Below are 55,846 nucleotides of genomic sequence, written 5' to 3'. Positions count from 1 at the left end.
CCATCGCAAGTTCCGCAAGCCGCTGATCCTGATGACGCCCAAGTCGCTGCTGCGTCATCCCAAGGCGGTCTCCAGCCTGGCCGAGATGGGCCCCGATACCTCGTTCCACCGCGTCCTCGACGACGATTTCGACGAGAAGGGCGAGTTCCCCAAGATCGTCGGCGATTTCCGCCTGGTCGCCGACGCCAAGATCGAGCGTGTGGTGATGTGTTCGGGCAAGGTCTACTACGACCTGCTGGCCGAGCGCGAGAAGCGCGGCCTGTCCAACATCTACATCGCTCGTGTCGAGCAGCTCTATCCCTTCCCGGCCAAGACCCTGGTCAACCTGATGCAGCGCTTCCCCAAGGCCGACCTGGTCTGGTGCCAGGAAGAGCCGCGCAACATGGGCGCCTGGTTCTTCGTCGAGCAATGGCTGGAGTGGGTGATTGGCAAGGCGCGCAGCAAGCCCGGCCGCGCCACCTATGCCGGCCGCGCCGGTTCGGCCTCGCCCGCGACCGGCTCCCTGCGCAAGCACGTCGAAGAGCAGGCGAAGCTGGTCGGCACCGCCCTTACCCTTTGATCCAATCCCGAACATCAGTAATCAGTCACGCCGAAGAGGCTAGAAAATGACAATCGAACTGAAGGTCCCGACGCTCGGCGAGTCCGTCACGGAGGCGACCATCGGCAAGTGGTTCCGTAATGTCGGTGACGCGGTGAAGCGCGACGAGCCCCTGGTGGAGCTCGAGACCGACAAGGTGGCGGTCGAGGTGAACGCGCCGAGCGCCGGCGTGCTGACCCGGATCGACGCCAAGCCCGGCGACACGGTGACCATCGGCCAGATCCTGGGCGCGCTCGACGAGACGGCGACCGCCGCCGCCCCGGCCGCGCCCAAGCCGGCCGCGCCCGCGCCGACCCCGGCACCCGCGCCGGTCGCTGCCCCGGCCCCGCAGCCTGCACCGGCGCCCGTCGCCGCCACCGCTGCCCAGCCCGGCCCCGCCGCGCGCAAGCTGATTTCCGAATCCGGCCTGAACCCGGCCGCGATCCCGGCCACCGGCCCCGACGGCCGCATCACCAAGGGGACGTGCTGGCCGCCCAGGCGGCGCCGGCCCCGGCCCCGGCCCGGCCGCCCCGTCGGGCCCGCGCGCCAATGCCGCGCGCGAGGAACGGGTGAAGATGACCCGCCTGCGCAAGCGCATCGCCGAACGGCTGAAGTCGGCGCAGAACACCGCCGCCATGCTGACCACCTTCAACGAGGTCGACATGACCGCGCTGATGGAAGCGCGCACCCTCTACAAGGACCTGTTCGAGAAGAAGCACGGCGTGAAGATGGGCTTCATGTCCTTCTTCGTGAAGGCCTGCGTCCAGGCGCTGAAAGAGATCCCGGCGGTCAATGCCGAGATCGACGGCGACGACATCATCTACAAGAACTACTACGACATCTCGGTCGCGGTTTCCTCGCCGCAGGGCCTGGTCGTGCCGGTGGTGCGCGATTGCGACGCCCTGGGTTTCCAGGACGTCGAGAAGGAGATCGCGCGCCTGGGGACGAAGGCCCGCGACGGCAAGCTGGCGATCGAGGATCTGCAGGGCGGCACCTTCACCATCTCCAACGGCGGTGTCTTCGGTTCGCTGATGTCGACCCCGATCATCAACCCGCCCCAATCCGGCATCCTGGGCATGCACAAGATCCAGGACCGGCCGATGGTGATCAACAAGCAGGTAGTCATCCGCCCGATGATGTATCTGGCCCTGTCCTACGATCACCGCATCGTCGACGGCCGCGAGGCGGTCACCTTCCTGGTCCGCGTCAAGGAAGCGATCGAAGACCCGCAGCGCCTGCTGTTCGGCGTGTAATTGTTTGTCGTCATTCCAGCGAAAGCTGGAATCCATCCTGGGCCAGCGCGCCCTTGTCGACATGGATTCCAGCTTTCGCTGGAATGACGCTCTGATAGAGGCTGGCCTGAGGCCGGAAGGCGAGACGATATGACCATCGAACTGAAAGTCCCCGCACTGGGCGAATCGATCACCGAGGCCACCATCGGCCAATGGTCGAAGAAGGTCGGCGAAGCGGTGAAGAAGGACGAGGTTCTGGTCTCGCTTGAAACCGACAAGGTCGCGGTCGAGGTGAATGCGCCGGCCGCCGGCGTGCTGGCCCGGATCGACGCCAAGGCAGGCGACACCGTCACCATCGGCCAGGTCATTGGCGCCATCGACGAGAGCGGCACGGCCGCGGTCAGCGCCCCGTCCGCGGCGCCCGTGCCGGTAGCGCCTGCGCCGGTCGTCGCCGCCCCGCTGCCCCAGCCGGCACCAGCCCCCGCGGCAGCCCCGGCCGTGGCCGCGGTTTCGGGCGACGATGCCTTCGACCTGGTCATCATCGGCGGTGGCCCGGGGGGTTACACCTCGGCCGTTCGCGCCGGGCAACTGGGGTTCAAGACGGCCATCATCGAGAAGCGCGGCACCCTGGGCGGGACCTGCCTGAACGTCGGCTGCATTCCGTCCAAGGCCCTGCTGCACGCTTCGGAACTCTACGAGGAAGCCCAGCACGGCTTGGGCAAGTTCGGCGTCAAGGTCTCGGGCGTCGAACTCGACCTCGATGCCATGATGGCGCACAAGTCCAAGGTCGTCGGGGAACTGACCAAGGGCGTCGAGTTCCTGATGAAGAAGAACAAGGTGACCTATATCGTGGGCACCGGCCGCTTCACCGGGCCCGAGACCATCGAGGTCTCGCTGAACGCCGGCGGCACCCGTACCATCAAGGCGGCGCGCACCCTGATCGCCACCGGTTCCGACGTCTCGACCCTGCCGGGCATCAAGATCGACGAGAAGACCGTGGTCTCCTCCACCGGGGCCATCGCTCTCCCCAAGGTGCCCAAGAGCCTGATCGTCATCGGCGGCGGCGTCATCGGCCTGGAACTGGGCTCGGTGTGGAGCCGCCTGGGTTCCAAGGTGACCGTGATCGAATTCCTCGACCGCATCACCCCCAATATGGACGGCGAAGTCTCCAAGAATTTCCAGCGCCTGCTGGCCAAGCAGGGCTTCGAGTTCCTGCTCTCGACCAAGGTGACCGGTGTCACCCCCACCAAGAAGGGCGCCACGGTGACCTTCGAGCCGGTCGCGGGCGGCGAGGCCAAGAGCCTCGAGGCCGACGTGGTCCTGGTCTCGGTCGGGCGGCGCGCCTATACCGACGGCCTGAACCTGGCCGCGGCCGGGGTGGAAGCCGGCCCGCGCGGCTTCATCACCGTGGACAGCCACTACCGCACCAATGTCCCCCACATCTATGCCGTGGGTGACGTCATCGGTGGCCTGATGCTGGCCCACAAGGCCGAGGAAGAGGGCGTCGCCGCGGTCGAGATCATGGCGGGCCAGCATGGCCATGTGAACTACGACGCCATTCCCGGCGTCATCTACACCATGCCGGAAGTGGCCAACGTCGGCCGCACGGAAGAGGAACTGACGGCCGCGGGCATCGCCTACAAGACCGGCAAGTTCCCCTTCACGGCCAATGCCCGGGCCAAGGCGAATGCCCAGACCGAAGGCTTCGTCAAGATCATCGCCGATGCCACCACCGACCGCATCCTGGGCGCCCACATCATCGGTGCCGATGCCGGCAACATGATCGCCGAGATCGCCACCGCGATCGAATTCGGCGGCGCTGCCGAGGACCTGGCCCGCACCCCCCACGCCCACCCGACCGAGATGGAAGCGGTGCGCGAGGCGGCCCTGGGCGTCGACGGCCGTATCAGACAGATGTAACCGATGACGGATTGGCGCCCCAACGGTCACGACCATGGCGGCGCCGAGCCGCCGCCGCCCGGCGGCGTCGTCATTCCCTTCCGCCGGCCGCCCAAGCGGGGGCCGGTGCTGGGGCCGCGCAGCAGGATCGCCACCCGCCTGCGGGTCGCCGAATCCGCCGCCTTCGGCCTGCTGTTCGGCCTTGCCGCCTTCCTGATCGAACGGCCGCTGGCGGCCTTGCCCTATTTTGCCCTGGGCGCGGTCATCGCGGCCGCGCTGTGGTTTTCCATCGCGCCGCGCCGCGGCCCGCTCGACAATGGCACGGTGATCGTGACCGCGCTCGCCACCGCCTTTGCCGCCTGGGCGGCCTATGCCGTGGTGGCGACCCTGGCCGACGGGGCCGGCTGGGTCGCGGCGATCGACCATTTCATCAACGACCTCGCCTATGCCTTCGTCGGCGCCTGGCCGGTCGGCATCGTCGCCGGCCTGTTCGCCCGCCGTCTGGCCGACCGCTGGCGCCCCAAGGCGAAGGGCTAGGCCATGCTGCGTGTCGCTGCTGCGCTGGGCTTTGCCGCCATCGTGACCGGGCTGCTGGCTCTGGCGATGGCTGCCCTGCCCGATTTCGGCATGGTGATGCAGGAAGCGGGCGAGGCCGCCCTGGTGGGGACCTTCGCCGCGGGTTTCATCGTCTGGCTGATCGGCAGCCCGGCCCAGGGCGCGCCATCGCCGCTGCGCGGCGTCGCCCTGGGTCTGGTTGCCGGCCTGGTCGCCAACCTGACGGCCGCGATCGCCATTTCGCTGGCGAACCCGGCCTCGGGCGAAAGCACCCTCGACCCTGCCGGCATCGCCGTCATCGCCACCGTGGGCCTGGTGAAGACCGGCCCGGTCTCCCTGCCGGTCGCCGCCCTGACCGGGCTGTTCTACGCCCTGCTGCTGGGCCTGCTCGTGCGTGAATGGGTGAAGCGCCGGCGCTGAGCCGCGCGCGGCGATCCGCCGCCGCAGCCTTTGGTTGAAATTGGCGCGGATTGAGCGCCACGCTCAGGCCATGACGCGGATCGTGCATATTGTCGAAAGCATAGGCTTCGGCCTTTGGGCGTTCCTGCTTGCACTGATTTTCCTGGACTCGCTTCATCTGTTTGGCAAGGGAAGCTCCATCTGGTCGGCGTCCGGCGCGACGGCAATGCCAAGCTATGCGACTTGGCCAAGCGTCAGTGTCGCCTTGGCGTCGATGTTCTGCTGGCAATGTCGAATGCCGCGATCCGGTCGGGTATGGTGGCCCGATGCGTTCGTTGTGGGCATGTGGTCGGTGTTTTTCGCGCCTGTAGTCTTTCTCTTCGGTATTCTAATTTTTGCGTCGGCACCAACGCCAACGCGGCTAGATCTTTCTGACTTGAAGTATGGGCTTCTCGCAGTTTTGTTCGCTCTAACAGTGGGATTGGGCTTTGCCCCTTTGGGAGGCATCGGCGCAGTCTTGTTCGCAGCCCTAACTCGTATTTGGAGAACCCCGGTTTGAAAGTCGTCATCCCAGCGAAAGCTGGGAGCCATGGCGGTACAGGGGGGATCTCGTTCACCACGACGATGGATCCCGGATCAAGTCCGGGATGACGGTGGGGAGTTACCTCTCCCAGTGTGCATAGGGCTGAGTATCCTTTTAGGTTGCCAAATGGCGCGCGACATCCACGTGTGGGCAACGTTGCGTCCTTGAGATGCCGCCGTGGCTCAGGAGTTTCGGTTTATGAGACACGTTGTAAAAGCCGGGGCGCGCATCCTTCAAAGCATCGGTTTCGGCTTGGCCGGTGTGGGCTTGTATGCTTTGGCACATACGGTCCTGATGCCCGATCTGTTCATTCTCGACAAAGATTTTCGGAGGCTCGTACTGGCAGGCGTTGCCATCACCGTGGCCGTGATTTGGTTCGTGGGCAGCGGCCCACATCCCTCGGGTCTGCGCGGCTGCATCATCGGCACTATCGCGGGCTTGGCTGCCAACCTGGGAGCCACTGCTGTCCTGATTCTCGCCGAACCCTCACAGGTGGGCGGCCACCTACTCGCTGGGCTTGTCGTGGGTACAGTCATATCCTTGTTCAAGACTGCACTTCTGGCCCTGCCCGGGACGATCTTCATTGGCTATGCCTATGCCGAACTTCTGGGGTGGCTGTCCCGCCGGTGGTCGGCAGGCCCCCAGGTCCGATCACTCTTCGATGAACGCCAAGACTGAGGGGACTCCGGTACATTTGCATTTCACATCAGCCCAGTGACGATGATCGATAAGGCTGGTCACTCCCCCCGCCGTGCCCTGGGATGCGCATCCTCATAGGCCGCCAGCAGCCGGGCCGTATCCACCTCGGTGTAGCGCTGTGTAGTCGTCAGGCTGGCGTGGCCCAGGAGTTCCTGGATGGTGCGCAGGTCGCCGCCGGCGCCCAGCAGGTGGGTGGCGAAGGAATGGCGCAGGGCGTGGGGGGTGGCATCGTCGGGCAGGCCCAGGGCGCCGCGCAGACGCTCCAGGTTACGCTGGACCACACGGGGCGACAGCGGCCCGCCCTTCTCGCCGATGAACAGCGGCCCGTCCTTGGGCAGGGCATGCGGGCACAAGCGCAGATAGGCCTCGATGCGCGCCGCCACCTGGGGCAGCACCGGCACGACCCGCTCCTTGTTGCCCTTGCCGACGATGCGCAGCATGTCGCGCAACGGCGCTGCCGCGCGGCGCAGGGACAGGGCCTCGGCGATGCGCAGGCCGCAGCCGTAGAGCAGGGTGAGGACCGCCTCGTCGCGGGCGGCGATCCAGGCCTCGTCGGCCAGGGCGCCGGCCTCCTCGATGGTGTTCAGCGCCGCCGCCTGGGTGAGCGGCCGGGGCACGCCGTGGGGCCGCTTGGGTGCGCGGGTGGCCAGGGCCGTGGCGTTGTGGACCAGGCCCTTGCGGTCGAGGTAGCGGAAGAAACCGCGCAGGGAGGAGAGGCCGCGGGCGGCCGACGAGGCCCCCTGGCCCCCGGTGCGGCGGCGGGCCTGATAGGCGCGGAAATCGCGCGGGCCCAGTTGGGCGAGCGCCGCAAGGTCGGGCAGGGCGCCCAGATGCTCGGCCAGGAAGGCGAGAAACTGGCGCAGGTCGCGGCCATAGGCCTCGATCGTGTGGGCCGAACCGCGGCGCTCGGTCGTGAGGTAACGCAGCCAGTCACCCATGGCGGCGGCAAGGTCGGGGGCGGCCGGCAGCAGGGCCGGCGCGGCGGCCCCCGCGGGCGGGGTCAATCGGTCGGCCGCAGCCACAGCCGGATCAGGCGTTCGATGGTGCCGGCCAGGAAGCCCAGCAGTTCGCTGCCCTGGCCCGGCTCGTACTTGGTCGCTTCGCGGCTGCCCAGGGCCAGCAGCCCCAGGGGCGATTCCCCGCCGATGTCGAGGCGGGCCAGTGCCTGGCTCTGCACCAGCGGCGTTGCCGGGCCGAAGATCAGCGTGTCTTCGGGCGGCTCCGAGATCAGGCGGACCAGCCGGCCCGGATCGATCAGGCCGTCGACCGTGCCCGGCGGCACCAGATAGAAATTCTGCAGCGACGGCCGCTCGGGTGCCGCCTCCAGCGTCTCTACGCTCAAGGTAACGACATCGATCCCCAGCATGGGGGCGAGGTCCAGGGTGATGGCATGGATCAGATGCTCGAAGGATTCAGCCTCGAGCAGCAGCAGAATCGCCTCGTGCACCAGGCCTTGGGCCGAGACATTGGCACGGGCGGCGGTCAGCACTTCCGACTGGAAGCTGCGCAGCTTGGCATTGTCGTTGCGCAGCCGGTCGACCAGGGCGCGCTGGAAATCGACCACCCGGTGGCCATCGGCATCGGCGCGCGCGGGCAGGGCCTGATGCTCCAGCACTTCCGGGTTCTTGGCCAGGAAGCCCGGATGGGCCAGCAGGTATTCCCGCACCTCGCCCGCGGTCAGCCGCCGCCGGTTGGGCGCGGCGGCCTCGGGCGGGGCGGCTTCGGCGACTTCCGGGCTCTCAGGGGTCATGGGTGCTGGTCCGGGGCTCAGAGGATCGACTGGCCGGTCTTGGCCCAGTCGGCGAGGAAGGCTTCCAGGCCGCGATCGGTCAGCGGGTGGCTGGCCAGGGCGCGCAGCACGGCAGGCGGCAGGGTGGCGACATCGGCGCCCAGCTTGGCGGCATCGACGACATGGCGGGGATGGCGCACGCTGGCGACCAGGATCTCGGTCGTAAGCGCTTCGTAGTTGTCGTAGATCTGGCGGATCTCGGCGATCAGCTCCATGCCGTCGGTCGCGATATCGTCCAGCCGGCCGACGAAGGGCGAGATGAAGGTGGCGCCGGCCTTGGCCGCCAGCAGCGCCTGCGCGGACGAGAAGCACAGAGTTACGTTCACCATGATGCCATCGTCCGACAGGGTCTTGCAGGTCTTCAGCCCCGCCCAGGTCAGGGGCACCTTCACCGCGACATTGTCGGCGATCTTGGCGAGCTTGCGGCCCTCGACCAGCATGTCCTCGTACTGGGTGGCGGTCACTTCGGCAGACACCGGCCCGTCGACCACGCCGCAGATCTCGGCGATGACTTCCAGGATGTTGCGGCCGGACTTGGCGATCAGGCTGGGGTTGGTGGTGACGCCGTCGACCATGCCGGTGGCGGCAAGATCCTTGATTTCGCGCACGTCGGCGGTGTCGATAAAGAACTTCATGAATCCGGTTTCCGCTGGAGTATCTATCAGGGCAAAGCGGGCCGGCGCTGCGAATCAAATCGCCATCGAGCGCCCCCGCCCTCACCGGGCCAGCATAGCCGATGGCCCCAGTCGAAGCCAGTTGGCGCTCTAGGTGAAGATGACGGCCCGCCTTCCCGTTCTGGTACCTTTGCCCTTCGCCGGGCCGCTCGATTATGCGGCGCCCGATGGCGAGGTGTTGGCACCGGGAACTTTCGTCGACGTGCCGCTGGGGCCGCGGCTGATCACCGGCGTGGTCTGGGACGGGGCGGGCGAGGGGGTGATCGCCGCGGCCCGCCTGCGCCCCGTCGCCGCCGCCCACGACATCGTGCCGATGCGCGAGAAGCTGCGCCGCTTCCTCGACTGGATGGCCGGCTACACCATGAACCCGCCGGGCATGGTGCTGCGCCACTTCATCAATGCCGCCAACAGTGACGGGCCGCGCCAGGTCACCGGCTATCGCCTGACCGACCACCTGCCCGAGCGGCTGACCGAGGCCCGCCGCCGGGTGATCGAGCTGCTGCGCCCGGGCGGGGTCATGACCTCGGTCGAGATCCAGCGCCAGGCGGGGGTCTCGTCGGGCGTGCTGCGCGGCCTGATCGATGCCGGCGCCCTGTCCCCTGCGCTGATCGACAGCGATCCGGCCCTGGCCCGGCCCGATCCCGATTTTGCCGAACCGGCCCTGTCGCCGGCCCAGGCCGCCGCCGCGGACGAGCTGCGCCGGGCGGTCGCCGCGCACGACTATGCCGCCTTCCTGCTGGACGGGGTCACCGGCTCGGGCAAGACGGAGGTCTATTCGGAAGCCATCGCGGCGGCGCTGCGGGCCGGGCGCCAGGCCCTGGTGATGCTGCCGGAAATCGCCTTGACCGCCGGCCTGTTCGAGCGCTTCGCCGCCCGCTTCGGCGTGGCCCCGGCGGTCTGGCATTCGGGGCTGCAGTCGCGCGATCGCAGGCGGGTGTGGAAGGGCATCGCCGACGGCCAGGTGCCGCTGGTGATCGGCGCCCGCTCGGCCCTGTTCCTGCCGTTCACGGACCTGGGCCTGATCGTGGTCGACGAGGAACACGACCAGGGCTTCAAGCAGGATGACGGCGTTGCCTATCACGCCCGCGACATGGCCGTGGTGCGGGCGACCATCGAGGCCTGCCCGGTGATCCTGGCCAGCGCCACGCCCAGCCTGGAGACCATCGTCAATGTCGAGGCCGGGCGCTATCGCCGCCTGGTGCTGCCGGAACGCCACGGCGGCGCCCTGATGCCGCGGATCGACTGCATCGACATGCGCATCCATCCGCCGTCCAAGGGGGCGTTCCTGTCGCCGGTGCTGGGCCGGGCGATCGCCGAGACCATGGCACGGGGCGAGCAGACCCTGCTGTTCCTCAATCGGCGCGGCTATGCCCCGCTGACCCTGTGCCGGCACTGCGGCCACCGCATCGAATGCCCCAATTGCTCGACCTGGCTGGTCGAGCATCGCCACCAGCGGCGCCTGTCGTGCCACCACTGCGGCTATGCCACGCCGACGCCCGAGACCTGCCCCGAATGCGGTGCCGCCGACAGCCTCGCCGCCTGCGGCCCCGGCGTGGAGCGGATCGACGAGGAGGTCGCCTCGCTGATCCCCAGGCGCGGCGCCTGGTGCTGGCCTCCGACACGCTGGGCGGGCCGGCGGCGCTGGAGGCGGCCTTCGAGGCCATCGCCACGCGCGAGGTGGATGTGGTGATCGGCACCCAGGTGGTGGCCAAGGGCCATCATTTCCCGCATCTCACCCTGGTCGGCGTGGTCGACGCGGACTTAGGCCTGGACGGCGGCGACCTGCGCGCCGCCGAACGCACCTTCCAGCTCGTCACCCAGGTGGTGGGCCGCGCGGGCCGGGCCGAGCGGCCGGGCCATGCCCTGCTGCAGACCTATGATCCCGGCGCCGACGTCATCCGGGCGATCGCCCGGGGCGACCGCGACGGCTTCCTGGGCGTCGAGCAGGCGGCGCGCCAGCGCCATGCCATGCCGCCCTATGGCCGGCTGGTGGCGCTGATCGTCTCCGGCCCCGACCAGGGCGAGGTGATGACCATCGGCCGCGCCCTGGCCCGCACCGCCCCGCGCGATCTCGACGGCTTCGACGTGCTGGGGCCGGCACCCGCCCCCTTGAGCCTGCTGCGCGGGCGCTACCGGGTGCGCCTGCTGGTGCGGGCGCCGCGCCGGCTGAACGTCCAGGCGGTCCTGCGGCCCTGGCTGGATGCCCAGGCCATTCCCGGCCGGGTACGCTTGCAAGTCGACGTCGATCCCTACAATTTCCTGTGAGCGGGGGGATCATGAGTTCAAGCGATCGCACATTGTCGGTTCGCGCCATCGTGGCGCTCTATCGCGCGTTCGAGCAGGCGGCACGCAAGTCGGACCTGAGCGTCGCCCAGTACCGCACCCTGCTCTATCTCTACAGCGGGCCCAAGCATGCGGGGGCCATCGCGGCGGCCGGCGCGATCAAGAAGCCCACCGTCTCGGCCATGCTGGCCACCCTGCGCGAGAAGGGCTGGATCGAGAGCGCCGCCGATGCCAGCGATGCCCGCGTCTCCCGCGTCGAGATCACCCAGGCCGGGCGCGAGCGCCTGGAAGCCTTCGAGGCGGAAATGGCCGGCCTGACCGATGCCCTGCTCCCCGCGGCCGAGCGTGCCGCCTTCCGCGCTGCCCTGAGCGGGGCCTACAAGGCGCTGGGCGCCCACCGGGAAGAATGGCTGCGCGGCATCGAGCGCCAGTTCCTGGAGTAGCGTCGTGCCATGCTTGACAGCGGCGGCATCGCGGGCGGATATTAGTTAGGTAATACGAACTAATAAGACCGGGAGGCGGCGATGGCGTTCGACTTGGTGATCCGCAACGGCACGGTCATCGACGGCAGCGGCGGCCCGGCCCGCCGGGCCGATGTCGCTGTTGCCAACGGCCGCATCGTCGAGGTCGGCCGGGTTTCGGGCACCGGCAGCCGGGACATCGACGCCGACGGCCTGCTGGTCACGCCGGGCTTCGTCGACATCCACACCCACTACGACGGCCAGGCGACCTGGGACGCCCGCATGGCGCCGTCGTCCTGGCACGGTGTAACCACTGCTGTCATGGGCAATTGCGGTGTCGGTTTCGCCCCCGTGCGGCCGGAACATCACCAGCGCCTGATCGAGTTGATGGAAGGGGTCGAGGACATCCCCGGCGCTGCCTTGCATGAGGGGCTGAGGTGGAACTGGCAATCCTTCCCCGACTACCTCGACGCGCTGGAGGCCCGGCCGCGCGACATGGATATCTGCGCCCAACTGCCCCACGGCGCCCTGCGCGTCTATGTCATGGGCGAGCGGGGCGCCGCCCTGGAAGCGGCGACAGAAGATGATATCGCCCAGATGCGCCGCCTGGCGGCGCAGGCGATGCAGGCGGGCGCCATCGGCTTTTCCACCTCCCGCACCCTGAACCACCGCACGGTCACCGGCGATCCCACCCCGTCGCTGCGCGCGACCGAGGCGGAATTGACCGGCATCGCCCTGGGGCTGAAGGACGCCGGGCGGGGGGTCATGGAACTGATCTCCGATTTCGACACGCCGGACTTGATGAGCGAATTCGCCATGATCCGGCGGATCCTGGCGGCCGCGGGCCGGCCCATGTCCCTGTCGCTGGGCCAGGCGCACGGCGCGCCCGAAGGCTGGCGTGTGCTGTTGGGCTTGATCGACCGGGCGGTGGCCGACGGGTTGCCCCTGAAGGCCCAGGTGGCGCCGCGGCCGATCGGTGTTCTCCTCGGGTTACAGGCCAGCGCCAATTGCTTCTCGGGCCTCGAGGCATACCGCGAGATCGCGGAGAGGCCGCTTCCGGAACGGGTGGCGATCCTGCGCGACCCTGATGTTCGCGCACGCATCCTGGAACAGGCCAAGGCCGCGCCCCGGCTGCCGGGCCTGATGCAACTGCTCACCGCCTTTCAGCGCATTTTCCCCATGGGTAACCCGGTCAATTACGAGCCGGCGGCGGACCAGTCGATCGCGGCCCAGGCCCAGGTGCTGGGCATTGCTGCCGCCGAACTGGCCTACGACCTGCTGTTGGAGGACGAGGGGCGGGCCTTCCTGTTCGCGCCTTTCGTGAACTATGCCCACTACAATCTCGATGCCTGCCGCGAGATGATGGCCAATCCCAACACGCTGATGGGCCTGGGCGACGGCGGCGCCCATGTCGGCATCATCTCGGACGCCAGCTTCGCCACCTACCTGCTGACCCATTGGGGCCGCGACCGGGCACAGGGGCGTTTCGACCTGCCCTGGCTGGTCAGGCGGCAGACGGCCGATACAGCGCGGGCCGTCGGCCTCCACGACCGGGGCGTGCTGGCGCCGGGCCTGAAGGCGGACATCAACGTGATCGATTTCGAGCGCTTGAGCGTCGAGCGGCCGGTGATGGCCTTCGACCTGCCGGCGGGCGGCAAGCGCCTGCTGCAGAAGGCGCGGGGCTATCGCCATACGATCGTCTCCGGCGTCGAGACCTACCGCGACGGCGAGGCGACGGAGGCCTTGCCCGGGCGCCTGGTGCGCGGGCCGCAGGGGGGACGGCCATGATCCCGCGCCCGCTCGACACCCACGTGAACTGGAAATCCGACGATGTGCGCGACACCGCCCGCTGGACCGTCACCCTGACCCCGGCCGATCACCGCGAACTGGACCATGCCCTGGCCGTGGCGCGCTCGGTCTCCGACGATCTGCTGGCGATCGGGCGCGAAGCCTTTCCGCTGGACGGCCTGCTGCTCAAGCTGCGCGACGTCGCGCGCGAATTGATCGACGGCCGCGGCTTCGTGCGCATCGCCGCCCTGGACACGGCGCGCTACGGCGACGACGACCTGACCATGCTCTATTGGGGCATCGGCATGCACCTAGGGGATCCCTGGCCGCAGAACAAGCATGGCCACGTGATGGGCGACGTCACCGACCAGGGCCGCCGGATCACCGACCCGGAGGCCAGGGGCAACGAACTGGGCCTGATCGCCCTCGACTACCACACCGACGGCTCCGACCTGGTCGGCCTGATGTGCCTGCGTGCCGCCAAGTCGGGCGGCCTGTCGTGTGTCGCCAATGTCGTGGCGATCTACAACGACCTGCTGGCGCGGCGGCCCGACCTGGTGGCGGCGCTCTACGAGGACCTGCCCTGGGATTTCCGCGGCGAGGAGCCGCCGGGCGGCAAGCCGTTCTACACCCGGCCGGTCTTCACCGAGCATGACGGGCGCCTGTTCGTGCGCTTCATCCCGCAGTATATCAAGGCCTCGCAGCGCCATGCGCAGGCCCCGCGCCTGTCCGGCCTGACGCTCGAAGCGCTCGATGCGGTCAGCGCCATGGCCAACGACCCGGCCTACAACGTCTACATGGACCTGCGCCCGGGCGAGATGCAGTTCATCAACAACTACCATGTCCTGCACGGCCGCACGGCCTACGAGGACGACGTGCTCCACGGCATCAAGCGGCACCTGAAGCGGCTGTGGCTGGCCACTCGTTCCCTGAAATCGCGCCCCGCCACCTTCGACCGCGTGGTCCAGTCCCACTGGGCACGCAACCGCTCCGTCAGCAAGATCGCCGCCGTCGCCCCATAGAGTCACCCCATAGACTTCGGCATCACTCTCACTCGTCATGACCGGGCTTGTCCCGGTCATCCACGTCGGGACGAGCCACATCCGTTGACGCAAGAGGCAGCTTGCCGACGTGGATGGCCGGGACTTCGCCCGGCCATGACGACAAGAGAGGTGCCTGGTCCTGGAAAGAGAGGTTATTTCCCCGCCGACCCCAGCCGGTCGCCGAAGCCCTGGGCATAGGCTTTGCGCTGCCACTGATTCTCGAACAGGCGCTTGGCATAGGCTTCGGGCCCGCCGGTCTTGGCGGTCCAGACGTCGATCGTATTTTCGTACAGGGCGGCCGTGCCATAGCCGGCGAGGTAGGCGGTGAGGATCTCGGCCGAGATCTCGTCGCTGGTGGCCTCGAGGTTGAATTCCATGGCTCGCCTCCGGGCTTGTCGCCGCTTGGGCCCACCATGACTCCGAAGAACCCCGCTGGCATCGTTCGAATGGCGGTGGGGGAGCGGAAAATTACGACGAAGGTCGAAGACGCGGTCATTTTGCCGCCGCAATCACGGGCTTTGGCCATTTTGACGCGGGCCTTTTGGTTGCAGCACACAAATGCCTGTGGTACGTACCGCTTGCTTTGGCGGGCGGGGTTCGCGCGCGCTTTCGGCGCGCCACATTTCGTCTTGTGATTTCAATAGCTTAGAGGTGGCCCCTGCGGGGCGGCTGCCGGGGGCGACAGGTCTTGGCAACCTCATCATCGATCGTTGCACAAATTGCGGGGCGCTACGCCTCGGCGCTGTTCGATCTGTCCAGGCAGGGCAATGCGATCGGCCCGGTGGAAGGCGATCTCATTCGTATCGCGGCGCTGATCGATGAATCGCCGGATCTGGGGCGCTTTCTGCGCAGCCCGATCCGCAAGCGCGACGAGCAGGAACGCGGCATGACCGCCTTGCTGTCGCGCGCCGGCATCGGCCCCTATGCCTCAAACTTCGTGCGTCTGCTGGCCCGGAACGGCCGCCTGTTCGCGCTGCCGGCGGCGATCAGCGCCTTCCGCGCGCTGGCCGCCAAGAACCGCGGCGAAGTCACGGCCAACGTGGTCTCGGCCGAGCCGCTGACCGCCGCCCAGGACGCGCAGCTCAAAGCCGAATTGTCGCGCCTGATCGGCGCGACCGTCGTGATCGACGCGAAAGTCGATCAAAGCCTCCTCGGCGGCCTCGTGGTGCGAGTCGGATCGCGCCAGATCGACGGCAGCCTCAAAACCAAGCTGGACCGCCTCGCGGTCGCCATGAAGGGAATTGCATAATGGACCTCCGGGCCGCTGAGATCTCCGCCGTCCTCAAGGACCAGATCGCCAATTTCGGCGCTGAGGCCGAGACCACCGAGGTCGGTCAGGTTCTGTCGGTCGGTGACGGCGTTGCGCGCGTCTACGGCCTCGACAGCGTCCAGGCGGGCGAGATGGTCGAGTTCCCGGGCGGCATCAAGGGCATGGCGCTGAACCTCGAGGCCGACAACGTCGGTATCGTGATTTTCGGCGACGACCGCGCCATCAAGGAAGGCGACGTCGTCAAGCGGACCGGCACCATCGTCGACGTGCCGGTGGGCAAGGGCCTGCTGGGCCGCGTGGTCGACGGTCTGGGCAACCCGATCGACGGCAAGGGCCCGCTGGTCGACGTCGTGCGCAAGCGCGTCGAGACCAAGGCCCCGGGCATCATTCCGCGCAAGGGCGTGCACGAGCCGATGCAGACCGGCCTGAAGGCCATCGACAGCCTGGTGCCCGTCGGCCGCGGCCAGCGCGAGCTGATCATCGGCGACCGCCAGACCGGCAAGACCGCCGTGGCGATCGACACCTTCATCAACCAGAAGCCGATCAACCAGGGCACCGACGAGTCGAAGAAGCTCTATTGCATCTATGTCGCGGTCGGCCAGAAGCGCTCGACCGTGGCCCAGATCGTGAAGATGCTGGAAGACAACGGCGCGCTGCAGTACTCGATCGTGGTCGCCGCGACCGCGTCCGAGCCGGCGCCCCTGCAGTTCCTGGCGCCCTACACCGGCTGCACCATGGGCGAGTTCTTCCGCGACAACGGCATGCACGCCCTGATCGTTTATGACGATCTGTCCAAGCAGGCCGTCGCCTACCGCCAGATGTCGCTGCTGCTGCGCCGTCCGCCAGGCCGCGAAGCCTATCCCGGCGACGTGTTCTATCTCCACAGCCGCCTGCTCGAGCGCGCCGCCAAGATGTCGGACGCCAACGGCGCCGGCTCGCTGACCGCGCTGCCCATCATCGAGACCCAGGCCGGCGACGTCTCGGCCTATATCCCGACCAACGTGATCTCGATCACCGACGGCCAGATCTTCCTCGAGACCAACCTGTTCTACCAGGGCATCCGTCCGGCCATCAACGTCGGCCTGTCGGTCTCCCGCGTGGGTTCGGCCGCGCAGATCAAGGCGATGAAGCAGGTTGCCGGCACCATCAAGCTGGAACTGGCGCAGTACCGCGAAATGGCGGCCTTCGCCCAGTTCGGCTCGGACCTCGACGCCTCGACCCAGCGCCTGCTGAACCGCGGCGCGCGCCTGACCGAGCTGCTGAAGCAGGCCCAGTTCTCGCCGATGCCGGTCGAGGAGCAGGTGGTCTCGATCTTCGCCGGCGTGAAGGGCTATCTCGACAAGCTGCCGGTCGCCAAGATCGGCGAATTCGAGACGGCGTTGCTCAACGACGTCCGCACCAAGCATGCGGAAATCCTCGAAGCCATCCGGACCGAGAAGGCCTTGTCGAAGGACACGGAAACGAAGCTGGCCGCGGTGCTCGACGCCGTCGTCAAGCGCTTCGCCTGACGCCCCGGCCAAGTAGCGTAAGGGATAGCCAGCCATGGCGAGCCTCAAGGACCTGAAGCTGCGCATCAACAGCGTCAAGTCCACTCAGAAAATCACCAAGGCCATGAAAATGGTCGCGGCGTCGAAGTTGCGCCGCGCCCAGGAAGCGGCCGAAGCCGCACGGCCCTATGCCGCGCGCATGGAGCAGGTGCTGGCGGCGCTTGCCGCCGGCGTGCCGGCCAGCGATGCCAACCCCAAGCTGCTTTCGGGCACGGGGCGCGACCAGGTCCACCTGCTGGTCGTCGCCACCGCCGAGCGCGGGTTGTGCGGCGGCTTCAACTCGTCGATCACGCGCCTGGCCCGCCAGAAGATCCAGTCGCTGATCGCCGAAGGCAAGGAGGTCAAGATCCTCTGCGTCGGCCGCAAGGGTCGTGACGCCCTGCGCCGCGACTATGCCAGGCTGATCATCGAGACCATCGAAGTCCACGGCGGTATCCGCAAGCAGGGCTTCGAGATTGCGCGCAAGATCGCCGAGCGTACCTTCGAGCTGTTCGAGGCCGGCCAGTTCGACGTCGCCACCGTGTTCTACTCACGCTTCAAGAGCGCGATCCAGCAGTTCCCCACCGCCCAGCAGATCATTCCGGCGTCGCTGCCGGATGTGGCCGAGGTGGGTAACGGCCCGGATCTCAAGGGTGCGATCTTCACCTTCGAGCCCGACGAGGAAGAGATCCTCGCCGCCCTGCTGCCGCGCAACGTCGCGGTGCAGATCTATCGTGCGCTGCTGGAGAATGCGGCGTCCGAAGAAGGCTCGCGCATGAGCGCCATGGACAATGCGACCCGCAACGCGGGCGACATGATCAACCGTCTGACGCTGACCTACAACCGGACCCGTCAGGCCGCGATCACCAAGGAATTGATCGAGATTATCTCGGGCGCCGAGGCGCTCTGAGGGAAATGAGGAAGGCAGAAATGGCTACGCAGATGGGTCGTGTCACCCAGGTCATCGGTGCGGTGGTTGACGTCGATTTCGACGGCGAACTGCCCCCCATCCTGAACGCGCTGGAAGTCACCAACCAGGGTAACCGCCTGGTGCTGGAAGTGGCGCAGCATCTGGGTCAGTCCAGCGTGCGCACCATCGCCATGGACACCACCGACGGCCTGGTCCGCGGCATGCCCGTGACCGACACCGGCGCCCCGATCACCGTGCCGGTGGGCCCGGAAGTGCTGGGCCGCATCATCAACGTCATCGGCGAGCCGATCGACGACCGCGGCCCGATCGGCGCCACCCGGTCGGCCCCCATCCATGCCAAGGCCCCGGAATTCATCGAGCAGTCGACGGAAGCCCAGGTGCTGGCCACCGGCATCAAGGTCGTCGACCTGCTGGCGCCTTACGCGCGCGGCGGCAAGATCGGCCTGTTCGGCGGCGCCGGCGTGGGCAAGACCGTGCTGATCATGGAACTGGTGAACAACATCGCCAAGGGCCACGGCGGCTTCTCGGTGTTCGCCGGCGTGGGCGAGCGTACCCGCGAGGGCAACGACCTCTATCACGAGTTCATCGAGTCGAACGTGATCGTTCCCGATGGCCCGGGCTCCAAGGCCGCCCTGGTCTATGGCCAGATGAACGAACCGCCGGGTGCCCGCGCCCGCGTCGCCCTGACCGGCCTCACCATGGCCGAATACTTCCGCGACCAGGAAGGCCAGGACGTGCTGTTCTTCGTCGACAACATCTTCCGCTTCACCCAGGCGGGTTCGGAAGTGTCGGCGCTGCTGGGCCGTATTCCTTCGGCGGTGGGTTACCAGCCCACGCTCGCCACGGAAATGGGCAACCTGCAGGAACGCATCACCACCACCTCGAAGGGTTCGATCACCTCGGTGCAGGCGATTTACGTGCCGGCCGACGACTTGACCGACCCGGCGCCCGCGACCTCGTTCGCCCACCTGGACGCCACCACCGTGCTGTCGCGCCAGATCGCCGAGCTGGGCATCTACCCGGCGGTCGACCCGCTCGACTCGACCTCGCGCATTCTCGATCCGCGCGTCGTCGGCCAGGAGCACTACGAGACGGCCCGCAAGGTCCAGTCGATCCTGCAGCAGTACAAGTCGCTCCAGGACATCATCGCCATCCTGGGCATGGACGAACTCTCGGAAGAGGACAAGCTGACGGTCGCGCGCGCCCGCAAGATCCAGCGCTTCCTGTCCCAGCCGTTCCATGTCGCGGAAGTGTTCACCGGGGCGCCCGGCAAGTTCGTGGCCCTCGCGGACACCATCAAGGGCTTCAAGGCGATCGCCAACGGCGAATACGACCACCTGCCCGAGGCCGCCTTCTACATGGTCGGCACCATCGAGGAAGCGGTCGAAAAGGCCAAGAAGATGGCGGCCGAGGCCGCCTGAGGAAGGCTGAAGACAGATGGCCGACAAGGTCCATTTCGAACTGGTGAGCCCGGAAAAGCTGCTGTTCTCGGCGGATGTCGAGCAGGTGGTGGTGCCGGGTGCCGACGGCGATTTCGGCGTCCTGCCGGACCATGCCCCGCTGGTCGCCCTGGTGCGCACCGGCGTGGTCGAGGTCTACGAGGCCGGCAAGGTCTCCACGCGCCTGTTCGTGCGCGGCGGCTTCGCCCAGGTGACGCCCGACGGCCTGACCATCCTGGCGGAGGAGGCGATCGACCTCGCCACCGCCAAGAAGGCCGACTGGCAGGCCAAGCTGAAGGATGCCGAGGCGGACATCGCCGCTGCCGCGGACGACACCCAGCGCCTGCGCGCCGAAACCCGGGCCCAGGCGATTCGGGAAGTCCTCGACGCCGCCTGATCCGGCACATCGACCGAGTTGAACGACGGCGGCCCATCGGGCCGCCGTTGTCGTTTGCAGCGCAGACCCTGGCTCTCCCGTCGCCGCCGGGAACTTTTCGCGGGTCCGGTGGATTGCCGAACAGGACGGTTTGCTTGTCCGCCGGCCGGCCTTATCTTTCCGGCAACGCCATCAAAGGGGGACAGCCATGGCAAGGCCGATCCGGGATAGCCTGCGCCTGATGCCGGTCGTGCTCGGTTTTGCGGGGTTCCTGCTGGCTGGTTGCGAAACGCCGGAGGAGACGGGGGCCACCGCGGCGGCACCCGAGGCATCCGCACCGGCACCAGAGGGCCGGCCCCTGGCCGAGCAGTTCTTTGCCGGCGCTGCTGGTTTCTGTGCCGAACTGATCTCGACCGCCAAGACCATGGGCGATGCCGTTGCCATCGGGGATCGTACCGGGTTCCGCGGCGGCATGGAGGATCCGAGCCGGGCGCCGGCGCAGGAAATCAAGGCCGTCTCGGTCGATCTGGAGGGCCAGAAGATGTTCTGGACCGCGACCGAAGGCATTGAGGGCCAGATTCAAACCTTTGTCCTGCTGCCGACACCGGTCGATCGCTGCCGGGTGGCCCTGCTGGACAGTCTGGATGCCGCCGAGGCCACGATCGCCATGCTGCAGGACGAGGACAGCGGCTGGATTCCCGAGAAGAACCCCCCGGCGCCGGTCGACGGCATCCGGTCCTTCATGTTCTACAAACTGTCGGCAAACGGCGCCGTCGGGATAAACATCACCATGCCCGAGCAAATACGCCCCGAATATGGACGTCTGGTTGCCATGGCGACGGTATTCCGGGCCAGGGCGGCGGCCGTCCCGACCGAATAGCACCGATCGGGTTGCGCGATCGGTCCCGGCAACGGGGCGGCTGTAGCTTGCGTGTCACACTTTCCGCGCCTATACCGGGCTATGGCTGATTTGCGCCAGCCGCTTGTGCTAGAATTCCGACACGCAGGCCACGGCAGCGGGAGAGAGTAGGCATGGGCCGTCAATGGGGACTTGATGATATCGGGTGGGAGAATTTCGACCCGACCAAGATTGACCCGGACATGGTCATGGCCGTCAAGGCGGCAAGTCTGGTCGAGGCCAACAGCCGCGACTATGTCACCTATCTGCTGAACGTCTTCAAGGATGACGTCGACCTGCACGGGCTGATCCGCCGCTGGGGCGACGAGGAGGAGATGCACGGGCTGGCGCTGGCCGCCTGGGCCAAGCATGCCGATCCCCGTTTCGATTTCGAAGACAGCCTGCGCCGGTTCCGCGCGGGCTATCGGCTGCCGCTGGATGTGACCGATTCGGTGCGCGGTTCGCGCGCGGCGGAACTGCTGGCGCGCTGCGTCGTCGAATGTGGCACGTCGAGCTATTACAGCGCGATTCGCGATGCCGCCGAGGAACCGGTCCTGAAGCAGATCTGCCACATGATCGCCGGCGACGAGTTCCGTCACTTCAAGCTCTTCTACGACAATCTCAAGCGTTACAATCCCGACCAGATGAGCCTGTTCTCGAAACTGCGCGTGGCGCTGGGCCGGATCAACGAGGCGGATGACGACGAACTGTCCTATGCCTTCCATTGCGCCAATTTCGGCGCCGACATGCCCTACGACCGGGTGCGGTCGCTGAATGCCTATGGCCGGCGCGCCTATCGCAATTATCGCTATGGCCACCTGGCCCGGGCGATCTCGATGATGATGAAGGCCATTGGCCTGCAACCGCACGGCCCCGTTGCCGCCATCACCCAGCGCGGCGCCTGGTGGCTGTGGGCAAGGCGCACCCGCAAGCTGGAACGCACGGCCGCTTAGTCGACACCCTCTCCGCCGCGTACAAAGCCCTCTCCTCCGAGGGAGGAGAGGGTTGGGTGAGGAGGTTGTGGGGCAGGAGATCGTCGGACAAATTCATCTCATGACCGTCAGCCCGCAGACCCTTGTCGCCCGCCGCCTTCGTCGTGATGCCACCGAGGCGGAGAAACGGCTATGGCGTGCTCTGCTCGAGGCCAACCTGATCTGGAAATTCCGGCGCCAGCACCCGATCGGTCCCTATTTCGTTGATTTCGCCTGTCCCAAGCGGCGTTTGGTGATTGAGCTCGATGGCGGCCAGCATGCGCTAAGCGTGGCAGCAGATGCGTCACGAACGGCCGTGATCGCCAGACACGGCTATCGTGTCATCCGCTTCTGGAACAATGAGGTGATGACGAATCTGACCGGAGTCATCGAGGAGATCCGCCGGCACCTCGAAGCGGCCTGATCCACCTTACGATGCTGGTGTCCTGCGGCTCTACGACCTCCTCACCCAACCCTCTCCTCCCTCGGAGGAGAGGGCTTTGTGCTCCGCCGAAGCAGATCTGCGGATCCTGTAGCTCGGGGGCGGAGAGGGCTAATTTTTCAGCGGCACTTGCCCGCGAGGGGCCGTCGCGGCAACAATACGCGGCTGGTTTCTCGGGGCTGGGGATTACTCGATGCTGCGCCATGTCTTCCGCCTGGCTGTCCTGGTGACGGCCGCCATCGGCATCGCCGCCTGCGAACCCGAGCCGTCGCCCTATCAGGCCCTGCTCACGCCGGCCGTGCGCGTGGTCAAGGTGACGGTCAATGGCCCCGGCATTCCCGACCGTATCGACACCGCCCTGCAGAAGCGCCTGGAGGGGGAGTTCGCCACCAATCCCAACGGCAGCTATCCCCTTAACCTCGAGGTTTCCCTGACCAACTACGTCAAGGGGACGGGCACCGGCAATACGGCCCTGGCGCTTGGCGGCCAGTTGGATGGCCGGGTGCAACTGGTCGGGCCCAAGACGGGCCAGGTTGCCGCCAGCGGCGATCTTGTCGTGCTGCGCGACAACATCAACGGTGTTGCCATGGAACCGCTGCCCGGCCTGCCCGACGATGTCCTGATCGACAATTTCGCCCGTGCGGTGCGCCAGATCCTGTTCGGGCCCCAGTCGCCGGGCATCATGGGTGTCGACGGCTAGGCCCTATTCGGGCGGGCGGCTCATCTTCACCTTGCGCGGCGGCTGACCGTCGAGGGTGCCGGTCCACGAGCCGTCCGGCTGCGGGGCAAGGCGCAGGTTCTGCTCGTCGTCGGCGCCGGCGCTGGGGTTGAAGCTGATCAGCACCCCGGTATCGGTCAGCACGATGTCGGTCACTTCGCCGGTGATGCCGTCCCATTCGCAATCGTCGCCCGCGGTGGCCGGCGGGCACAGGCCCGGCAGGGCGGTAAAGACCCCGGCCGCCCGCGCCTCGTCCGCGGCATGGGCGATATCCAGGGTGACGATCGGGATCTCGGCCTTGTCGTTGGTCACCACACGCCAACTGCCGTCCAGCTCGCCCGGCGGCACGATCTCGACCAGGGTGCTGTCGTCGGTCGGGGGCGGTGCGATATCGGCCCTGGCCGGTGCCGCGGTCGCCAGCAGCCCGATTCCCGCCGCCAGGGACAGGGCGCGGATCATGGCCCGATCGTGTCCAGCCAGTCGGCGCCGTCGCGGGCGATTGCCTCCCAGCCCGGCTCGCTCAGCATCCAATGGCTGAAACCTTCGTATTCGCGAAACACCGAGCGGCCGCTGTCCTGGTAGCGGCTGGCGATCCGCTGGACCGTGCGCGGCGAATTCACCCGGTCGTCGCTGCCCGCCGCAGCGAAAACCGGGCATTTGACCGTCCACGGCTCGACCCGGCTGGCGCGGCGGATGTCCCAGATCGAATGCATGATCTCGAACACGGCGCGGCCGGATTCGGGCACGAAACGGGCGAAGACCGCCCGCGCCTCGTCCCGCGGCAGGCGGTTCAGGGTGTGATCCCGCGCCACCCGGTAGACCGGATGGATCGGGCCATCCCAGAAGATGCCCAGGGTGGCAACCATGCCGACGGCTGAGAGGACCTCGAAATCGGTCGAGGGCATCACCCCCCAGGGCGGGCTGGGGGCCAGCAGGACGATGGCACGGGCCAGGTTGCGGCCGGCCAGCATCTGCGCGACGAGGCCGCCCATGGAATGGCCGACGATCACCGGCTTTTCCGGCAGCGCCTTGATCTTGTGGGCGATGTCGTCGGCAAAATCGGTCAGGCCGGTCCGCCCCAGATCGGGATGCGGGCGCCCGTGGGCGGGCGTGTCGTGGTGCAGCAGGCTGGGGGTATGGCAGTTCCAGCCCCGTGCCCGCATCACCTCGGCCCAGCCCTCCATCGCCCAGCCGCCGCTGAACGCCCCGTGTAGCAGAACCATCTCGCCCTTGGGCGCAGCCCGGTCCGGTGCGGGTTTACTCATAATAGTTGGGCCTCAACGCGGGAACAGGTGGCGGAACTCGGCGACGATCTGGGTATAGAGATCGCGCTTGAAGGGGACGATGACGTCGGGCAGCAGGTCGGGCTCGATCCAGCGCCAGGCCATGAACTCGGGCTCGTGGGTAGCGATGTCGATATCCCGGTCGTCGCCTAGGAAACGCATGGCGAGCCATTTCTGCCTCTGCCCGCGATAGCGGCCCTTCCACAATTTGCCGATCAGGTCGGCCGGCAGGTCGTAGGTCAGCCAGTCCCGGCTTTGCGCGATGATTTCGGCCTTGTCGGTGCCGACCTCTTCCTTCAACTCGCGCAGGGCGGCGACCTCGGGGCTTTCGCCCGGGTCGATGCCGCCCTGGGGCATCTGCCAGGCTTCCGCGATCTGGTCCAAGCGCTGGCCGACGAAGACCTTGTTGTCCTGGTTGATCAGCATGATGCCGACGCAGGGCCGGTAGGGCAGGGCTGTAATGTCCATAATCTCCTACTCGGCGGTCGTGGTGTCGGCCAGCGCACTGACCGGGGCAAGGACGAAGCCGCGGGCTTCGAGCCCCGCCGCCCAGGCGGCGATCCGCTCGATCGAGCCGGGGTAATCCGCGGCGATCCCGATGGCGGCGCCGTTCTGCTGGGCGAAGCGCTCCAGCTCGGCGAGCCTGGCATCGACGGCCGCGCGCGTCGGCGTCGCATCGATGAAACGGGTTGCGACCGCATGGGGCAGGCCCAGCCGGCCGGCGACGCCGGCGACCGTCGACTGGTCGGCGGTGTGGCTGTCCAGGATCATCAGCCCGCGCGCCTTGAGAATCTCGGCCGTGGCCGTCACCGCGTCGGCATTGCTGGTATAGCGCGAGCCCATATAGGTCATCACGCCGACATAGCCTGTGGCACGGGCCAGGGTCCATTCCAGGCGCGCCCGGTTGTCGTTCGGGCCGAGGCCGGTCATCAGGGCCTTGGGGCCGGGGTCGCTGGTCGGGAAATCCACCGGTTCCATCGGCACCTGCATCAGGATCTCGTGGCCGGCGCCGCGCGCCCGGGCCGTCCAATCCTCGAGGTTGCGGGCATAGGGTGTGAAACTTAAGGTTACATCGGCCGGCAGCCTGGCGATGGCCTCCTGCGAGGTCGATTCGCGCAGACCCAGGCCCGCCACGATGATGGCGATGCGCGGCCGGGCGGTGGTATCGGCGAAGGGCCGGGCATAGACCCGCCAGGCCTGGCGGCCGTCGGCGCCGATGATCGGCAGGGATCCCTCGCGTCCCGGCTCGATCAGGGCCGGGTCCGGCGCGGGGGAGAGCGCGCCGACCGGTGCGGCGGCAGGCGCCGGCGCGGCTTCAGGCGGTGCGTGCGGCGGCTCGGCCGGCGGTGCGTGCGATGGCTCGGCCGGCGGCGCATGCGGCGGCTCGACGGCGGGCGTCGGCACGGTGTCCTGGATCCCGGAAGCCGGGGAAGGCAGGCTGCCGCCTACCGCCGGTTCGGGCGGCGCAGGCTCGGCCGGGTGTGCTTCAGGCGCAGGCGTTTCGGGCGGCGCGGCGGCGGTGGCTTCCGGCGGTGGTGCTTCGGTCGGTGGCGCTTCCGGGGCCGGCGTGGCTGGGGGGGCGCGGCTGGGGCCGGCGCGATCGCGACCGACGCGGCTTGCGGCGGCGGCGGGGCGCTCAGCACCACCCAGGCAACGGCGGCGCCTAGGGCGGCCGCGAGCGCCAGCGCGAGATAGAGGACGACCGGCGGCCGGCGGGGCGAGCCGTCCGCCGGCTCGTCCCGCTTCTTGTCCTGCGGCGTGTCGTGGCTCGTGGTCATTGCCCGCGCGCCCCGCGTCTTGCGTTCGTCAGTTCTGGACCAGCTTGCCGTCGACCACCTTCAGGGTGCCGATCACCTTGAGCGCTTCGTCGAGCTGGAAGTCCTTGCTGCGATCCTCGGGGATTTCCTCGGCGCTGCGCGGCTTGTCGTCCTCGGCGCCATCGCCGTCGCCGGGCAGGTGGTTGGGCAGGTCGGCCTCCGAGCGGAGCTGCGGCGCATCCTCGGGCTTGCTGCCTTCGGGCGGCGGCTGGATCACTTCGCGATCCGGCTCGATGCCCTTGGCCTGGATCGAGCGGCCCGACGGCGTGAAGTAGCGCGCCGTGGTCAGGCGCAAGGCACCCTGGTTGGGCAGCGGGATGATGGTCTGGACCGAACCCTTGCCGAACGACCGCGTGCCCATGATGAAGGCGCGCTTGTGGTCCTGCAGGGCGCCGGCGACGATTTCCGAGGCCGAGGCCGAGCCGCCGTTGATCAGCACCACCACCGGCTTGCCGTCGACCAGGTCGCCGCGGGTTGCACTGTAACGCGACACGTCGTCGGGCTGGCGGCCGCGGGTCGAGACGATCTCGCCGCGGTCGAGGAATTCGTCCGAGACCGCGATCGCCTGGTCGAGCAGGCCGCCGGGATCGTTGCGCAGGTCGAGCACGATGCCCTTCACCTTGTCCGGCCCAATCTCGCGGGTCAGGTCGGTGATCGCCTTCTTCAGGTTGACGTCCACCTGCTCGTTGAACTGGGTGATGCGGACATAGATGACGTCGCCCTCGCGGCGCCAGCGCACGGCACGGATCTTGATCACGGCGCGGGTCAGCGTCACGTCGAAGGGCTTGGCGATGCCCTCGCGCTTGATCGAGACGACGATCTTGGAATCCACGGGGCCGCGCATCTTCTCGACCGCGTCCTGCAGGGTCAGGCCCAGGACCTCCTTGCCGTCCAGCGCCACGATATAGTCGCCGGTCTTCAGGCCGGCGCGGGAGGCGGGGGTATCGTCGATGGGGGTCACCACCTTGACGAAGCCGTTCTCCATGGTGACCTCTATCCCCAAGCCACCGAATTCGCCGCGCGTCTGGACCTGCATGTCCGAGAAGGCCTTGGCGTTCATGTAGCTGGAATGCGGGTCGAGCGAGGCGAGCATGCCGTTGATGGCCGCCTCGACCAGCTTCTCGTCGGTGACCTCGTCCACATAGTCGCTCTTGACGCGCTCGAAGACGTCGCCGAACAGGTTGAGCTGTCGGTAGGTCTCGGCGGTGCCGGCCTGGACACATAGGGGAATGGCTGCCCCCGCAGCAAACGCGAGCAGGGCCGTCAGTGCACGATTCATTCGCATCATCCGCTTACCTTGGTAGCACCTGGAACGAGCCAGGGAGTCAAGTCGACCGGCTCGCCATCGTGCCTGAGCTCGACATACAACATTGGCCGGGCGCCGTCATTGGCCCCTGCCATTTGCCCGACCGGCTCGCCCGCCAAAACCTTCTGTCCGACGGCCACGTCGATCCGCTCCATCCCCGCGAGAAGCAGATGATACCCGTCGCCTTGTGCCAGGATCAATAGCTGCCCGTAGCCGCGGAACGGACCGGCGAAGGCGACATCCCCGGCGGCAGGACTGGTGACCGCGGCCCCGGCCCTGGTGGCGAGGCGAAACCCGCGCGAGGTCAGGCCGTTGCCTTGGGCCTGGCCGAAGCGGGCGACGATCTCGCCCGCCGCCGGCCAGGCCAATTTGCCCCTCAGGGTTGAAAAGCGGGCCATGGCGGGCGCCGGTGCCGCCTGCGCGGGTGTGTCGGGCACCTCGGGGGGCGCTGCGGCCACGGCCTGTGCCTGGGGCGGCTGGGCCGCGGCCTGCGCCGCGATCCGCTCGGCGGCGGCGCGGGCGGCCGCCTGGGCCGCTTGGCGGGCCTGCTCCTCGCGTTCCCGTTCGACCGCCGCGATCAGCTCCTCGATCGACTTGGCCCGGGCCGCCAGGCTGTCGACTCGGCGCCGTTCGGTCTGCTCGAGTTGCGCCAGGCGCTTGCTGTCCTGTGCCTTCTGCGCCAGCAGCCGGTCGATTTCGCCCCGTTCGATCGCCAGGGCCGAGAGGGTCGCCTCCAGGCTGGCCCGGTCGGAGGCTAGGCGGGCGCGCAGGGCGCCAAGGGCCGCGAGGTCGCGGCTGAGGGCCAAGGCGCGGTCGCGCAGGTGCGGAACCAGGTCGCGCAGCACGGTGCCGGTGTGGGCCAGTTCCAGCGCGTTCTGCCGCTCCACCATCAGCAACACCGGCGGCCGGCGCGACAGGCGGGTGAGCGCCCCCAGCAGGCGCGACAAGGCGGCCCGCCGGTCGGCCAGGGCGGCCAGCTTCTCCGCTTCCGAGGCGCCCAACTCGGCCAGGCGCCGTTCCAGCGCGGTCGCCTCCGATTCACGGGCGCGCAGGCTGGTGGCCCGCTGCACCAATTCATCCTTCAGGCGGGCGACCTCGGCCGCCAGGCGGGTCTGTTCATCGGCGAGTGCCGCCCGGCGGCGCCGGGCCTCGTCCAACTCGCCCTGGACGGCGCGCAGCTTGTCGGGGTCGGCATCCTGGGCAAAGGCGAGACAGGCGGGGCCAAGACCGGCCGCCGCCAGGAACAGGGCTGTCAGGCAAAGGGTGCGGTCAGGCGCTGGCGTGACGCGGGGCATGGCCGGCGACCCCCGTTCCGGCCGGCGCCAGCAGCGCCCGCCCGGTCATCGCCGCCGGCTGGTCCAGCCCCAGGAAGGGCAGCAGGGTCGGTGCGATATCGGCCAGCCGGCCGCTGCGCAGCTCCACCTTGGCCGCGGCATTCACCAGCAGGGCCGGCACCAAGTTGGTGGTATGGGCGGTGTAGGCGCCGCCGGTCTGCGGATCGAACATCTGCTCGATATTGCCGTGGTCGGCCGTGACCAGCATGACGCCGCCAGCCTGTTCGACCGCCCCCGACAGGCGCCCCAGGCAGGCATCGATGGTCTCGACCGCGGTGATCGCGGCGGCCATGAAGCCGGTGTGGCCGACCATGTCCGGGTTGGCGTAGTTGACCACGATCAGGTCATATTTCTTCCCCGTGATCGCCTCGACCAGGCGGTCGGTCACCTCGACGGCCGCCATGGCGGGCTCGAGGTCGTAGGTCGCGACCTTGGGGCTGGGCACCAGGATGCGGTCCTCGCCCGCGAACACGGTTTCCTCGCCGCCGTTGAAGAAGAAGGTGACGTGGGCGTATTTCTCGGTCTCGGCGATGCGCAACTGCGTCATGCCGGCCTTGGCCACCACGGCGCCCAGGGGATCCTCGACCCGTTCGGCCGGGAAGATCGCCGGGATCAGGGCGGTCAACTGGCTCGAATATTCGACCATGCCGGCGACCCCGGCAAAGCGGGGCAGGCGTTCGCGGGCAAAGCCGTCGAAATGGGGATCGAGCAGCGCGACCAGGATTTCGCGCGCCCGGTCGGCCCGGAAATTGGCCATCAGCAGGCCGTCGCCGTCATTCATGCCGCGATAGCTGCCGATCACCGCGGGCTTGACGAACTCGTCGTTCACGCCGGCGGCATAGGACGCCTCGATCGCTGCCCGCGCGCTCGGCGCCTGGGCGCCCTGGCCCTCGACCAGGGCGGCGAAGGCTTGCGAGACGCGGTCCCAGCGCTTGTCGCGGTCCATGGCGAAATAGCGCCCGCTGACCGTGGCGATCGACCAGCCGGGCACGTCGGCCAGCGCGGCCTGGAAGTCGCCCAGGAATTCGAGCGCGCTCTGGGGTGGCGTATCGCGGCCGTCGGTGAAGGCGTGAACCGCGACCTTGATCCCATGGGTCGAGGCGATCTTGACCAGGGCAGCCATGTGTTCCTGGTGGGAATGCACGCCGCCCGGCGACAGCAGGCCCAGGATGTGCAGCGTGCCGCCACGGGCCTTGGTCGCCTCGATCACCTTGAGCAGGGTGGCATTCTCGGCCAGGGAGCCGTCGGCCGCGGCCTGGTCGATGCGCGGCAGGTCCTGCATCACCACCCGGCCGCCGCCCAGGTTCATGTGGCCGACCTCGGAATTGCCCATCTGGCCTTCCGGCAGGCCGACCGAGAGCCCTGAGGTTTCGATCAGGGCGCGCGGGCAGGTGTCGAGCAGGCGGTTGTAATTGGGCGTCCGCGCCTTGGCGATGGCATTGTCCTCGCCACCCTCGCGCCAGCCCCAGCCGTCCAGGATGCACAGCACCACGGGCTTTTGCGGGGAAACGGTCAGGGCGGCGTCAGTCATGGCAGAACCTTGAGGAAACAGTCACCTGGATAACTCAAGCACGGTGATAAGGATGCCCGTCCAGGATCGTCGAGGCGCGGTATAGCTGCTCTGCGAGCATGGCACGGACCATCAGGTGCGGCCATGTCGCGGGGCCAAAGGAATAGCAGAAGGCGGCCCGGCTGCGAACCGCGTCATCATGCCCGTCCGCCCCGCCGATCAGGAAGGCGACCCGGCCGGCCGCCTGGGATCGCAGCCGGTTCAGCCGCGCGGCCAGGGCTTCCGACGACAGGACCTCGCCCCGGCCGTCCATGGCGACGATGGCGGCACTTGCCGGCACCGCCGCCAGCAGCAACTCGCCTTCGCGCTTTTGCCGGGCGGGACCGCTGAGGCGCCGCTCCTCGACCTCGATCAACTCGATCGGCGGTTTCATCCGGGCGGCGTAGGTCTCGAACAAGGCCCGCTCGGGGTCTTTCCCCCCGAACCGGCCGACGGCGACGATCGCCAGTTTGAGCCCCAGGCTCACTCGTGCTCGGCTTCAGGGCGGAAATCGGCCTGCCACATCTTCTCGAGCTTGTAGAACTCGCGCACCTCCGGACGGAACAGGTGGACGATGACATCGCCCGCATCGATCAGCACCCAGTCGCCGGCGCTCTTGCCCTCGGTGCGGCAGGGCGGCAGCCCGGCCTTGGCGATGGCATCGACGACGTAATTGGCCAGCGCCGTCACCTGCCGCCCCGAGCGGCCGTTGGCGATGACCATGAAATCGGCGATCGAGGACTTGCCGGCCAGGTCGATGGTCAGGATCTCCTCGCCCTTGTTGTCGTCCAGCGTCTTGACCACCAGGTCGAGCAGGACCTTGGCGCCATCGGTCGGGCCGGCCTTCTTTTTCGCCTTCGGCTTGGCGCGCGACTTCTTGGGCGCGGGTTCGGCGGCGACCGTCTCCTCGGCGACTTTCTTGGCGCGGGCCCGCTTGGGCTTTTCGGCGATCGTCTCGGCCGGTTCGGCCTTCAGCTTCTTGGCCGGCAGTTTCTTCTGCACCACCTCGGCGGCGACGACTTTCTTGGGCGCAGCCTTCTTCTTGGGGCTGCTTCGGGCGGGATCTCGTCCGTGATCTTTTTACGCGGGGCCAGGGTATCCTCCTACTTGTTGTGGGCCCGGGCCGCCCGAATGGCGCTGGCGGAAACCGGGTTCAATTTCATGGTGACGAAGCCCCAGACGGGCGGCTTGGCAAATTTCAGGGTGCGCAACGCTGGTCCGTGCTGCCGGACGCGCGCGAATCGCCGGGCTGCCGGCCCGCCCAATGCGGTCAAAGAATAGGAAGGCCGGTCGAAGACGGCAACGGCGACACGGTCGAAGATGTCCTGCCAGTCGCGCCAGCGGTGGATGGTGGCGAGGTTGTCGGCCCCCATCAGCCAGACGAAACGCAGGCGCGGAAAGCGCGCGGTCAGCCGGCGCAGGGTCTGCGCGGTATAGACCGTGCCCAGCCTGGTTTCGATGTCGGTGACGACCAGGCGCGGGTGCCGGGCGACGGCCTGCGCCGTGGCGAAACGTTCGGCAAAGGGCGCCATGCCGTTCATGGGCTTGAGCGGGTTCTGCGGCGAGACCAGCCACCAGACCTCGTCGAGCCCCAGGTGGCGCAGGGCGGCCAGGCTCAGGTCCAGGTGACCGCTGTGCGCCGGATTGAACGACCCGCCGAACAGCCCGATGGTCAGCCCGCCGGCGGCCGCGGCGGTACGGATGGACCGGGTCATGCCCGATGCCACAAGGCTTGGTAGCCCTCTCCGCCCTTCAGGGGGAGAGGGTGGGGTGAGGTGGGTGGTCGGCGTAAGGCGCAGCCTGTCCCGCAGACCACCTCACCCTCCCCATCGCTGCGCGACGGGTCCCCTCCCTCTCCCCCGCGAGCGGCGGAGAGGGCCTGACGACGACACGGGGTGAAGTAATCAAGGGCGTATCTGGCCGGTGCCGCGCACCAGGTACTTCATGGTGGTGAGCTGTTCGGCACCCACCGGGCCGCGGGCATGGAGGCGGCCGGTGGCGATGCCGATCTCGGCGCCGAAGCCGAATTCGCCGCCGTCGGCGAACTGGGTCGAGGCATTGACCATGACGATGGCGGAATCGACGCCGGCCAGGAACTTCTCGGCCGCTACCGGATCCTGCGTGATGATCGCGTCGGTGTGATGGCTGCCGTGGCGCTCGACATGGGCGATGGCGGCGTCGACATCGTCGACCAGCTTCATGGCGACGATGGCATCCTCGTATTCCGTGTCCCAGTCGGCATCGGTCGCGGGCTTCACCCGGGCGTCGACCGCCTGGGTCGCCGCGTCGCCGCGCACTTCGCAGCCGGCATCCAGCAGCATGGTCGCGATCGGTGCCAGGAACGCCTGCGCCGCCTTGGCCACCAGCACGGTTTCGGTCGCGCCGCAGATGCCGGTGCGGCGCAGCTTGGCGTTACGCACCACGCTCAAGGCCATGGCGAGATCGGCCGCGCCGTCGACATAGGTGTGACAATTGCCATCCAGGTGGGCCAGCACGGGTACCCGGGCCTCGGTCTGGACCCGGGCGACCAGCGACTTGCCGCCGCGCGGCACGATCACGTCGATCAGACCCTGCGCCGCCAGCATGGCGCCGACCACGGCGCGGTCGCCGGTCTCGACCAGTTGCACGGCGTCCAGGGGCACGCCATGGGCGGCCAGACCCTGGACCATGGCGGCATGGATGGCGCGGGACGAGGCCAGCGCCTCCGAGCCGCCGCGCAGGATCGCGGCATTGCCCGAGCGCACGCACAGGGCGCCGGCGTCGGCGGTTACATTGGGCCGGCTTTCATAGATGATGCCGATCACGCCGATGGGTGCCCGCACCCGCTGGATGTGCAGGCCGTTGGGCCGGTCCCATTGCGCGATCACCGTGCCCACCGGATCGGGCAGCGCGGCGACCACCTCCAGGCCCTTGGCAATCCCCTCGATGCGGCCGGCATCGAGCGCCAGGCGGTCCAGGAAGGCGGCCTTCATGCCCCGTGCCCGGCCCTGTTCCAGGTCGATCGCATTGGCGGCCAGGATCGCCGGCGTGGCCGCGCGGATGGCAGCGGCGGCGGCATTGAGGGCGGCGGTTTTGGCCTCGGGAGAAAGCTGCGCCAGGATGGCGGCGGCGGCACGGGCGCGGCGGCCCATGTCGGCGACCAGGGCGGTGGCATCGAGGGGTTCGGCGGGCAGGGCCTTGGTTGCTTCGCGCATGATTGTCACCGGCCGTCCAGGGCGAGGTCGTCGCGATGGATCATCTCATCCCGGCCACGGTAGCCGAGCAGGGCCTCGATTTCACCGGATTTGTGCCCGGCGATGGCGCGGGCGTCCTCGTGGCCATAGGCGACCAGGCCGCGGCCCAGGGCCCGGCCGTCCGGCCCGACGACGATCACCGCATCGCCCCGGCTGAACTCGCCGTCGACCTGCCGCACCCCGGCCGGCAGCAGGCTCTTGCCCGCGGCCAGCGCCCGAACGGCACCCTCGTCGACGATCAGCCGGCCCTTGGGGCCTAAGCTGCCGCCGATCCACAGCTTGCGTGCCTGGCGCGGGCTGCGCTCGGCCAGGAACCAGGTGCAGCCGGCCCCGGCGGCCAGGGCCGAGATCGGCCGGTCGACATGGCCCGAGGCAATGACCATGGAACAGCCGGCCGCCAGCGCGATGCGGGCCGCTGCCACCTTGGTGATCATCCCGCCCGAGCCGACGCCCGAGACCGGCTCACCCGCCATCGCCTCGATTTCCGCCGTGATGCCGGTGACCGTGTCCAGGCGCCGCGCGGCGGGGTCGACATTGGGATTGGCGGTATAGAGGCCGTCGATGTCGGAAAGCAGGATCAGGCAATCGGCAGAGGCCATCTCGGCCACCCGCGCCGCCAGGCGGTCGTTGTCGCCATAGCGGATTTCCGAGGTGGCGACGGTGTCGTTCTCGTTGATCACCGGCACGGCGGAAAGGCGCAGCAGGGTCGCCATGGTCGAGCGGGCATTGAGGTAACGCCGGCGGTTCTCGGTATCGTCCAGGGTCAGCAGGACCTGGGCGGTGGAAAGATCATGGGCGGCCAGCACCTCGGCCCAGGCGTGGGTCAGGCGGATCTGCCCGACCGCGGCCGCCGCCTGGCTCTCCTCCAGCTTCAGCGGCCCCTTGGGCAGGTTCAGCACCCGCCGGCCCAGGGCGATGGCGCCGGACGAGACGATGACGACGTCCTGGCCGCGGGCCTTGAGCCCTGCCACATCGGCGGCAACCCCTTCCAGCCAGTGGCGGCGCAGGGTGCCCTTGGCTTGGTCGACCAGCAGGGCGGAACCGATCTTGACGACGATACGGGTGGCCGCCTTCAGCCGGTCGGCCGTGGCGAGGGTGGCGATATCGGTGATGGTCATGGTTGGGACCGTGATTGAGAGGCGATCAAGGGGTGGCGCAATTCACCTTGATCGTCACGGTCGCCAGGCCTCCGGCGGGGTGGGCGCGCGGGCCGGGCGGTCGCGCAGGGCATCGGCCGCGCGGCGCTCGCGGATCGGCACCATGGCCGTGCGCAGCAGATCGGTGATGCCCTGGCCGCTCTGGCCCGAGATGACGAAGATCGCCTTGCGCGACTTGCGGGCGGAGCGGGCGATGGCGCCGGCCTTTTCCTCGATCTCTTCAGGCGTCAGGGCATCGGCCTTGTTCAGCGCGATGATCTCGGGCTTGTCGATGAGGCCATTGCCATAGGCGCGCAGCTCGCGCCGGATCGTGCGATAGGCGCCTTGCGGGTCTTCCTGCGTGCCGTCCACCAGGTGGATCAGCACGTTGCAGCGTTCGACATGGGCCAGGAACTGGTCGCCCAGGCCCACCCCCTCGTGCGCGCCTTCGATCAGGCCCGGCAGGTCGGCGAGGACGAATTCCTCCTCGTCGACCGCGACCACGCCCAGTTGGGGCTTGAGCGTGGTGAAGGGGTAGTCGGCGATCTTGGGCCGGGCCCGCGAGGTGGCCGACAGAAAGGTGGACTTGCCGGCATTGGGCAGGCCGACCAGGCCGGCATCGGCGATGAGTTTCAGGCGCAGCACGATGGTCATCTCGATGCCGGGCTGGCCGGGATTGGCGTGGCGCGGGGCCTGGTTGCCCGGGCCCTTGAAATGGGCATTGCCGAAGCCGCCGTTGCCGCCCTTGGCAAAGACGATGCGCTCGCCCGCCTTGGTGAAGTCGTGGAACAGGGTTTCCTCGTCCTCGTCCCCTCCCCAGAAAGGATCTGGGTGCCCACGGGGACCTTCAGCACGATGTCCTTGCCGTTGGCGCCGTGGCGATCCTTGCCCATGCCGTGGATGCCGGTCTGGGCCTTGAAGTGCTGCTGGTAACGGTAGTCGAGCAGGGTGTTGAGGTTGTCGACGCATTCGATCACGACGTCGCCGCCGCGGCCGCCGTCACCGCCGTCGGGCCCGCCGAATTCGATGAACTTCTCGCGCCGGAACGAGACGCAGCCGGCGCCGCCGTCGCCGCTGCGGATGTAGATCTTGGCGTAGTCGAGAAACTTCATGCGCTCGGTTCCAAAACGAATAAAGCCCGGCGTTGCCGCCGGGCCCTTCGATCCCGCCTATTCCGCCGCGGGCCTGAAGGGCCGCGGCGAGGCGCGGCAGATTATTCCGCCGCCGCCGGGAGGGTTTCGACCGAAACGTAGGTCCGGCCCAGCTTGCCGACGGCGAAGGTGACCTTGCCCTCGACCAGCGAGAACAGGGTGTGGTCCTTGCCCATGCCGACATTGGTGCCGGGATGGATCTTGGTGCCGCGCTGACGCACGATGATGTTGCCGGCGATCACGGCCTCGCCGCCGTACTTCTTGACGCCCAGGCGACGACCGGCCGAATCACGACCGTTACGCGATGAACCGCCTGCTTTTTTGTGAGCCATTGTCCGCTCCTATCTTACAAATCGTTGTCGCGGGATCAGGCGGCAGTGATGCCGGTGATCTTCAGGACGGTGAGGTCCTGGCGATGGCCGTTCTTGCGGCGCGAATTCTGGCGACGGCGCTTCTTGAAGACGATCAGCTTGGGGCGCGCGCCTGGCCGACGATCTGCGCCGACACCACCGCGCCCGCCACGACCGGCGCACCGACCGTGAAGCTCTCGCCTTCGCCGACCATCAGCACCTGGTCGAAGGAGATCACACTACCGGCTTCGCCTTCCAGGCGCTCGACGGTGATGACATCCTGCTCGGCGACCTTGTACTGCTTGCCGCCGGTCTTGATAACCGCAAACATCTTAAACCCAGTCCTTCTTGCACACGCCTGGCCACGATGGCCGCCGGCATGCCGCTGTCGTTATGCAGCGCGGGCCCCGTTCGGGTGCCCAAACATGGAAACCACGGCAAACCTGACGGTTCACCGCGAGAGGGCGCACTATACCCACGCCCGATTGGCTGTCAACGGGAAGTAAGGGGCCGATGTCAGCGGGCGCCCCCGGCTGCCTGGGTCACCACCGTGTCGTCGACCGCGACCGGGTGGGGGCAGCCCCAGCCGTCGAGCACCGCCTGGGTCGCCTCCAGGGTGAAATGCCGTGCCGAGGCCCGGTCGTAGCCCTCGGCCAGCAGGTCGTCGTAATCGGTGAAGCCGTGGCGGGCATAGGAAACCAGGGCAAGCCAGGCGGCCGATTGCGCCGAGGCCTGGCGCAGGCCGTGACTGCCCAGCGCCCGGTCGATGATCGCGGCGCGATCCTTCTCGCCCAGGCGCGGCGCCAGGCACTCGAGGGCCAGGGCGATGGCAGCGGCGCGGGTCATGATCACGCTCCCGGCGAGGGGCCCAACGGGCACGGGCGGAGGGTCTCGATTTTCAGCGGCATCATGGCGGCTGCATTGATCCAGCGCAATGCGTGGCCGCCCGCGTCTGCGGCCTACTGCGATCAACCAAGTGACAATTTGTCATTTGGCCCTGCGCCGACCGGGACAGGCGGGCAGCGAGCCAACAAGGCCAAAGGCCAAGCCAATTGCGGAGGATGACATGCGTGTTCGTCTGGTCGAGCAACCACCCCAGGGCGTCCGGGTCTTCAGCGAGGATGAACTCGCCCAACGCCTGACCCAGGACGATGTCGAGACGATCCGCGAGATCTTCAAGACGCCGCTGCTGGGTTCCTTCAACTGGGACTACGACAGCGCCAATGCCAAGATCCGCCGGCTCTACGAGCTGGGCAAGCGGCACAACTGGAATGCGACGCTCGATGTCGACTGGGACATGCCGGTCGATTTCGACGATTTCCCCATGGACCCGCTGACCATGCCGTTCAACGGCTATGGCGAATACGAGGCCCTGCCGCACGAGGAGAAGGTGCGCTTTGCCTGGAAGGCCCATGCCCAGACGCTCGCCCAGTTCCTGCACGGCGAGCAGGGTGCGATGCTGGTGGCCTCGCAGCTCGTCTCCTGCGCGCCGACCGCCGATGCCAAGCTCTATGCCGCCAGCCAGACCTTCGACGAAGCGCGCCACGTCGAGGCCTTCAACACCTATATCCGCCACCGCTGCGGCCGGCTCTACCCGGTGAACGGCAACCTCAAGGCCCTGATCGACAAGGTGCTGGTCGATAGCCGCTGGGACCTCAAGTTCATCGGCATGCAGCTGATCATCGAGGGCCTGGCGCTGGCCGCCTTCGGCACCATGGTGCAGACCACGCGCGATCCCCTGCTCAAGCAGGTGGTCGAACTGGTGATGCGCGACGAGGGCCGCCACGTCGCCTTCGGCGTCAACTACCTGGAAGACTGGATCAAGACCCTGCCCGAGCAGGAGATCGAGGACCGCGCCGAATTCGCCTACCAGGCGGCGCTGATCATGCGCGACCGCCTGTTCGGCATGGATGTGGCGGCGGAATACGGCTTCGACGTCGAGGCAGCGCGCGAGCACATTCTCAAAAGCCACGTCACCCACATCTTCCAGCACCTGCTGTTCGAGCGGCTGATGCCGAACTTCAAGCGCGTGGGCCTGCTGACCGACAAGGTGCGGCCGAAATACGCGGCGATCGGCGCCCTCCAGTACGAGCACGAGGCCGGCGACATCCTGATCGACTGGCAGAAGCTGGACGAGCCCCTGCCGGTCAAGGGGGTGTTCCAGCCGGCGGCGGAATAGCGCGGTGGTAGGGCCGGCGGCCTGCAATTTTTCCCTTTGCAAGCGGTCGGCCCTCGACTATCTTCCGCCGCCTTGACGACCAGACTCTTCTGCGGAGAGGTGCCAGAGTGGTCGATCGGGGCGGTCTCGAAAACCGTTGTACCCGCGAGGGTACCGTGGGTTCGAATCCCACCCTCTCCGCCACCATCTTTTCTCTGTAATATCAATGGCTTAGGCTATTTCTGCGGTGCCTCGTAACCGCCCGGAATGTCGGGCTCATTCAGCCTGCCGGCCACGACCGAGTCGTCTCTTGCCCCGCCGGTGGCGGCCGAATTCCCCGATGCTGACGCTTCAGTCTCTGCAGGGGTATTTCGCCAGTACCCTTTCCTTTGCGCAAGGGACCGGCCGGTTCGATTCGCGATCTGCCTACCAGCGGATTTCGGCGAACCGGTGTGGGCGGGGTTTGTCGAAAGCTTCAGTGGACTTGCCCACCACCTCACGCCTTGCTGGCCGGGCCGACCGGAGGTGGCCATGGCTGAGGGCAGGCTGGATCAGATCAACGAACACTTCGCGCACGTCACGGGCCTGCTCGAAGACGCGCATGAGATCGCTGTGGTCGGGCAATCCAGTCGCTTGAGCCTGGAAGCATTGATGGAACAAACAAAGGCCCTGCGACAGGCTGTCGACAGGGCCTCGGCGATGGTCTTAGTGATCGAGAGCCTGGTCAGCTAATCCCGAGGAATTCCGCCCGCTGGCGCTGCCAGCTCCTGGGCACCTCCACATGCAGCATCAGCTTCTCCGCGGTGAGATCCACCGGCTGCCGTCCGTCGAGGATGGCCTCGACGATATCAGGCGCCAGGTAGGCAAGGCGCAGGACCCGCCGGACATAGCCTTTGGTGAAGCCTTCCGCCTTGGCGATCGCGGCAATCGTCGGCTGTTCATGGGTGATCAGTTGCCGTGCCCAGGTATGGGCCCTGGCCACCGCCTTGATGAGGGTGATGTCTGGTCGTGGAGCATCCGTGCCGGTGGCCGGCAGGACCAGCTTGAACTGCGCACCACGCGTCTTGACCCGGACCGGCAGATCAATGACCAGGGTGTCCGGTGCCGACTTCGATGGTCTTGGTAATCCTAGAAGTTGCTGAAGAGCGGGCCGGTCGAAAGACAGGCTGATGCCTTCTGCCTGAAGCGTGATGTGCTTGAGCGTCGGCCGAATGCGGCTGTCCCAGGCCGCGGTGGCATTGTCGGCCATGTGGCGCTTGAGTGAGTCGACTGCCTCGAAGATCGAGCCGGTCTGCTCCGGCCGGTCGATGCCCAGCTTCTCGATGAGCTGGAGGGGATCCTGCAGGAAGCCGCAGGCGGCTTCCTGCACCACCCGTTCGAGTTCGACTGCAGGTACACGCTTCAGTTTCCTGTTCGCGTCGTCACGGGTTGGTCGCTCCACATAATAGCGATAGCGCTTACCACCCTTGTTCGCGTGGTTCAGGGCAAAGGTCCTGCCGTCCTGATCCAGGAGCAGGCCGGCGAGCCAGCCGGGTTCGGTCGTTGGCCTGGGCACTCGCTTCCTGGGCCCCTGCGTGTTGTCGGCCAGCAGGGTCTGCACTGCATTCCAGGTGGCCTGGTCGATGATGGCGGGGTGAGCCCCATCGTAGACCTTCTCCTTATGCCGGATGCGGCCGGCGTAGAGCGGGTTCGACAGCAGATGGTATAGATGTCCGCGTTGAATTGAGACGCCGCCGGCCTCTCGGCCATCGGACAGAGTTCGTCGCCGGGTGCGAATGTCCCGAGCCGCCACCGCGGCTTCCAGCTTGGCCACCGTGCCCAGCTCCAGATACAGGCTGAAGATAGTGCGAAGGCTTGCAGCCTCGTCTTCTTTGATGACGAGGCTGCGGTCTTTGATGTCGTAGCCGAAGGGCGTGGTCCCGCCCATCCACAGGCCCTTCTTCTTCGAAGCGGCGATCTTGTCGCGGATCCGCTCGCCGGTGATCTCCCGCTCGAACTGGGCGAAGGAGAGCAGCACATTCAGCATCAGCCGGTCCATGGAGGTGGTGGTGTTGAATTGCTGCGTCACCGAGACGAAGGACACCCCGTGGGCATCGAACTGTTCGGCCAGGCGGGCGAAGTCGGTGAGGGAGCGGGTCAGGCGGTCGATCTTGTAGATGACGATCACGTCCACGCGGCGGGCCCGCACCGCCTCCATCAACTGCAGCAGGGCGGGACGTTCCAGCGTCCCGCCGGAGAAGCCACCGTCGTCGAACAGGTCGGGCAGGGCTCGCCAGCCTTCATGGGCCTGGGAGCGGACATAGGCCTCGCAGGCCTCCCGCTGGGCATCCAGCGAGTTGAAGTCCTGTTCGAGGCCTTCTTCCGAAGATTTGCGAGTGTAGATGGCGCAGCGGACAAGGGGCTTCCGGCTCATGGCCGAGACCCCAGGCCGAAGAAGCGAGGGCCAGACCATTTGGTGCCGGTGATGGCTTGGGCGACGGCGGACAACGAGGTGAAGCGCCGGCCGGCCCAGACAAAACCATCGACCTGCACCTCGACCATCTGGGTCTGGCCGTTCCACTGCCGCAGCAGGCGGGTACCAGGGGCGGGACCGGAGACAACAGGCGAGACAGTCACCGCTTCATTGCCTCGGGCGGCTTCCTCGGCGATCCGGGCGAGGCGGCGTGCCACGGCGGGCTTCAGCCCGCCGAAGGCATTCTCCTGCAGGCGGTGGGCCAATCCCCTGCGCAGGAATTCGGCGCGGGCTTTGTGGGGAGCCTCTCTGCCATAGAGTTCCTGCCAGCGCAGCTTCAGGGCATCGGCATCCATGGTGTCCAGGGCCACCAGGGCGGCCTCGACGTCAGCAGCGGCCAGCCGGCTCATGCTGCGTCCCCGACAGCAGGGACGATTCGGTAGATGCGGCCGCGGTCACCCTCGGCCTCTGAGGATACGACCAAGCTGAGCTTCTTCTTCAGGGTGCCGCTGATGAAACCGCGGACTGAATGGGCCTGCCAGTCGGTGGCGGCAGTGATCTCTGCGATGTTGGCGCCCTCTGGGCGGTGCAGCAGGTCGAGAACCAGAGCCAGCTTGGTGCCCGGTCGGATCGCCGCTGGGGCCGGCGGAGCGGCGACATCTGCCGAGGGGGCCTCCGCCGGTACGGTATCGTCCGGAGCCGGCGGCTCGACGCCGATGGCATGCAGGCCGGCCTCGGTGATCTTCAGGGTGAGACGCTGGCTATCACGTTCCTGCCAGATAGCCTGGCCCCGCTCGGCGGGGCATTCCTCGATGAGGTTCCTGGCAATCAGGCTCTTGAGAACCAGCGCTGCGGCGCCGGCATTGAGCTTCAGGGTATCGGGCAGGGGCAGGACCATGAGGTCGCTGCGGGCGGCAGCTGCGCCCAGGATGACAAGCTGGCGGTCGGTGAGGTTGGTGGTCATTGGATCCTCCGGTGGTTGGAGGCGGCGACTGCCGCCCCTACCACCACGACCCCGCAGGGGCGGGGAACGGTGAGGATCGTAGTAACTATATAGGTTTTATGTGAGCCTATCCATGCGCGCTATCTGTAAGCATGCATGCTTGCTACCAGCAGCAAGTCCAGCGCGTTTGGGACGTTCATAGGCTCTGTCACGGCCGGGAAGTGGAACGGTGATGCGCTGGCCGAAAGAAGAGTGGCAGTAATCTAAAGAGAGCAGCGTGCAAGGCGGATAGCAACGCCCCGTGGATGTATAAGGGCAATGGCTGCTAGTGGCATGCCGCCAGCTGGTTTTCCAAGCGGTGACGCTTGGCGATCCTGAGAGGGGCAAAGCTTGGCGCGGCCGGACTAAAGTGAGGTGCCGAGTAACTTCAGCACCGATGGGACGTTATTTCCCTGTTCCAGCGCCAGGAACATCAGCGCCGTGGCTATGGTGACGCGAACCCCCGATTTGAGCATAACCGTGCCGAAAGCCATCCATGGATGTCCGCTTTGCAGGAAGGCGCTCACAATCACCTTCTCATCGTCGCTCGCCGGAATACCCATGCACGTCTCCTGTCGCGGAGTTTAAGGCGCCTGCGGCGGGATGCCAGTTATCCGCCAAGCCTGATATGCAACTAAGATGTGCAAGTTTGCAAATCAAATTTGCATAGCAAGGTTTTTAGGCGTATCTGGTAGAGACAAAGGAGAGCGACATGTCCGTCCCGACAGCGGCGCTTCGCAAGGCGCGCGAGAATGCAGGCATCAACCAGGGCGAGATGGCCAAGCGCCTGGGCGTCAGTAGCAACAGTGTTATCTCGCGCTTGGAGAAGACCGAGGTCACGGACCGGTCGATGGCCGAGCGCTATCTCAAGGCCATCGGCACCGAAGATAGCCTAGCCATGCTCGATTTCTATTCCCGCGACTGGAAGGTCTCCAAGCGACCCGACTTTCGTCACCCCAATCGCGACGTGCTGTGGGCGGCGGAGCAGGCGCTTCAGGACCTGGAGGCATTCGAGGCCGCGGACGAGTTCGATCAGTTGCTCACCGCGCCACTGATTTTCACCCGCGAGACGCTATTGGCGACGGCGGATTATGTCGGGCGGATCGACCACGCTCTGGCCTGGATCGGCGCAGTTGGCATCGGCAAGACCACGGCCCTGTCGCATCTGACGAACCTGGTGTATCCGGATTCCGCAGGCCGGCCGCGGGCTATCTTCCCTACCTCTGGCGGGCGGACGACCACGAGCGAGGTGGTGGTGCGCGCGGCGCCGGCCTTCAGCGTCACCGTCGAGCCCAAGGGCGAGGACGAAGTTCGCCTGCTAGTGAGGGAGTTTGTCGATGCCGTGGCTGACGGCAAAGGCGGCATTTCCACCGAGTTGGAGCGCGCCATCCGTAGCATGGCTGACCTCCCTAAGCGCAAGGATTCTTCGGACCCCAAGGCCTTGCTAGATCCGGTCAAAGAGCTGTTGGACGGCGCCTCCGGCGCGCGCGAGGACGTGGTTCACGCCATCGTCACGCGGATGCGCCTGGAGCAGCGCACCGAGACGCAAATGTTCATGTCGGAGAACAATACCTCCGGCCTACAGTGGCTTTCTTCGGTCGTAACCGACATCAACTTCGGCCGTCATCCTCGTGTCTCGATCCCGGACCGCGTGATCGTCTTCCTACCGAAATCGGCCATACGCAAATCACCCTACGACCTGACGATTATCGATACCAAGGGGATCCACGGGACCACGGACCGACCCGACCTGCAGGCGCTGACGGCCGATTCGCGGGCGCTGAGCATCCTGTGCTGCGCGTTCAACGACGCGCCCGGACAGGAACCGCTCAGCATCCTGAAAGGCTTGAAGGAGATGGGCTCGGACGCGCTCGACCGCCAGCGAGTCGCGCTGCTGGTCCTTCCGCGCGGCGACGAAGCGATCAGAGTGATTGATGATCTCGGCGAGCCAGTGGAGTCGGTGGAAGAGGGCTACGCCTATCGCAGCCGCCAGATCCAGGACAGCCTCAAGGCCGCCAACCTACCGCCGGTGCCGGTGATATTCTTCAACGTGGCCGATGAGGGCGCTGGGGTGGTCTGGCAGGAGATCAGCCAGCAGGTGGACCAAATCCGCCAGCGACAGTTGGAGCGCCTTGAGCGCTTCACTGGCCTTGCGGCCGAGCTGCGCACCAACGCCGACGCTCACCGCATCCAGCAGGCCCGGGTCACGCTCGCGAAGGAGGCCATCGCGATCGCAAATGATTACGAGGTCATTCCCGGTTCGGTTAGCGTCGCCCAGAAGCGCCTGCTGCAAGAGCTCAAGGCAAGCCATCCAAGCAGCATCGCCGCTGCGGCTTTGCGCAATGGCTCCTGGTACAACCTCGATGTCCACCACATGGTCGGCACTGGGGTGCGAGCGGACGCCAACCTGCGCACTAGCGAGTTGGTGGCCCGGATCAAGGGCCGGCTGGATGGTCTGCAAAACCAATTCGCCTCCACCCCAGAAGCCGTGGCGCTCGTAGAGACCTTGGCCGAGGATCTCTCGGACTGGCACCAGGAGTTCCTCGTCCGCGCGCAGAGCATTGGCCGCAACACCTTCAAGCCCTATCTCGACAACGATGTCGAGTTCTGGGCCGACCTGCGCAAGCGTTATGGGCAAGGTGCCGGCTATCGCGACGACATTGTCGCAAAGGTAGACAAGTGGTTCGAGGGCTCGGCCCTCAATCCAGCACGTTCCAAGGTCGATGCACGGCTTGCCGACGCCTGGAAGGAGCTCATGCTGAGCAAACTGGTCGAGATAACCACTCTTGAGGAGGAGGCAGCAGGCTAACCAGTACACAGAGGTAGTTCGCGCCCGCTCCTCGGGGGCTGCTTCCTGGCCGCAGCCCAACTTCCGCTGCCGGCGCAATCACGACCTCCAGCGTGATCGCCGGCAACGTCTGCTTTCGGGAAGCAGCGAAGCCGATATCTACAGCTGATTTGGGCGCGAAGCTGCCTTTTCTTCTTTCCCTACTTACCTGCAGCTAATGGAGGGCAGACCTAGGACGCCACTCAAGCTAGGATACAGGCGCGCCCCCTGAGTTCCGGCACTTCCAAGGAGATGGCCAACTGGTCCTCCCAAGTAGTAGCTCGGCAGGGTTTAGGCCTTCAAACCAGATTTGCGTGGCTTTCGGGCTCCTTTACCGGTCACGATAATCGGTGTCCAGTTAAGGTCAGCCTTTACGCCACTGAATTCCTCGATGATACGGTCACGATGAACGATGGCATCCGTCGTATAAAAGACCGCAAAGAAGGAGCGCCAATCATGTCCATGATAGCCCCTCATGTCGGCATAAATTCCTTCCATAGCTACCTTTAATTCAGTCTCGTTTCCAACGAACTTGTATTCAGCAGCCGCCATCAACGAGCGCACGCCAAGATCTGGCTTGAAGGTCTTTAGAAGCTGACCGACAGTAATCTCCATCATCGCATCGTGAAAAGCGATCTTCAACACATCGAAAACCGCTCGGCGTACGTCCTTCTCATTTTTGGGGTCGATCCCAGTGAGCGTCATGATTGCGGGGGTATTTTCCAATATCGTCCGGAAGGTATCGAGACCTGTGATGGCTTGGCCGTCAGTCATGACAGCAATGGAGTCGAAATGGCCAAGTATGGCGCCAATATGCTTGCTGATCAGCCCGATATCGTAAGGCGATGTCTTCATCTCTGCCAAGTCCGTTTCAGCGGTCTTGTCGAACTCGGCCGCTATCCTCTTAGCGAGCAGTGGCATAGACATTCGTTCGGCGAGCATACCGACGTCTCGATAGAGCTTTCGGATACACCACCTTAGCGTATCTTGAGCTTCCTCAAGCTTTGTATTTTCCTCATCGATGTCCTCGAGGGTTCGGTTGCCTTCCATCTCATATGAGATCTTGGATTCGGCCTTATGCGCTTCCCTCAGCGTGTCCCGGATGGATGCCGATAAGAGCTGCTCTTCCCTTCCCACAGGCAAAACCTCCATGCAAATGGGCAACTTTATCATATAGGTAGTTGTAAGGCGGCCTAAATCCAGCGACTCACTCGGTCGTGCTAGGGATATCGCGGTAATTTGCGGGTTTGGGCTCGATAGTGCGACCGTATCCTGCGTTATGTATCTGGAATGCCGGACGGCCCATTCATCGTTATGCTCGAGTGACCTGCCATTGAACCTTTATCCAGCGCGGCTTTCTGCGTGTCCGTCTTTGGGGCCGTTCAGAGACACAATCCGCTCCTATCGACGTGGCCTGTTCGTGCGAGAGACCTCAAGAGATCGCCAACCCGGCACATGCGCTGTCATCAGCGCTTTGAATAGGCGACCGTGGCTCGGCACGCGAAGGTGAAGCAATTCATGGGCTACAACGAAGTCTTGGAAAGCGTCCGATTGGTCGAGAAGATCGACGGCCAGTGTGATCGTGCCCGCGCGGGAACACGAACCCCATTTCCGCGTCATGCGTTGGATGCGGATGACGCGCGGATTGACCCTAAGCTTGAGCGCCCATCGAGCGACACGCTGTTTGAGCGCGTCTTGTTCTGAAAGATACTTTGGCATGGCCAGTGATTAGCCCAGCACGTTCGCCATTATCAGGTCGACCACGCCGGCACGGGCATCTTTCGCAAGGTTGATCAATGGTCGATAGAGCAAAGCGCGGAGCTGTCGCTGTTCGTCGGGGTTCACCCGGGCGTTCGGGAACCGCGCAAGAAGCTTTTCAATCTCCTTCGCCAGTTCGAGCGCATCGATCCCGCTGCTTTTCAGTACCGCATTATCCCGAAGCGCCCAGAAAGCAGCGAATGCCTTCGGCGTCAGGCCCGTGTCCTTGGCCGCCCGCGATGCAGCATCCTTCTCGACGGCAAGAGCCGCGAGAAGGTCCATGGCGGCAAGCCCGGTCGTGTTGCGGTTTTCGAGGTCTTTAAGGATGCGCTCGGCGCGATCCTTCAGCGGCTGAAGCACCGGCGCGGCATCGGCATTGTCGTCGATTTCCTTCTGGAGGCCTCGCACCAGATTGAACACCTTGCCTTCGTCGGAGCCTTTGTCCGAACGCAGGGCTTCAAGCGTTTTCACATCGAAGGTTACACTCTTCGTCAAGCGCCCGAGGCCATTCTGGGTCGCGTTCTGTTCGACAAGTCGCCGTGTTTTGTAGGCGAGGTCTGCCACAAAACCGATCTTGTCGGCATAGGCATTGCGAACCGCAGCATAGAGCTGCGCCAGGCGCTTGAACGTGCCGATGTGATCGACAAGCTCCTTTGAGGGCGACAGGATTTCCCAGAGGTTTTCGATATCTTTGTAGGCCTCGAAGAACGCCTTGCGAGGTTCCGGCTCGAGAAATCGGCCATAGACGAGGCGTTCAAGACGTTCGTCAGCATCGCCACCTTCGCCGGCATCGAGATAGTCAACTGAAGCCTTCGCGATCTTTTCTAGAAAGTCCTTCATCAGGAGATCGAGATCCTCGATCACCCCATCCACATCCGACGAGTCGAATTGCAGCGCCTTCTTCAGCTCGCGAAGTACGCCGACGAAGTCGATTACGAGGCCGACCTTCTTCTGGATGCCTTCCTTGTCAACATACGGCCGGTTGACGCGCGCAACCGCCTGAAGCAGGACGTGATCCCGCATCGGCTTATCGAGGTAGAGGCAATACAGCGGCGGCGCGTCGTAACCGGTCAGCAGCTTGTCGGTAACGATCAGAATTTTCGGGTCTTTGTCGGCCTTCTTGAACAGCAGGCGGACATCTTCCTCGCGCTCGTCACTCAGCTGGAGCTGGGCTACCAGCGGGCGATCCACCACGTCAGCGGGGTTCTCCGTATAGACAGCCTCCGTCCACTCCGGCGGCATCAGCTTGTCGAGAGCCTGCTTGTATTTGGCGCAGGCCTCACGATCGACGGCGACCACAAACACCTTGTAGCCGAGCGGCAACACGTTTTCCTTGAAGTGCTCGGCGACGAACGCGGCCACCTTGGCGACGCGATCGTCTGCCTTGAGGAAGGTGCGCAGGCCTACCGCCCGGTCCAGAACCTTGTTGAGCTCTTCGATATCCGTTACGCCTTCGGCGGCGGCGAGTTCGAAGAATTCCTTGTCCAGACGGTCAACGGGCACCGTCATCTCGCTTGGCGCCAGGACGTGCTTGATCGGCAGTGTGGTTTCGTCGGCGATCGATTCCTTGATCGAATACTTGTCGAGATAGCCGGTTTCGTCCTCGGCGCCGAAAATCTTGAACGTGCCTGTGCCCTGTTCGGTGTTGGCGATCGGCGTGCCGGTAAAGCCGATGATCGTGGCGTTCGGCACCGACGCCATGAGGTAGGTGCCGAGATCCTTTGCGACTGACCGGTGAGCTTCGTCGATGAACACATAGATGTTGTCGCGGACAGACGAATCCTTTCGGATCGCCTCGAACTTGTGGATCATCGCGATGATCAGGCCGCGAAAGTCCGCGTCGAGAAGCTGCTGAAGCTCGGCCTTGGTGTTCGCCCGCTTGATGGCGATATCCTGGTTCTGCATTTCGCCGAGTACGCGCTCGACCCAGCCCTTCAACTGCCCTTCAAGCTCAGTGCGATCAACGACGAGGATCACCGTCCCGTTCTGGAAGCGCTCCTTCTGTTCGAGGATTAGCTTCGCGGCCGTGAGCAGCGTGAATGTCTTGCCCGACCCTTGCGTGTGCCACACAAGGCCGCGGGTCTTGGTGGGATCAGCGCAGCGGGCGACGATCGCATCGATGGCGCGGCGCTGGTGCTGGCGCAGGATCGATTTCCGCGTCTCGCTGTCCTGAACGTAGAACAGAATCCAGTGCTGGAGCGTACGGAGGAAATCCGTGCGTTCGAAGAACGCCTGCACCGCGAAGCGATAGGCTTCGTCCGGCGTCTGCTTCCAGCGCGCCATGTCGCGGCGGGTGGCGTTCCAGGTGACGCCATACCAATAGTCGAGCAGGTGCGTGACGTTGAAGATCTGCGGGGCGCCGATCAGCTCCGGCGTCTCGATCTCGTAGCGGCGCAACTGCTTGATGCCGCGCTCGATGGCGTCTCCGTCTTTCGGGTTCTTGTGTTCGACGATGCAGACCGGCACGCCGTTGACAAGGAACATCACGTCCGCCCTGTTACCCTTGCGGGCGGGCGGCTTCAGCGTCCATTCCCACGAGACGTGAAAGGCATTCGCGTCGGGATGTTCGAAATCGATCAGCTGAACGCGGCGATGACGCTTTTCGGCTTCGTCGTACCAGCCGCGTTCGCCGCGCAGCCACATCAGCATTTCGCGGTTGCCATCGACCGTTGCCGGGATCGCGTCGAGCGTCTCGATGATCGAGCGCAGAGCGTCGGCCGAAAGCCACGTATTGAATTCCGACAGCTTCGCTTCGAGCTCGTCGCGCAGCAGCATGCCCGCTTCGCCGCCGCGCTTCTGCTTGGCGACTTCGGGGGTGAGTGGCGTCCAGCCGATTTCGGCGGCGTGCTTCACCATCGGAAACTGAACGGTGCCGGCTTCGCTGATCTTGAGGTCGCTCATGCGGCTACTCCTTGGAGCGGAGCCTTGCCGAGCGCCGACAAATCGAGATCGGCCACGCGGATTTCGCCGGTCATCAGCTTGTGCAGCAGTACCTTGAAAAGGTTTTCGAGTACGGCGCGCTTCCGCTGATGCAGGCTAACTTTCCGATCGATGGCATCGAGAATTTCGACGATCTCGCGCTGTTCATCCAGCGTCGGAGGGAGTGGGATGGGGAGGCCGTCGATAGTTCCTGTGTTCAGATTGTATTTTCCATCTGCCGCAGGCGTGGCACGTCCCGCAATGATCTGGGTGCCCCGCTCTGAAGCAAAGAATTGAGCCAAAAAATGTGGGTTAATTTGTTCAAGATTCAATCGAGCGCGGATCAGATAGGAAGCAAACAAAGCATCAGCTGGCTGCCCGGCGTAAACCGCGCACGTGCCAAGCCGTTCGATAACCCCGTTAGTGCGAATGAAGATCAGGTCGCCATCCGCCAGCCGATAGCGGTTCGCTTCGCCGGTCCTCAGGTTTCCGTACTTTATGTCTTCGGCGTTCACGCGCCCAGTTTGGATATTGGGAATGCGCAGCACCGGGAAGGCTGTGGGCTTATAGGTGCATGGGGTTGACGTGCCGTATTGAAGCCATTCACGCACTGAACCAAATTCCACGACATCCCAATTGTCTGGGATTAGGCCGAGTTCGGTTTCCTTTAGCGCCTTGCCGCGCAAGCCCGTCGCAAAGAGGTCGCGCATGGCAGCGCGCTTTAAAGAACTCGCGACTTCAGTAGCCTTAGTTTCCAGAGTTATGGCTTGACGGACGAAGTCCAGCACATCTGCAATGTCACTTTGCTCTTGTTTGGGAGGCAGGATCACCGGTATGCGATCAATCTTGTCCTGATTGAGAGTGTTTCCCTTGATCTGCCGGTCCTGAAGATCGTCGTAGTCCACCTGCGATAGAAAATACCCAAGATACCTCTGATCTACCCGTGCCTTTGGGCGGATCGAGATAATTGCCTCGTTGTGGCACGCGTCAATTCCTAACGTCGCAACCCGCCCAATAGTGAGCTTGAAACTCATCAGCAACGTGCCAGCAGGAACGATCCTTCGACGGAAAACTTCTTCGAACGCGCGACGTGTAATCGCCTCGCGCGTCTTTGAGATCGTGTCATAGTTTTCCATGTCGGAAATCGCGACCCACGGCACCCTAGTGTCATCGCCTTCCCAGTAGACCGGGTTGGCACGGGCCGGCGTACGCCCCGAATCGTATTCAACCAATCTTTCTAGTGGCTCGATCGTCCATTCTGCGGGGATCATTTCGAACTCCCCGCCCCAGCAATTAATTGAGCCAAAGAGGCATTCACTGCACTGGACTCTTCATCGAGCTTCAGCAGTTCGGCGATTAGGTCTGGCAAAGTTGCTTTCTCGGCGTCGTCAACGCGACCAACGTATCGACTTGGGCTCAAATTGTAGTCAGCTTCCTCGGCCTCTTGTCGCGTGATGATCGCTATCTCGCCATCTACTGCTTCGCCCTTGAGATAGGCTGCCGCGAGCGGACGAATAGCGTCCTCCGGAATGTAGTTTTTCGGCTTGCCCTTCTTTAGTCGTTTGCTGGCGTTCAGCAGGACAATCTTGTCCTTGCGCGCCGCAGGCTTGCGTTTGTTCAGCACCACGATCACGCCGGCGGCGCTTGTGTTGTAGAAGAGGTTATCCGGCAGCAGGATCACGCCGTCGATCAAGTCGTGATCGACAAACCATTTGCGGATGTTACGCTCCTTGTCCTCGTTCTTCGAACCTGAGCCGCGCGTGACCGCGCCGGTGTCAAGCACCACCGCCGCGCGACCATTGTCGCCCAGGCAGGCAAGGGTGTGCTGAAGCCAAGCCCAATCGCCCTTGCCTGTGGTGACGCCGCCGGTAGTGCGGAAGCGATCGAACGGATCGTTGGCGAAGACATCCGGCGCGAAGGGCTGGTTCCACATCGGATTGGCGACGACGATATCGTGGCCGCGCACCTTGCCTTCGTTGGTGCGGAACTTTGGGTTGATCATCGTATCGCCCCGAGCGATCTCGATCTCCATGTCGTGGATGATGCCGTTCATCTGCGCGACGGCGTAGCTCTCGGCCTGAAGCTCCTGGCCGGTGAGCTTCAAAGGCACCTTGGCGGTCGGATCGAGCTCGCGCGCTACGAGTTGCAGCTTCACCAGCAGGCCCGCCGATCCGCAGGCATAGTCATGGCAATCCTCACCTGGGCGGGGCCGCATGATATGCGCCATCAGGAAACCGACTTCGGTCGGGGTGAAGAACTCGCCCGCGCTCTGGCCCGAGCCTTCCGCGAACTTGCGCAGCAGATATTCGTAGGCGCGCCCGAGGAAGTCAGGCTGCACATCGGCCAAGCCCAACCGATAGCGCGGATCGGAGAACGTCTCAACCACGAGCCGCAGCTTTGCGGGGTTGATATCTCGCTCGCCGTTCCGCTCGGCGGCGAAGTCCACCACGTCGATCACGCCGGAAAGCATAGGGTTCTGCTTGACCACCGCGCGCACCGCCTTGGTCAGGTGCTCGCCGATATCCCTGGGCTTCGTGCTCTGGCCCTTGTCATCTAGCGGCCACTCAATGGCTTCGCGCCCACTGATCGCGCCCCACCGCGCCTCGGGCGGCATGTAGAAGCGCAATAGCGAATGATCGCCCTCGGCGATCTCAAGCGCTGTATCGCGGTCGCCGTAGTCTTCCGCGAGGCGCGCGATCTCGTCGTCGAACACATCGGATAGCCGCTTCAGGAATAGCAGCGGCAGCAGATAGTCCTTGAACTTCGGCGCGTCCTTCTCGCCGCGGATCGAGCAGGCGGCATCCCACAGCATTTGCTCCATGGGCTTTGTCGAGGGCGCCGCTGATGCCGATCCCCGGCGTCGGCGGGTTACGCCCGCTGCGGGATCGGACGACTCGCCCGCGTCACCGTCGGTGTCGATCCCGGCCTCCTGCGCCAACGCCATGATGACCTCGCGGGCCGCTTTCTGCGGCAGGTTCGATCCGCCTTCCCAGCGGTTCACAGTCGCAAAGGACACGCCCAGCCGCTCGGCAAGCTGTTCCTGCGTGAAGTTCATTTTCGATCGAATTGCGCGAAGGGTGGCGGCTACGGCTTGTGCGTTTGTCATGTCTGCTATATTTGCTATAACGCAGAACATGTCAAGGGCGAGTCGCGAGGCTCATTTTAGCATGTGGACAGACCGATCCGCGCACAACTTGACAGCGCGAGCCGATTCGATCCTATTTCCGGAACGTATCGCTTGATCCTGAAATGGGAACGCTTTATATGAAGCTGGTCGGCGTGGAGATTATCGAGGAGGCGCAGAAGCGCCACGCCGACGTGGCCAAGCGCCTGTCGGCGTGGAAGGCCGAAGTTGCGTCGAAAACGACGGTCTGGACGTCCTACCAGGATATTCGGACTCGCTATCCGAAGACCGACAAGGTCGGGGAGCGATATGTTTTCGACATCGGCGGCAACCGGTTTCGGTTGATCGTGAAGGTCAATTTTGCAGCCGGGGTTGTCGCGGTCCGATGGTTCGGCACACACGCCGAATACGACAAAATCAACGTGGCGGAGGTTTAGACATGGCGCGCATCACCCCGATCCGAACGGAAGCCGACCATAAGGCTGCCCTGGCGCGGATCGATGTGCTCATGGATGCCGTGGCCGGAACTCCTGAGGCCGATGAGCTTTCCGTTTTGGCTGACCTCGTGGAAGCCTACGAGGCAAAGCATTTCCCGATTGAGTTGCCGACGCCGGTCGAAGCGATCCGCTTTCGGATGGAACAGGCGGGGCTCGAACCGCGCGATCTTGAGCCGTATATAGGCAGTCGTGGCAAGGTGTCCGAGGTTCTTTCCGGCAAGCAGCCGCTGACGTTGGCGATGATCCGTGCGCTTCACACGCATCTCGGCATTCCCGCCGAGGTTCTGGTTGCTGACGCCTCTTCGGCAGGGAACATCGCAGAGACATCTTCGCTCGATTGGGGCCGGTTCCCGATCAACGAAATGGCGAAACGCGGCTGGATTCGCTCGGTCGCCTCGGCAAATGCCAAGGCCAGAGATTTGATCGGCGAATTGATCGCGAGCGCAGGTGGCATGAAGGCTGTGCCGATGCCTCTGTGCCGACGCAACGACGCGATGCGCCAGAATGCCAAGACCGATACCTATGCCCTGCTGGCGTGGTGTCTGAAGGCGCTCGCGGCTTCCCGAGATCAGAAGTTGGTGGGAAGCTACAAAGCCGATTCGATCACGCTTGACGTGCTCACCGAGCTTTCGAAGCTGAGTGCGCATGAGGACGGGCCAAAGCGTGCAAGAGACGCGCTGTCCGGCCTTGGCGTTCACCTTGTCTGCGTTTCTCACCTGCCGAAGACTTATCTGGACGGCGCCGCCTTGCGTGCTGTCGAGGGCGGCGCGCCGATCGTTGCGCTGACTTTGCGCTACGATCGCATCGATAACTTCTGGTTCTCACTCCTACACGAGCTCGCCCACGTCGGGCGTCACTTCAACGGCGCGGCCGAGGCATTCGTCGATGATTTCAGTCTTCGCGAAGCGCCATCACGCCACGAAGACCCTCGCGAGAACGAGGCCGACGAGTGGGCCGAGGAAGCATTGATCTCGCGAGACTTATGGGCAACCGCGGGCCTGACATCGCATGCCAGCTATTCGGGAATAATTGCTTTCTCGCAGCGGATCGGCGTGCATCCCGCCATCGTTGCCGGACGGGTGCGCCATCAAACACGTAACTTCCGCGCGTTCGCGCCACTACTCGGAACAGGAGAGGTGCGCAAGCAGCTTGAAGTAACGCAATAAAAAAGGGCGAGGCATCGCCTCGCCCAAAGGAGATCCGGCAAGGTGATGACGCACCCTTGCAGGTGGCCGACCCGGCCCGAACGTATATTGACGACGCCATTAAGGCGCACGGACTCGGGAAAGCAAGTTCAATCTGCGTCAGATTGAAAGGAGGCCCGCCATGAGCGGACCTTTGAAGCCGGGGACGACTGCTCCCCGTTCTGGACAGTACGAGCAGGTCGGTTCCCGTGGTGGGCGCACCGGCGAAGAGCGCACCGTTACCCGCGGTGAGCCCCTTCCGCCGACTCCCAAGCCGGGCATGAGTTATGTGCTCGTCGATCCGACCAAAAACGGCTCCGGCCGTAAGTGACCGGAAGGCGCCGCAGGTAACTGCGGCGCCTTCCTACTTTTCGGCGAAGCGTTTCTAGTCGGCGAAGCGTTTCTAGTAAACCGGCGCCCGATCGCGCAGGGGGAGTCGATCATCGCCAGTTCCAGCGCCAAGCCGGGCGGCAGGCTTCGGATTTCGTCGGCAAGCCGTGCCTAGAACGCACGGGCCACAACCGACGGACAGACGATCTAGAAGGCGCCGTCACGCGGCCAGTCACTTGCTCGCCCCATTGATTGATCCCGGCGTGCAGCCTACCGAGGCCAAGCACGGCGAGGACGTGGGTGAGCCAGTCGGAACCGACGCCGATGCAGAAGCGCTCACTTCGGACAAAAGGCAGAGCCCGGGTCCGGCGCATAACGGGGGTTATGGAAACTGGGATCAAGATTGGGCGGTTTCCGCCCATTGCACACTCCAAACGACTTCACGGGCGACCAGCGACAGGTTCGCGAGAGGCCTCCGCTCAATCCAGTCCTGTCCACCAAACCTCCGTTTGACGGGCAAGAACCATGATGACCGCGCCGTGCCCATCTCAGGCGCGTGCCCTTCTGTCGGGCAGAAAGGCCCCGGCTTGCAGCGGAAGCTGATCCGGGGAAGCCGACCGAGCCCCTCCTGAGGGTAGGTGCGGTGCTAATGCAAACGATATCGGCGGGCCTCTATTCAGAGGAAACTTGCCGGTATCGGCAAGAGGGACTTGTACATTCTGAAATTTTCAATATGATAATCATCATATGAGAAACGCCAGCCCCAGATCCAAGGAAGCCACGCATCAGCGCATCGTCGATGCGGCCGCGCGCGCCATCCGGCACAGCGGCTACGACGGTACGAGCGTCGCCGACATCATGAAGCAGGCCGGCCTTACGCATGGCGGCTTCTATGCCCACTTCGCGTCGCGCGAGGCCATGCTGGCCGAGGCGGCTGACCGGGCCGGCGCCGAGTCCATCGCCACCTCCGCCCGTATCGCCGCCGCCGCGCCGCCAGGGCAGGCCCTGCAAGCCATGATGTGCGCCTATCTGTCGAAGGAGCACGTCAGGAACCTGGAAAGAGGTTGCCCCGTCGCCGCTCTGGGATCAGAGATGCCGCGCCAGGCACCCGAGGTGCGACGTGCCGCCACCCGCCGCATCAAGGAGATGATCGACTCGGTCGCCCGGCATTTGCCCGATTGGGGCCAGGCGGGCGCCCACGAGCAGGCATTGGTCATGGTCTCCACAATGGTGGGCACGCTGATGCTGGCCCGCGCCGTGGACGACCCCAAACTGTCAGACTCCCTGCTGGAGTCGGCACTAAAACACTTCGCCCCTGCTGGCCCGTGAGCGCCTTTGCGCCTGAGAGGACCTTTTGGTGTGAGCAAAAATATGATGATTATCATATATCTGTCGCTCAACAGCACTACGCCAAGCGATCCGGCGGTGGGTGTGCCGCCTTGCCCGTCACACTCGAATCCCACTGACAGGGAGGCATTGCCATGAGCCCCAAGAAATCCATTGCACTGGTGACAGGCGCCTCATCCGGCATCGGCAAGGCGACGGCCGAGCGGCTCGCCACGGCAGGCTACAAGGTGTACGGCACGAGCCGGCGCGGCGCGCAGCTCAATGAGCGGTCTTTCGAGATGCTGCCGCTCGACGTGACGAGTGACGCTTCAGTTGCGGCCGCTGTGAGCGAATTGCTGCGCCGTGAGGGCCGCATCGACCTGCTGGTGAACAACGCCGGCTTCGGGATCGCCCCCGCCGGCGCGGAAGAGAGTTCGGTCGAGCAGGCGCACGCGATCTTCGAAACCAACCTCTTCGGCATCGTCAGGATGACCCGCGCCGTCGTACCCCACATGCGCAAACAGGGAAGCGGCCGCATCATCAATATCGGCTCGGTGCTGGGCTTTCTGCCTATGCC

General features: G+C 65.7%; 55 protein-coding genes, 1 tRNA gene and 3 pseudogenes (2 of these 59 running past the window's edge). 29 read left to right on the top strand and 30 right to left on the bottom strand.

Annotated elements, in window-relative coordinates; translation table 11 throughout:
- From D3874_RS18140 to D3874_RS18115, 7 genes and pseudogenes are all read left to right on the top strand, one after another.
- Positions 1-559: the final stretch of a 2-oxoglutarate dehydrogenase E1 component gene (locus tag D3874_RS18140; protein ID WP_119779345.1), read on the top strand. 2,372 nt of this gene lie to the left of the window's left edge; 559 of the gene's 2,931 nt are visible here — the last part of the coding sequence; the start codon falls outside the window, past its left edge; it ends in the stop codon at positions 557-559.
- A 46-nt stretch (positions 560-605) separates the two neighbouring features.
- Positions 606-1,830, top strand: a pseudogene (odhB, locus tag D3874_RS32500) (2-oxoglutarate dehydrogenase complex dihydrolipoyllysine-residue succinyltransferase).
- A gap of 129 nt (positions 1,831-1,959) precedes the next feature.
- Positions 1,960-3,729, top strand: a complete 1,770-nt coding sequence (lpdA, locus tag D3874_RS18130; RefSeq protein ID WP_119779343.1) for a dihydrolipoyl dehydrogenase — start codon at positions 1,960-1,962, stop codon at positions 3,727-3,729.
- A gap of 3 nt (positions 3,730-3,732) precedes the next feature.
- Positions 3,733-4,245, top strand: a complete 513-nt coding sequence (locus tag D3874_RS18125; RefSeq protein ID WP_119779341.1) for a hypothetical protein — start codon at positions 3,733-3,735, stop codon at positions 4,243-4,245.
- A 3-nt stretch (positions 4,246-4,248) separates the two neighbouring features.
- Positions 4,249-4,683 (top strand): hypothetical protein, encoded by a 435-nt coding sequence (locus tag D3874_RS18120; protein ID WP_119779338.1) that lies wholly within the window; start codon positions 4,249-4,251, stop codon positions 4,681-4,683.
- 70 nt (positions 4,684-4,753) lie between these two features.
- A complete protein-coding gene (locus tag D3874_RS28085; RefSeq protein ID WP_147385713.1) occupies positions 4,754-5,221 on the top strand; it encodes a hypothetical protein in 468 nt (155 codons plus the stop codon).
- A gap of 201 nt (positions 5,222-5,422) precedes the next feature.
- Complete coding sequence (locus D3874_RS18115; RefSeq protein ID WP_119779335.1) at positions 5,423-5,923, top strand: hypothetical protein; 501 nt, start codon at positions 5,423-5,425, stop codon at positions 5,921-5,923.
- Positions 5,924-5,982: 59 nt separating this feature from the next.
- Here D3874_RS18115 and D3874_RS18110 read toward each other — a convergent pair whose 3' ends face one another.
- The 3 genes from D3874_RS18110 to fsa are packed head-to-tail and all read right to left on the bottom strand — an operon-like array spanning position 5,983 to position 8,368.
- Positions 5,983-6,948 carry a tyrosine recombinase XerC gene (locus D3874_RS18110; RefSeq protein ID WP_233560004.1) on the bottom strand — a complete coding sequence of 322 codons (966 nt, stop codon included), beginning with the start codon at positions 6,946-6,948 and terminating at the stop codon, positions 5,983-5,985.
- A complete protein-coding gene (locus tag D3874_RS18105; protein WP_119779333.1) occupies positions 6,945-7,694 on the bottom strand; it encodes a DUF484 family protein in 750 nt (249 codons plus the stop codon). Before D3874_RS18105 ends, D3874_RS18110 begins: the two co-directional genes overlap by 4 nt.
- Before the next feature lie 17 nt (positions 7,695-7,711).
- Positions 7,712-8,368: a fructose-6-phosphate aldolase gene (gene fsa / locus D3874_RS18100; RefSeq protein ID WP_119779331.1), complete on the bottom strand. Its 657-nt coding sequence runs from the start codon at positions 8,366-8,368 to the stop codon at positions 7,712-7,714.
- A 139-nt stretch (positions 8,369-8,507) separates the two neighbouring features.
- On the opposite strand from fsa, the gene priA reads away from it, so the two are divergent.
- The 5 genes from priA to D3874_RS18080 all read left to right on the top strand — a co-directional run bounded on the left by priA (position 8,508) and on the right by D3874_RS18080 (position 13,961).
- The gene (gene priA / locus D3874_RS18095; protein ID WP_338016730.1) at positions 8,508-10,097 is read left to right on the top strand and encodes a replication restart helicase PriA; all 1,590 of its coding nucleotides are present in this window, start codon (positions 8,508-8,510) and stop codon (positions 10,095-10,097) included.
- Positions 10,013-10,672: a hypothetical protein gene (locus D3874_RS31650; RefSeq protein ID WP_338016729.1), complete on the top strand. Its 660-nt coding sequence runs from the start codon at positions 10,013-10,015 to the stop codon at positions 10,670-10,672. The genes priA and D3874_RS31650 overlap by 85 nt, the downstream gene beginning before the upstream one ends.
- An 11-nt stretch (positions 10,673-10,683) precedes the next feature.
- Positions 10,684-11,133: a MarR family winged helix-turn-helix transcriptional regulator gene (locus D3874_RS18090; RefSeq protein ID WP_119779328.1), complete on the top strand. Its 450-nt coding sequence runs from the start codon at positions 10,684-10,686 to the stop codon at positions 11,131-11,133.
- An 81-nt stretch (positions 11,134-11,214) separates the two neighbouring features.
- Positions 11,215-12,939 carry an N-acyl-D-amino-acid deacylase family protein gene (locus tag D3874_RS18085; RefSeq protein WP_119779326.1) on the top strand — a complete coding sequence of 575 codons (1,725 nt, stop codon included), beginning with the start codon at positions 11,215-11,217 and terminating at the stop codon, positions 12,937-12,939.
- Positions 12,936-13,961 (top strand): TauD/TfdA family dioxygenase, encoded by a 1,026-nt coding sequence (locus D3874_RS18080; RefSeq protein WP_119779323.1) that lies wholly within the window; start codon positions 12,936-12,938, stop codon positions 13,959-13,961. The genes D3874_RS18085 and D3874_RS18080 overlap by 4 nt, the downstream gene beginning before the upstream one ends.
- Before the next feature lie 173 nt (positions 13,962-14,134).
- Here the strand turns inward: D3874_RS18080 and D3874_RS18075 are convergent, their stop codons facing one another.
- On the bottom strand, positions 14,135-14,359 hold the full coding sequence (locus D3874_RS18075; protein ID WP_119779321.1) for a hypothetical protein: 225 nt from the start codon (positions 14,357-14,359) through the stop codon (positions 14,135-14,137).
- Positions 14,360-14,670: 311 nt separating this feature from the next.
- Here D3874_RS18075 and D3874_RS18065 point away from each other — a divergent pair, with 311 nt between their 5' ends.
- The 9 genes from D3874_RS18065 to D3874_RS18025 all read left to right on the top strand — a co-directional run bounded on the left by D3874_RS18065 (position 14,671) and on the right by D3874_RS18025 (position 22,535).
- On the top strand, positions 14,671-15,231 hold the full coding sequence (locus D3874_RS18065; RefSeq protein WP_119779317.1) for a F0F1 ATP synthase subunit delta: 561 nt from the start codon (positions 14,671-14,673) through the stop codon (positions 15,229-15,231).
- On the top strand, positions 15,231-16,760 hold the full coding sequence (atpA, locus tag D3874_RS18060; protein ID WP_119779315.1) for a F0F1 ATP synthase subunit alpha: 1,530 nt from the start codon (positions 15,231-15,233) through the stop codon (positions 16,758-16,760). The genes D3874_RS18065 and atpA overlap by 1 nt, the downstream gene beginning before the upstream one ends.
- 34 nt (positions 16,761-16,794) lie before the next feature.
- A complete protein-coding gene (locus tag D3874_RS18055) occupies positions 16,795-17,688 on the top strand; it encodes a F0F1 ATP synthase subunit gamma (RefSeq protein ID WP_119779312.1) in 894 nt (297 codons plus the stop codon).
- A 20-nt stretch (positions 17,689-17,708) separates the two neighbouring features.
- Positions 17,709-19,130: a F0F1 ATP synthase subunit beta gene (gene atpD / locus D3874_RS18050; RefSeq protein ID WP_119782365.1), complete on the top strand. Its 1,422-nt coding sequence runs from the start codon at positions 17,709-17,711 to the stop codon at positions 19,128-19,130.
- 16 nt (positions 19,131-19,146) lie between these two features.
- Entirely contained in the window at positions 19,147-19,545 is a 399-nt protein-coding gene (locus tag D3874_RS18045) for a F0F1 ATP synthase subunit epsilon (protein WP_119779310.1), read from the top strand.
- Positions 19,546-19,732: 187 nt separating this feature from the next.
- On the top strand, positions 19,733-20,404 hold the full coding sequence (locus D3874_RS18040) for a hypothetical protein (protein WP_119779307.1): 672 nt from the start codon (positions 19,733-19,735) through the stop codon (positions 20,402-20,404).
- A 152-nt stretch (positions 20,405-20,556) separates the two neighbouring features.
- A complete protein-coding gene (locus D3874_RS18035; protein ID WP_119779305.1) occupies positions 20,557-21,375 on the top strand; it encodes a ferritin-like domain-containing protein in 819 nt (272 codons plus the stop codon).
- Positions 21,376-21,427: 52 nt separating this feature from the next.
- On the top strand, positions 21,428-21,817 hold the full coding sequence (locus D3874_RS18030; RefSeq protein WP_233560002.1) for an endonuclease domain-containing protein: 390 nt from the start codon (positions 21,428-21,430) through the stop codon (positions 21,815-21,817).
- A 211-nt stretch (positions 21,818-22,028) separates the two neighbouring features.
- Complete coding sequence (locus tag D3874_RS18025) at positions 22,029-22,535, top strand: hypothetical protein (protein ID WP_119779300.1); 507 nt, start codon at positions 22,029-22,031, stop codon at positions 22,533-22,535.
- Between the two features lie 3 nt (positions 22,536-22,538).
- On the opposite strand, the gene D3874_RS18020 is transcribed toward D3874_RS18025, so the two are convergent.
- From D3874_RS18020 to D3874_RS17940, 17 genes and pseudogenes are all read right to left on the bottom strand, one after another.
- Complete coding sequence (locus D3874_RS18020) at positions 22,539-23,012, bottom strand: hypothetical protein (RefSeq protein WP_119779297.1); 474 nt, start codon at positions 23,010-23,012, stop codon at positions 22,539-22,541.
- A complete protein-coding gene (locus D3874_RS18015; RefSeq protein WP_119779294.1) occupies positions 23,009-23,818 on the bottom strand; it encodes an alpha/beta hydrolase in 810 nt (269 codons plus the stop codon). The genes D3874_RS18020 and D3874_RS18015 overlap by 4 nt, the downstream gene beginning before the upstream one ends.
- 12 nt (positions 23,819-23,830) lie before the next feature.
- Complete coding sequence (locus D3874_RS18010; protein ID WP_119779291.1) at positions 23,831-24,304, bottom strand: RNA pyrophosphohydrolase; 474 nt, start codon at positions 24,302-24,304, stop codon at positions 23,831-23,833.
- 6 nt (positions 24,305-24,310) lie between these two features.
- Complete coding sequence (locus D3874_RS18005) at positions 24,311-25,240, bottom strand: divergent polysaccharide deacetylase family protein (RefSeq protein ID WP_119779288.1); 930 nt, start codon at positions 25,238-25,240, stop codon at positions 24,311-24,313.
- 41 nt (positions 25,241-25,281) lie between these two features.
- Positions 25,282-25,614, bottom strand: coding sequence for a hypothetical protein (locus D3874_RS18000; protein ID WP_119779286.1), 333 nt, complete (start codon positions 25,612-25,614; stop codon positions 25,282-25,284).
- A gap of 28 nt (positions 25,615-25,642) precedes the next feature.
- Positions 25,643-26,932, bottom strand: a complete 1,290-nt coding sequence (locus D3874_RS17995; protein ID WP_119779283.1) for a S41 family peptidase — start codon at positions 26,930-26,932, stop codon at positions 25,643-25,645.
- A gap of 5 nt (positions 26,933-26,937) precedes the next feature.
- Positions 26,938-28,254, bottom strand: a complete 1,317-nt coding sequence (locus D3874_RS17990; protein WP_119779280.1) for a murein hydrolase activator EnvC family protein — start codon at positions 28,252-28,254, stop codon at positions 26,938-26,940.
- On the bottom strand, positions 28,229-29,824 hold the full coding sequence (gene gpmI / locus D3874_RS17985) for a 2,3-bisphosphoglycerate-independent phosphoglycerate mutase (protein ID WP_119779279.1): 1,596 nt from the start codon (positions 29,822-29,824) through the stop codon (positions 28,229-28,231). The genes D3874_RS17990 and gpmI overlap by 26 nt, the downstream gene beginning before the upstream one ends.
- Before the next feature lie 34 nt (positions 29,825-29,858).
- On the bottom strand, positions 29,859-30,329 hold the full coding sequence (locus D3874_RS17980; RefSeq protein WP_233560000.1) for a 23S rRNA (pseudouridine(1915)-N(3))-methyltransferase RlmH: 471 nt from the start codon (positions 30,327-30,329) through the stop codon (positions 29,859-29,861).
- Complete coding sequence (rsfS, locus tag D3874_RS30575) at positions 30,326-30,844, bottom strand: ribosome silencing factor (RefSeq protein WP_233559998.1); 519 nt, start codon at positions 30,842-30,844, stop codon at positions 30,326-30,328. The genes D3874_RS17980 and rsfS overlap by 4 nt, the downstream gene beginning before the upstream one ends.
- A gap of 101 nt (positions 30,845-30,945) precedes the next feature.
- Entirely contained in the window at positions 30,946-31,557 is a 612-nt protein-coding gene (locus D3874_RS17970) for a nicotinate-nucleotide adenylyltransferase (protein ID WP_119779278.1), read from the bottom strand.
- A 189-nt stretch (positions 31,558-31,746) separates the two neighbouring features.
- Entirely contained in the window at positions 31,747-33,036 is a 1,290-nt protein-coding gene (locus tag D3874_RS17965) for a glutamate-5-semialdehyde dehydrogenase (RefSeq protein ID WP_119782362.1), read from the bottom strand.
- A 5-nt stretch (positions 33,037-33,041) separates the two neighbouring features.
- Complete coding sequence (proB, locus tag D3874_RS17960; protein WP_119779277.1) at positions 33,042-34,193, bottom strand: glutamate 5-kinase; 1,152 nt, start codon at positions 34,191-34,193, stop codon at positions 33,042-33,044.
- A gap of 54 nt (positions 34,194-34,247) precedes the next feature.
- Positions 34,248-35,323: pseudogene (gene obgE, locus D3874_RS17955) on the bottom strand (GTPase ObgE).
- 101 nt (positions 35,324-35,424) lie between these two features.
- Positions 35,425-35,694, bottom strand: a complete 270-nt coding sequence (gene rpmA, locus D3874_RS17950) for a 50S ribosomal protein L27 (RefSeq protein WP_119779276.1) — start codon at positions 35,692-35,694, stop codon at positions 35,425-35,427.
- Between the two features lie 35 nt (positions 35,695-35,729).
- A pseudogene (rplU, locus tag D3874_RS17945) lies at positions 35,730-36,043 on the bottom strand (50S ribosomal protein L21).
- A 185-nt stretch (positions 36,044-36,228) separates the two neighbouring features.
- Entirely contained in the window at positions 36,229-36,558 is a 330-nt protein-coding gene (locus D3874_RS17940; RefSeq protein WP_119782361.1) for a DUF2293 domain-containing protein, read from the bottom strand.
- A 220-nt stretch (positions 36,559-36,778) separates the two neighbouring features.
- On the opposite strand from D3874_RS17940, the gene D3874_RS17935 reads away from it, so the two are divergent.
- The 3 genes from D3874_RS17935 (at position 36,779) to D3874_RS17925 (ending at position 38,602) form a co-directional block, all read left to right on the top strand.
- Entirely contained in the window at positions 36,779-37,891 is a 1,113-nt protein-coding gene (locus D3874_RS17935; protein ID WP_119779275.1) for a ferritin-like domain-containing protein, read from the top strand.
- A 93-nt stretch (positions 37,892-37,984) separates the two neighbouring features.
- Positions 37,985-38,074 (top strand) — tRNA-Ser (locus D3874_RS17930).
- Positions 38,075-38,401: 327 nt separating this feature from the next.
- Positions 38,402-38,602, top strand: a complete 201-nt coding sequence (locus D3874_RS17925; RefSeq protein ID WP_119779274.1) for a hypothetical protein — start codon at positions 38,402-38,404, stop codon at positions 38,600-38,602.
- Here D3874_RS17925 and D3874_RS17920 read toward each other — a convergent pair.
- The 4 genes from D3874_RS17920 to D3874_RS28080 all read right to left on the bottom strand — a co-directional run bounded on the left by D3874_RS17920 (position 38,595) and on the right by D3874_RS28080 (position 41,867).
- A complete protein-coding gene (locus D3874_RS17920; RefSeq protein ID WP_119779273.1) occupies positions 38,595-40,283 on the bottom strand; it encodes a recombinase family protein in 1,689 nt (562 codons plus the stop codon). The genes D3874_RS17925 and D3874_RS17920 overlap by 8 nt on opposite strands.
- Positions 40,280-40,732 (bottom strand): DUF2924 domain-containing protein, encoded by a 453-nt coding sequence (locus D3874_RS17915; protein ID WP_119779272.1) that lies wholly within the window; start codon positions 40,730-40,732, stop codon positions 40,280-40,282. The genes D3874_RS17920 and D3874_RS17915 overlap by 4 nt, the downstream gene beginning before the upstream one ends.
- On the bottom strand, positions 40,729-41,286 hold the full coding sequence (locus D3874_RS17910; RefSeq protein WP_119779271.1) for a DUF3489 domain-containing protein: 558 nt from the start codon (positions 41,284-41,286) through the stop codon (positions 40,729-40,731). The genes D3874_RS17915 and D3874_RS17910 overlap by 4 nt, the downstream gene beginning before the upstream one ends.
- 383 nt (positions 41,287-41,669) lie before the next feature.
- Positions 41,670-41,867 carry a hypothetical protein gene (locus D3874_RS28080; RefSeq protein WP_147385711.1) on the bottom strand — a complete coding sequence of 66 codons (198 nt, stop codon included), beginning with the start codon at positions 41,865-41,867 and terminating at the stop codon, positions 41,670-41,672.
- Positions 41,868-42,016: 149 nt separating this feature from the next.
- On the opposite strand from D3874_RS28080, the gene D3874_RS17905 reads away from it, so the two are divergent.
- Positions 42,017-44,113 (top strand): helix-turn-helix domain-containing protein, encoded by a 2,097-nt coding sequence (locus D3874_RS17905; protein ID WP_119779270.1) that lies wholly within the window; start codon positions 42,017-42,019, stop codon positions 44,111-44,113.
- Positions 44,114-44,422: 309 nt separating this feature from the next.
- Here D3874_RS17905 and D3874_RS17900 read toward each other — a convergent pair whose 3' ends face one another.
- The 5 genes from D3874_RS17900 to D3874_RS17880 all read right to left on the bottom strand — a co-directional run bounded on the left by D3874_RS17900 (position 44,423) and on the right by D3874_RS17880 (position 51,914).
- Positions 44,423-45,268: a hypothetical protein gene (locus tag D3874_RS17900; protein ID WP_147385710.1), complete on the bottom strand. Its 846-nt coding sequence runs from the start codon at positions 45,266-45,268 to the stop codon at positions 44,423-44,425.
- 264 nt (positions 45,269-45,532) lie between these two features.
- Complete coding sequence (locus D3874_RS17895; RefSeq protein WP_119779268.1) at positions 45,533-45,850, bottom strand: M48 metallopeptidase family protein; 318 nt, start codon at positions 45,848-45,850, stop codon at positions 45,533-45,535.
- Between the two features lie 9 nt (positions 45,851-45,859).
- Entirely contained in the window at positions 45,860-48,790 is a 2,931-nt protein-coding gene (locus D3874_RS17890) for a type I restriction endonuclease subunit R (protein ID WP_119779267.1), read from the bottom strand.
- Positions 48,787-50,079 (bottom strand): restriction endonuclease subunit S, encoded by a 1,293-nt coding sequence (locus D3874_RS17885; protein ID WP_119779266.1) that lies wholly within the window; start codon positions 50,077-50,079, stop codon positions 48,787-48,789. Before D3874_RS17885 ends, D3874_RS17890 begins: the two co-directional genes overlap by 4 nt.
- Positions 50,076-51,914 (bottom strand): N-6 DNA methylase, encoded by a 1,839-nt coding sequence (locus D3874_RS17880; protein ID WP_119779265.1) that lies wholly within the window; start codon positions 51,912-51,914, stop codon positions 50,076-50,078. The genes D3874_RS17885 and D3874_RS17880 overlap by 4 nt, the downstream gene beginning before the upstream one ends.
- Before the next feature lie 158 nt (positions 51,915-52,072).
- Here D3874_RS17880 and D3874_RS17875 point away from each other — a divergent pair, with 158 nt between their 5' ends.
- The 4 genes from D3874_RS17875 to D3874_RS17855 all read left to right on the top strand — a co-directional run.
- Positions 52,073-52,369 (top strand): type II toxin-antitoxin system HigB family toxin, encoded by a 297-nt coding sequence (locus tag D3874_RS17875; RefSeq protein WP_158596091.1) that lies wholly within the window; start codon positions 52,073-52,075, stop codon positions 52,367-52,369.
- A gap of 2 nt (positions 52,370-52,371) precedes the next feature.
- Positions 52,372-53,595: an ImmA/IrrE family metallo-endopeptidase gene (locus tag D3874_RS32495; RefSeq protein WP_119779263.1), complete on the top strand. Its 1,224-nt coding sequence runs from the start codon at positions 52,372-52,374 to the stop codon at positions 53,593-53,595.
- A 1,095-nt stretch (positions 53,596-54,690) separates the two neighbouring features.
- Positions 54,691-55,272: a TetR/AcrR family transcriptional regulator gene (locus D3874_RS17860; protein ID WP_119779261.1), complete on the top strand. Its 582-nt coding sequence runs from the start codon at positions 54,691-54,693 to the stop codon at positions 55,270-55,272.
- Between the two features lie 152 nt (positions 55,273-55,424).
- A protein-coding gene (locus tag D3874_RS17855; protein WP_119779260.1) for an oxidoreductase crosses the window boundary here: on the top strand, positions 55,425-55,846 show its 5' portion. Its footprint extends 433 nt past the window's final position; only the first 422 of its 855 coding nucleotides appear in the window; its start codon is at positions 55,425-55,427; its stop codon lies off the right edge, out of view.

Source organism: Oleomonas cavernae (assembly GCF_003590945.1).
GTDB lineage: Bacteria > Pseudomonadota > Alphaproteobacteria > Zavarziniales > Zavarziniaceae > Zavarzinia > Zavarzinia cavernae.
The sequence above is the reverse complement of the archived record's forward strand: the minus strand, read 5'-3'. Positions and strand labels throughout refer to the sequence as shown.

Coding starts and splice junctions, on each gene's coding strand:
- D3874_RS18010 (WP_119779291.1), bottom strand. CDS start 24,304: ATGGACATTACAGCCCTGCCCTACCGGCCCTGCGTCGGCATCATGCTG.
- lpdA (WP_119779343.1), top strand. CDS start 1,960: ATGACCATCGAACTGAAAGTCCCCGCACTGGGCGAATCGATCACCGAG.
- D3874_RS17890 (WP_119779267.1), bottom strand. CDS start 48,790: ATGAGCGACCTCAAGATCAGCGAAGCCGGCACCGTTCAGTTTCCGATG.
- D3874_RS17895 (WP_119779268.1), bottom strand. CDS start 45,850: ATGCCAAAGTATCTTTCAGAACAAGACGCGCTCAAACAGCGTGTCGCT.
- D3874_RS17860 (WP_119779261.1), top strand. CDS start 54,691: ATGAGAAACGCCAGCCCCAGATCCAAGGAAGCCACGCATCAGCGCATC.
- D3874_RS18105 (WP_119779333.1), bottom strand. CDS start 7,694: ATGACCCCTGAGAGCCCGGAAGTCGCCGAAGCCGCCCCGCCCGAGGCC.
- D3874_RS18055 (WP_119779312.1), top strand. CDS start 16,795: ATGGCGAGCCTCAAGGACCTGAAGCTGCGCATCAACAGCGTCAAGTCC.
- D3874_RS18035 (WP_119779305.1), top strand. CDS start 20,557: ATGGGCCGTCAATGGGGACTTGATGATATCGGGTGGGAGAATTTCGAC.
- D3874_RS18020 (WP_119779297.1), bottom strand. CDS start 23,012: ATGATCCGCGCCCTGTCCCTGGCGGCGGGAATCGGGCTGCTGGCGACC.
- D3874_RS17970 (WP_119779278.1), bottom strand. CDS start 31,557: ATGACCCGGTCCATCCGTACCGCCGCGGCCGCCGGCGGGCTGACCATC.
- D3874_RS32495 (WP_119779263.1), top strand. CDS start 52,372: ATGGCGCGCATCACCCCGATCCGAACGGAAGCCGACCATAAGGCTGCC.
- priA (WP_338016730.1), top strand. CDS start 8,508: ATGACGGCCCGCCTTCCCGTTCTGGTACCTTTGCCCTTCGCCGGGCCG.
- D3874_RS17940 (WP_119782361.1), bottom strand. CDS start 36,558: ATGACCCGCGCCGCTGCCATCGCCCTGGCCCTCGAGTGCCTGGCGCCG.
- D3874_RS17915 (WP_119779272.1), bottom strand. CDS start 40,732: ATGAGCCGGCTGGCCGCTGCTGACGTCGAGGCCGCCCTGGTGGCCCTG.
- rpmA (WP_119779276.1), bottom strand. CDS start 35,694: ATGGCTCACAAAAAAGCAGGCGGTTCATCGCGTAACGGTCGTGATTCG.
- D3874_RS18080 (WP_119779323.1), top strand. CDS start 12,936: ATGATCCCGCGCCCGCTCGACACCCACGTGAACTGGAAATCCGACGAT.
- D3874_RS18025 (WP_119779300.1), top strand. CDS start 22,029: ATGCTGCGCCATGTCTTCCGCCTGGCTGTCCTGGTGACGGCCGCCATC.
- D3874_RS17875 (WP_158596091.1), top strand. CDS start 52,073: ATGAAGCTGGTCGGCGTGGAGATTATCGAGGAGGCGCAGAAGCGCCAC.
- D3874_RS18120 (WP_119779338.1), top strand. CDS start 4,249: ATGCTGCGTGTCGCTGCTGCGCTGGGCTTTGCCGCCATCGTGACCGGG.
- D3874_RS17925 (WP_119779274.1), top strand. CDS start 38,402: ATGGCTGAGGGCAGGCTGGATCAGATCAACGAACACTTCGCGCACGTC.
- D3874_RS17990 (WP_119779280.1), bottom strand. CDS start 28,254: ATGCCCCGCGTCACGCCAGCGCCTGACCGCACCCTTTGCCTGACAGCC.
- D3874_RS17905 (WP_119779270.1), top strand. CDS start 42,017: ATGTCCGTCCCGACAGCGGCGCTTCGCAAGGCGCGCGAGAATGCAGGC.
- D3874_RS17995 (WP_119779283.1), bottom strand. CDS start 26,932: ATGAATCGTGCACTGACGGCCCTGCTCGCGTTTGCTGCGGGGGCAGCC.
- D3874_RS28080 (WP_147385711.1), bottom strand. CDS start 41,867: ATGGGTATTCCGGCGAGCGACGATGAGAAGGTGATTGTGAGCGCCTTC.
- D3874_RS17965 (WP_119782362.1), bottom strand. CDS start 33,036: ATGCGCGAAGCAACCAAGGCCCTGCCCGCCGAACCCCTCGATGCCACC.
- D3874_RS18075 (WP_119779321.1), bottom strand. CDS start 14,359: ATGGAATTCAACCTCGAGGCCACCAGCGACGAGATCTCGGCCGAGATC.
- proB (WP_119779277.1), bottom strand. CDS start 34,193: ATGACCATCACCGATATCGCCACCCTCGCCACGGCCGACCGGCTGAAG.
- D3874_RS18000 (WP_119779286.1), bottom strand. CDS start 25,614: ATGACCACGAGCCACGACACGCCGCAGGACAAGAAGCGGGACGAGCCG.
- gpmI (WP_119779279.1), bottom strand. CDS start 29,824: ATGACTGACGCCGCCCTGACCGTTTCCCCGCAAAAGCCCGTGGTGCTG.
- D3874_RS18015 (WP_119779294.1), bottom strand. CDS start 23,818: ATGAGTAAACCCGCACCGGACCGGGCTGCGCCCAAGGGCGAGATGGTT.
- D3874_RS18125 (WP_119779341.1), top strand. CDS start 3,733: ATGACGGATTGGCGCCCCAACGGTCACGACCATGGCGGCGCCGAGCCG.
- D3874_RS18040 (WP_119779307.1), top strand. CDS start 19,733: ATGGCAAGGCCGATCCGGGATAGCCTGCGCCTGATGCCGGTCGTGCTC.
- D3874_RS17920 (WP_119779273.1), bottom strand. CDS start 40,283: ATGAGCCGGAAGCCCCTTGTCCGCTGCGCCATCTACACTCGCAAATCT.
- atpD (WP_119782365.1), top strand. CDS start 17,709: ATGGCTACGCAGATGGGTCGTGTCACCCAGGTCATCGGTGCGGTGGTT.
- D3874_RS17935 (WP_119779275.1), top strand. CDS start 36,779: ATGCGTGTTCGTCTGGTCGAGCAACCACCCCAGGGCGTCCGGGTCTTC.
- D3874_RS18085 (WP_119779326.1), top strand. CDS start 11,215: ATGGCGTTCGACTTGGTGATCCGCAACGGCACGGTCATCGACGGCAGC.
- D3874_RS17885 (WP_119779266.1), bottom strand. CDS start 50,079: ATGATCCCCGCAGAATGGACGATCGAGCCACTAGAAAGATTGGTTGAA.
- D3874_RS18045 (WP_119779310.1), top strand. CDS start 19,147: ATGGCCGACAAGGTCCATTTCGAACTGGTGAGCCCGGAAAAGCTGCTG.
- atpA (WP_119779315.1), top strand. CDS start 15,231: ATGGACCTCCGGGCCGCTGAGATCTCCGCCGTCCTCAAGGACCAGATC.
- fsa (WP_119779331.1), bottom strand. CDS start 8,368: ATGAAGTTCTTTATCGACACCGCCGACGTGCGCGAAATCAAGGATCTT.
- D3874_RS17880 (WP_119779265.1), bottom strand. CDS start 51,914: ATGACAAACGCACAAGCCGTAGCCGCCACCCTTCGCGCAATTCGATCG.
- D3874_RS18090 (WP_119779328.1), top strand. CDS start 10,684: ATGAGTTCAAGCGATCGCACATTGTCGGTTCGCGCCATCGTGGCGCTC.
- D3874_RS17910 (WP_119779271.1), bottom strand. CDS start 41,286: ATGACCACCAACCTCACCGACCGCCAGCTTGTCATCCTGGGCGCAGCT.
- D3874_RS28085 (WP_147385713.1), top strand. CDS start 4,754: ATGACGCGGATCGTGCATATTGTCGAAAGCATAGGCTTCGGCCTTTGG.